The sequence below is a fragment of the Rhodoblastus sp. genome, from assembly GCF_019449565.1.
Taxonomy (GTDB): Bacteria; Pseudomonadota; Alphaproteobacteria; order Rhizobiales; family Beijerinckiaceae; genus Rhodoblastus.
Genome location: NZ_JAGRPM010000083.1, coordinates 1 through 56,058 on the forward strand (window position 1 = coordinate 1; position 56,058 = coordinate 56,058).

Below are 56,058 nucleotides of genomic sequence, written 5' to 3' on the forward strand. Positions count from 1 at the left end.
CAGCGCCGCAACCGCAAAAGGACGAAAGGAGAAAGCCAATGCCTTGACCAAAACCTGACCGCAGGAACATAAAAAGGCGGGTCACTTCTCAGTGAAAATCCCGGGTCAGTTCCAAACGGAAATCAACACCGCGCTGCTGAAGTACTCAAGGATTTCGCGCCAAGCGGAATCCTCGGCAGCACTTCCACGATGGCATTCATCAACGACGATCAAATCAAAAAAGTCTCGCGAAACCGATCGGAAAATCTTTTCCGACTCATCCGGCCCCGTCAAAGCCTGATAGAGGGCAAGGTGAACCTCATAGGCGGGATCAATCCTACGGTTTTTCACTTTGGTCATGACCGTGCCGAATGGCTTGAAGTCATTGACAAGCGTCTGGTCCACAAGGATGTTTCGATCAGCCAGGAAGAGGATGCGCTTGGCTTCTCCCGCTTTCCAGAGCCGCCATATAATCTGAAATGTCGTGTAGGTTTTGCCCGTGCCGGTCGCCATCACGAGCAGGACCCGTTTCCGGCCTTTCGCAATGGCTTCGACAGTTCGATTGATAGCCTCTACTTGATAATAGCGAGGCTCTTTGCCATCGGAATCAATGTGGTATGGCTGTTCGACGAGTGCGGTCTCCTGATCCTCAATCTTATAGAATGTTTTGTATCGACCCCACAGCTCCGCAGGCGACGGAAACTGATCGAGGGGGTGCTCAGTTTCAATGTCCTGACCAGGCGCTGCGGCCTTGTTGTGTGACGCGAAGCCGTCACCGTTTGAGCTGAAAGCGCATGGCACCTGCAGAATCTCCGCATACCCGAGGGCTTGCTGCAGACCGTGTGCGATTGAAAAATTGTTGTCCTTGGCCTCGACTACCGCCACAGGCAACGATGGTTTCCAGGAGAGAACGTAATCAGCGAATTTCTTCTTCTTTTTGTTCCTAGAGGACATGTTTCCACGGACGATGACCGGCCCAGGCGTCAACGTCACTTCTCGCCGGATTTGCGTGACGGGGTCCCATTTCGCTGCCTTTATGGCAGGCGTAATAAAAAGGTCACAGATGTCGGACTCGCTTAGCTTAAGCTTGTCTTTCTTGTCCACGCGGGCACACCCTAAAAATAGCGTCAGAAATTTTACTGCAATTTCGAATCACGGAAGTCACCTAACATCAGCGTAACAGCGTGATATGCGAGGCTTCAACTGCACCGTAAAAAGACACCGATGGTCAGGCGCACCGAATCGCGGAGATCGGTTCGATAATTTTGCGGAGACGGTCCTCTCGAAGGAAGCTCAGGCGTTGGTTGATAGGGCGAACGCCATGCCCATCACGAACCCGAAAATGCGAGCAGCTCGGACGTAATCTTTCAACACGGAATTTTACCCAACCAAAATTTTGGTCAAAGGTGTGCTCAAATTCCGCAATCCCTATACCCCATGCGGAACAAAAAAAGAACTTGCGAGACGGAACAAATCGCGTACATTTAAGCCATACAAGTTCATTGCATCTTCGCCGCCAGGCGTGCCAAAAGGATAGAGCCCATGTCGCAAGCGAATCTCCGCCTCGTGGAAGGAACCTCCGTGGACAAGACCAAGGCTCTCGACGCCGCCCTGGCCCAGATTGAACGCGCCTTTGGCAAGGGTTCGATCATGCGGCTTGGCAAAAACCAGCCCGCGACCGAAATCGAAACCATTTCCACCGGTTCTCTTGGCCTCGATATCGCCCTCGGAGTCGGCGGCTTGCCGAGGGGCCGCATCGTCGAAATCTACGGGCCGGAATCCTCGGGAAAAACGACACTCGCGCTGCACACAATCGCCGAGGCGCAGAAAAGCGGCGGCGTCTGCGCCTTCGTCGACGCGGAACATGCGCTCGATCCGGTTTATGCCCGCAAGCTTGGCGTCCATCTCGACGATCTGCTGATTTCCCAGCCCGATACCGGCGAACAGGCGCTGGAGATCACGGACACGCTGGTCCGCTCCGGCTCCGTTGATGTTCTTGTCATTGATTCCGTCGCGGCTCTGGTGCCGCGCGCCGAAATCGAAGGCGAAATGGGCGAAGTCCAGCCTGGCTTGCAGGCTCGCTTGATGAGCCAGGCCCTGCGCAAGCTCACGGCCTCGATCTCCAAATCGAAGACCATGGTGATCTTCATCAACCAGATCCGCATGAAAATCGGCGTGATGTACGGCTCGCCGGAAACCACCACAGGCGGCAATGCGCTGAAATTCTACGCCTCGGTGCGGCTCGACATCCGCCGCATCGGCGCGATCAAGGACCGTGAGGAAGTCACCGGCAACCAAACCCGCGTCAAGGTCGTCAAGAACAAGGTGGCGCCGCCTTTCAAACAGGTCGAGTTCGACATCATGTATGGCGAAGGCGTCTCGAAATTCGGCGAATTGGTCGATCTCGGCGTGAAAGCCGGCGTGGTCGAGAAATCCGGCGCATGGTTCTCCTTCGACAGCCAGCGCCTCGGCCAGGGCCGCGAAAACGCCAAGAGCTTCCTGAAAGCCAATCCCGAAACCGCGGCGCGTATCGAACAGACCATCCGGGAAAACGCCGGCCTGATCGCCGAGCGCATTCTCGAAAATATCGACCCCACCACTGAAGACAGCGACTCCTGACGCCGGCCTCACGTCCGCTTCGTCCCCAACAAGTGGTGAGCGGCAAAATATCGCGGACGGACCGCCTCGCCGCCGTCCTCCGCTCATGTCCGCGCGCTCGCCGGTTTAAGGATTATATGCCGACTACACTCGACAGGCCCTTGACCTATCTATAGATAAGGCCGCCCGCCCCACAGCAGGACTGCGCGTGATTTCGGGGGCGCGAGCGAGGCCAAGCGGAGAGTCGAGAGCATCCATGAGCGGCGTCAACGAAATCCGGTCCACTTTTCTCGATTATTTCGCCAAGAACGGTCATACCGCCGTCGAATCTTCTTCCTTGGTCCCGCGCAACGATCCGACATTGATGTTTACCAATGCCGGAATGGTACCGTTCAAAAATCTCTTCACGGGCGCCGAAAAGCGGGATTACACCCGCGCCGCCTCCGCACAGAAATGCGTCCGCGCCGGCGGCAAGCACAATGATCTCGACAACGTCGGCTATACCGCGCGACACCACACTTTTTTCGAAATGCTCGGAAATTTTTCCTTCGGCGATTATTTCAAGGAGCAGGCGATCGTCCTGGCCTGGAACCTGATCATCAAGGAATTCGGCCTTCCGAAGGATCGGTTGCTCGTGACTGTCTATCACGACGACGACGAAGCTTTCGGCCTCTGGAAAAAAATTGCCGGCTTCTCCGACGACCGCATCATCCGCATCGCATCGAGCGACAACTTCTGGTCGATGGGCGAAACCGGCCCCTGCGGCCCTTGCTCCGAGATCTTCTACGATCAGGGCGAATCTCTTCGCGGAGGCCCGCCCGGCAGCCCGGATGAGGACGGCGACCGCTTCCTGGAGTTCTGGAACCTCGTTTTCATGCAATTCGAGCAGGTCGCGCCGGGCCAGCGGATTCCGTTGCCACGGCCGTCGATCGACACCGGCATGGGCCTTGAGCGCATCGCCGCCCTGATGCAGGGCGTCCATTCCAATTTCGAGATCGACCTGTTCCGCGCCCTCATCCGCGCCGTTGCGGACGCCACCGGCGTCGAACCGGACGGTCCGATGCAGGCCAGTCACCGCATCATCGCCGATCATTTGCGCGCGTCGGCTTTCCTGGTCGCGGACGGCGTGCTGCCCGCCAACGAAGGCCGAGGCTATGTCCTGCGCCGCATCATGCGCCGCGCCATGCGCCACGCCCAGATGCTCGGCGCGCGCGACCCGCTGATGTGGCGTCTCGTTCCCGCCCTGGTGCGGGAAATGGGCGCCGCCTATCCGGAATTGACCCGCGCCCAAGCGCTTATCGAGGAGACCCTCAAGCTTGAGGAAACTCGTTTTCGCACCACGCTGGCGCGCGGCCTCGCGATACTCGACGAGGAAACGCGCGACCTCATCGAGGGCCAGAGCCTGTCCGGCGATGTCGCCTTCAAGCTTTATGACACCTATGGCTTCCCGCTCGATCTGACGCAGGAGGCCCTGCGCGCCCGCAAGATCGGCGTGGACAAGACCGCTTTCGACGCCGCCATGGAGCGCCAGCGCGCCGAAGCGCGCAAGGCCTGGACAGGCTCCGGCGACGCTGCGACTGAAACCGTCTGGTTCGGGATCAAGGACAAGGTCGGAGCCACCGACTTCCTCGGCTATGAGACCGAATCCGCCGAGGGCGTCGTCGTCGCCCTGGTGCGCGACGGCGTCGAACAGGAAGTGCTTAAGACCGGCGAAAAAGGCCTCGTCATCCTCAACCAGACGCCGTTCTACGCGGAGTCCGGCGGCCAGGTCGGCGATACAGGCGTCCTTCACGCCGGCGAGACCCGGCTTCGGGTCGAAAACACCATCAAGAAGGTCGGCGATCTTTTCATTCACGAAGTCGTCGTGGAGCGTGGCGAGGTCAAGCGCGACATGGCGCTCCAGCTTGATGTCGATCATGAGCGCCGGAGCGCGATTCGCGCCAATCATTCCGCAACCCATCTCTTGCATGAGGCGCTGCGCGAAGTGCTTGGCGACCATGTCGCGCAAAAGGGCTCCCTCGTCGCAGCCGACCGCCTGCGCTTCGATTTCGCCCATCCGAAGCCTGTGACCGATCAGGAGCTGGCGGAAGTCGAGGATATCGCCAATCGCGTTATTTTGGAGAATGCCGCCGTCTCGACGCGCCTGATGGAGGTCGATCAAGCGATCGAATCCGGCGCGAAAGCCCTTTTTGGCGAAAAATATGGCGACGAGGTCCGGGTCGTCGCCATGGGCGGCGGCGCGCGCCGCGCCTTCTCGGTCGAGCTTTGTGGCGGTGTCCATGTCTCCCGCACGGGCGATATCGGCCTGGTGTCGATCGTCGGCCGCAGCGCGGTCGCCGCTGGCGTCCAGCGCATCGAGGCCAAGACTGCGGCCTCCGCGCGCCGTCACCTGAACACCGAAGCGCGGGTCCTTCGCGACTTGTCCGGTTTGTTGCGCGCACCGGTCGAAGACGCGGCCGACCGCCTCGCCGCGCTGCTTGAAGAACGCAAGAAACTCGAGCGGGAACTGACCGAGGCGCGCAAAAAGCTCGCCATGGGCGGGGGCGGAGGAAACGCTGAAGAGCCGGTGCGTCAGGTCGCCGGCGTCAAGCTCTTCGCCCGCGCCATTTCCGGCGTCGAGATGAAAGATCTGAAATCGCTCGCGGACGAAGCGAAGCAGTCGATCGGCTCCGGCATCGTGGCCATCGTCGGCGTCGCCGAAGACGGCCGCGCAGGCGTCGTCGTCGCAGTGACGCCGGATCTGACGGCGAAATTCAACGCGGTCGACTTCGTGCGCCTCGCGTCGGAAAAACTTGGCGGCAAGGGCGGCGGCGGCCGCCCCGACATGGCGCAGGCGGGCGGCCCCGACGGCGCCGCTGCGGATCAGGCGCTCGCGGCTATCGCCGATCTGCTGGAACAGCGCGCCGCGTCCTGAACAGCGCCAGCTCCGGCCAGCCTGCCTGGCTCAGCGATGTTCGCGGCGATGAAGGAACGCCAGCCGTTCGAACATGTGGATGTCCTGCTCGTTCTTGAGCAGGGCGCCATGGAGCGGCGGGATCAATTTCGACGCGTCGCTTTCGCGCAATTGTTCCGGCGTGATGTCCTCGCTGAGCAGCAGCTTCAGCCAGTCCAGCAATTCCGAGGTCGAGGGCTTTTTCTTGAGGCCGGGAACCTCGCGCATCTGGAAGAACAGCCTCAGCGCCTCTTCGATCAGGCTTTTCTTCAAGTCCGGGAAATGGGCTGCGATGATCGCCTCCATCGTCGGCTTGTCCGGAAACTTGATGTAGTGGAAAAAACAGCGGCGCAGGAAAGCGTCGGGCAATTCCTTTTCGTTGTTCGATGTGATGATGACGAGCGGCCGCTTTTTTGCCCGGATAGTCTCGCCTGTCTCGTAAACGTGGAACTCCATCCGATCGAGCTCCAGCAGCAGATCATTGGGAAATTCGATATCGGCCTTGTCGATTTCGTCGATCAGCAGCACCAGAGGTTCATCCGCGACGAATGCCTCCCAGAGCTTGCCGCGCTTGATGTAGTTACCGATCTCGCTGACGCGGGGGTCACCCAGCTGTGAATCGCGCAGGCGCGATACGGCGTCATATTCATAAAGACCTTGCTGCGCTTTGGTGGTCGATTTGATGTGCCAAGGCAGCAAACGCGCGAACGAAGCCCTCGCAACCTCTTCGGCGAGGACGGTCTTTCCCGTCCCCGGCTCGCCCTTCACAAGCAGCGGGCGCTCGAGGGTCACGGCGGCGTTCACCGCGACCTGGAGATCCTTGGTCGCGACATAGGTTTTCGAACCAGTGAAACGCATGCTTGTTCCGGGCCTTTCTTTGGCGAGCGCGCAAAACGGCGTATTTCTCGCAATGTGGCGCCGCAACAGGCAAGGGGCAAGCGTCGGACGACGGATCTCGCGAATCGAATATGGCGGCTTTGCGAGGGGAGGCGGAACGTCTTCGCAGCGCTGTGTAAAGCCATATTGCGCCGCAAAATCCTACCTTAGTCGGAAGTCGTTTGTTTTCTGTTGGTTAGGGAGCGCCCGGAAGCATCCCAAAATGTGACATTTCTACAACTCACGGAATCCGATTGCGCCAAAAAGGCGGAAACGTGGCCGGTGTGGCGGCGCGGACCTTTCTTTCTTTTTTCACCATCGACTATAGTAAAAGCCTCGGATGTCCCGTGTTGAATTATTGCGGCCAAGGCTGAATAGGCGCCACGGGACCGAAGTAAAGAGTTTGTTAACACTTGAACTGAAGCCCTCGGGAGGGGTATTCAAATGAACATTAAGGCTAAACTTCTCGGCGCCGCGATGGGCGCTCTCGGCCTCTGCGGCCTGAGCTCCGCCGCCCTCGCCGGCTCGACCAACCCGCCCGGCGAGCGCGCCGGTCTCGATCTGGCGACCCCGCTGCCGGAAGGCATCTATTTCGTCAACATCACCGGCGTTGGCAACTGGCGCGACGCGGTGGCGGGTTCGGATTCGAACTTCTCCTATAACGTTCCGATCGTCGCCTGGTCGACCCCCTGGAACATCCTCGGCGGCCACATCCAGCTGCTCGTCGCCGCTCCGGAAATCCTCGCCGGCGAAAACTTTCGCGATCCGCTCGCCATCGGCGGCCGCAGCACCTTCTACGCCCAGACCATCTACAACCCCTTCATCGCCGGCCAGATCGCCTGGAACTTCGGCAACGGGTTTAGCGCTTCGCTGTTGTCGGGCGCCTATATCGGCATTTCCAACGCCGGCACCTTCGACAACGCCTTCAATCACACCACCTTCCACGAGCAGTTGGCCTTGGCCTATCATGGCGGCGGCTGGAATGCGACCGCCAACCTGATGCTCGGCTTCCTGACCGACCAGGGTTCTTGCTCCGCTTTCGGCATTGTCGCGAGCTGCCAGAACAACAACTATTTCAACTATGACCTCGGCCTGACCCACACCTTCGGCAAGTGGGAAGTCGGTATGGTGGGCTACGGCTCGTTCGACTTCGGCGGCTATGGCGCTGGCTTCAATAACTCCGGCATCTACCACCAGGCCTATGCCAACCAGTCCCAGTTCGCTCTCGGCGGCCTGATCGGCTACAACTTCGGCCCGGTGATCACCCAGTTCATCGTCTCGACCGACGTTTACACCCAGAACTACAACAACAAGCAGACCCAGTTCCTGGCTCACGTCATCGTCCCGCTGTGGAACCCGGAAGCCCCGAAGGCCGTCGTCGCCAAGTACTGATCTCCTGATCAGTCTGGCCGATCTTCGGAACGGAACGACAATCGCCGACGATGGTTCGCCATCGTCGGCTTTTTTTATGCAGCGCCCGCGCGCATAATTCCTTTTCCGGGCGCGCAGCTTTCCCCTGCCCCGTTCATCCTGTAGCTTCCATTCGCAGGCTCCGGTTCGACGCCCGCAAACGCGGCGAACGGGCCTATGAAAAATTCTGGATTTCCGGAAGGCCCGGGGCTCATGCTGATCAATTTTTTCGCCGCCCTGCGTGAAGCGCAGATCCCCGTGTCGCTGCGCGAATATCTGACCTTGTGCGAGGCGCTCTCCGTCGATCTGGCCGACAAATCGGTCGAGGAATTTTATTTCCTCGCGCGCGCCTGCCTCGTGAAGGACGAGCGCAATCTGGACAAGTTCGACCGGGTGTTCGGCCAGACCTTCAAGGGTCTTGAGTCCGGCGTCGATCTTGCCGAAAAGGCTGCAATTCCGGAAGAATGGCTGAAGAAGCTAGCGGAGAAATTCCTCACCGACGAGGAGAAGAAGCAGATCGAGGCGCTCGGCTGGGACAAGCTGATGGAGACGCTGAAAAAGCGTCTCGAAGAACAGAAAGAGCGTCATCAGGGCGGCGGCAAATGGATCGGCACGGCCGGAACCTCGCCCTTCGGCGCCTATGGCTATAATCCCGAAGGCGTGCGCATCGGCCAGGACGGCAATCGCAATTTTCGCGCAGTCAAGGTCTGGGACAAGCGCGAATTCAAGGATCTCGACGGCGATGAGGAACTGGGGCCACGCAATATCAAGATCGCCCTGCGCCGACTGAGGAAACTGGCCCGCACCGGCGCCGCCGAGGAACTGGACCTCGAAGGCACGATCGGCGCGACGGCGCGGCAAGGCTTTCTCGACGTGAAATTGCGGCCCGAGCGACGCAATGCGGTCAAGGTGCTGCTGCTGCTCGATATCGGCGGCTCAATGGATTGGCATATCCAGCAGGTCGAAGGCCTTTTCGCCGCCGCCCGCAGCGAATTCAAGCATCTCGAACATTTCTACTTCCACAACTGCCTTTACGAAGGAGTCTGGAAGAACAACCAGCGCCGCCATTCGGAAAGAATGGCGACCTGGGACCTGCTCCACACTTTTCCGCATGATTACAAGCTGATCCTGGTGGGCGACGCCGCGATGAGCCCCTATGAGATCATGACGGAAGGCGGATCGGTCGAGCATTATAACGCGGAAGCCGGCAAGGTCTGGCTCGAACGCGCGCTGCAATGCTGGCCTCATACGGTCTGGCTCAACCCCACGCCCCACGAGCATTGGCGCTATACCCAATCGATCGGGATGATCGAGCGCATCATGGAAAACCGCATGTTCCCCCTCACCCTCGAAGGAATCGAGGGCGCGATGAAGGAATTGACGCGGTAGAACGGCGCGGTAATCCCGCGCCGCATAGGATATCAGCGCGTTCCGGTCACTGCTTGCCGTCGTTTGCTGACGCCGGTTTCGGCGCGGAATCCGTCCCCGTCTCCGGCTTGGGCTGCGACGCGTCGTCCGGCGTGGCGGATTCGGGCTTCGCGGGCTCAGGGGCCTGGGGTGCCGCAGGCTGGACTGCAGGCGCTGCAGGCTGACTCGGAGACGCCGCCGGCTCGACAGCAGGCGGGACCGAAGGCGCCGCAGGCTGGATCGCAGGCGCATCGACTTTCGCTGGAGCCGGCTCGGCAGCGGGCGCAGGCTCGACTTTCGGCGTCGCGCCAGCGGGCTCGCCGCCATCTAGCCTGATCACGGGAGAGGGCGGGGACGCCGGCGCAGACTCGGGCGCGGAGGCGGGCTCGGCCTTCGGCGGCGGCGCTGCGGGCTTCGGCATTTCGACGCCCGACGCCTTCAACACGGCGGCGGCCTGGATATATTCGATGAAATTCTTCGGGCAGATTTCGACGGCTTTGCGCACGAAGGCCAGGCCTTCGTCCTTGACGTTTTTGGCGAGACGCTCGGCGCCGATATAAAACTGCGCCTCGCATTGATCGCCGGGCGTTTTCGCCGCCGCGAGCGTGCTCTGGAGGTCGAGAGCGCCAAGATCATATTGCGCAACGGGCCAGGGCCAGGCGCCCTGCGTGAATTTCGCCGAATAGCGCTGCAATTCCGCTTTGCCTTCCGCTCCGCCCTTGGCCAGAAACAGCCAGAGACCCGGATAGGCGTTCTTCGGATCGATCTTCAGGGCCTGCCTGAATTCCTCGACCGCCCTGGCCTTGTCGCCCTTAACGTAAAAAGCGACGCCGCGATTGAAATGGGCGAAGGCGTTATTTGGCGAGAGTTCGATCGCGCGCGCATAATCGGCAAGCGCTGCGTCAAATTGGCCCTTGGCGAGATAGGCGCCGCCACGTGCGATAAAGACCGAGGCGCCATTGCCGCTCAGTTTGATCGCCTTGTCGTAATCCGCGAGAGCCTTGTCCGCCTCGCCCCTGGCCAGCAAGACATTGCCGCGATCGGAAAAGAGCGCCGCATTGTTCCCGCCGAGTTCGACCGCCTTGTCGTAATCGGCCAGCGCCCGGTCACCGTCTCCCTTGTCCTGATGGATCATGCCACGGGCCTGAAACGCGACGGCGTTCTTGGCGTCGAGTTGAATCGCCTTGTCGCAATCCGCGAGCGCCTTGTCCTGCTCGCCGAGTTTTTTCAGCGCGAAACAGCGGTTGGAATAGGCCCAGGCGATTTCCTGTCCCTTCCATTTGCCCGAATCGATCAGCTTGCCGCAGGCCTCGACCCGCGCCTTGGCGTCGACTCTGCCGTCGGAATTGGCGCAGGCGTCTGCTTCCGGCGATTTCGGCGCCGCCTTGAGCGACGGCAGCACGCGCGGCGTTACGAATTGATGGAGGGGATCCGACTGAAAATTAGGGCCGCCGCTCTCCGGAGCCTCGCTTTGCTGCGCGAATGCCGGCCCGGCAAGGGCCAGAGCGCCTGCCGCGGCCAGAAGCAAATCCGCAAATTTCATTTTTCCCTCCCGCAAAGCCCGGCGCGACGCCGATTCGAGGCGCCCCGCGCAGAAGCGTTAGCTTATAGCCCAACGGCGAAAAAGCCGAAAATGCGTTGCGGAAGCGTGAGCGCTCCCCTCCCTTGGGACGATCCCCTTTTGGCCCATAACAGGCGGCCGCGCAGCCGGTATTTCCAGTCTGTCAAATAGCCGTGCTAACTTGGCCTTATGCGCCGCCTCATCCTCTTCCGCCATTCCGAAGCCGTCCATTCCTCCAGATTTCGCGACCATGAAAGGCCGCTGACCGATGCTGGCCGCAAGGACGCCGCCCATGCAGGCGCGCGTCTGGCGGAGCTAAATCTGCCGGTCGACCTCGTCCTGCTGTCTGATTCCCAGCGCACGCAGGAAACCTGGGAAATCGCCGGAACGCATTTGGAGGACGCGACGGAGAACCGCCTCGAAAAGCGCCTCTATGAAGCCGAGCGCCGCGACCTGATGGATCTGGCGCGCGCGCAACCGGACTCGGTCAAATGCTTAATCCTTGTCGGGCATAATCCCTCCATCGCGGAATTTGCCGCGCATTTTGCCGGAAGCGGCGAACGCGAGGCTCTCAAGCGTCTCGCCAAGGGCTTCCCGCCCAGCGGCATCGCCATTTTCGACATCGAAGATGCGGAATGGCGGAAACTACGCTGGGGCGACGGAAGCCTGACCCATTTCCTGACCTGACGGCGTCGAAAAGCCTCCACTTCACCGTAAACTTTTTATGAATTATTATTTTAAAATATTTAGTTACCATGTTTTTTTCAACGTTCGCGCGAGCGCTATCGCGCGCGACTTGAGCCAAACCATGCAATCCATTGTTCTGACGTTATTTTCGGACCTGACGCATCGCTGCGCCAAGAAATCGACGCGCCCCGGCTACCGCCCCGCCCTTTCGTGATTAAATAATCGGCAAGGGTTCAGCTCGAATCCGCGCCGGAGCTTGCCTTGTCCGCCCTGACCGATCTTTTCAGCGAAGCGCGCAACACCGCCGCCAGTCTCGCGGATGTCTTTTCCCGCGGGCGCGGGATGCGGCTGGGAGTCACCGGGCTGTCGCGGGCCGGCAAAACCGTGTTCATCACCGCCCTCGCTCAACAACTCACCACTCTCGCCCACGCCGCCGCCGAGGGCCGCAAGAACCCGCTGCCCGTGTTCCGCCTCGCCGCCGAGGGGCGGTTGTTTTCCGGGCGGCTGGAGCCCCAGCCCGACGATCATATCGCGCGCTTCGCTTTCGAGGATCATGTCGCGGCCCTGACCGGCTCGGAGCCTTCCGGCGCCGACCGGCAATGGCCTCAATCGACCCGGCAGATCTCGGAACTGCGGCTGACGCTGGATTTCGAACGCCGCGAGGGCTTTCGGACCGGCCCGTCGCAATTCACCATCGACATTGTCGATTATCCGGGTGAATGGCTGCTCGACCTGCCGCTGCTGGAAAAATCCTATCGCGATTGGTCGCGCGAGACATTCGAGACCAGCGCGGCCGCCGCGCGCGCGCCGCTCGCCGCCGAATGGCGCGGCTTTTCCGCCAGCCTCGACCCGGCCGGACCGGAGGACGAATTTTCCGCCCGGCGCGCGTCCGAATTATTCACCGACTATCTTCGCGCCGCGCGCTCCGACGCCTATGCCTTGTCCACGCTCCCGCCGGGGCGCTTCCTGATGCCGGGCGACCTCGAAGGCTCCCCGGCGCTGACCTTCGCGCCGCTGCCGCTGGTTGAAGGAGCCGAAATCGCCTCGGGCACGCTGGCGGCGATGATGCAGCGGCGTTACGAGGCCTATAAGAGCCATGTCGTGAAGCCGTTCTTCCGCGATCATTTCTCGCGGCTGGACCGCCAGATCGTGCTGGTGGACGCCCTCGCCGCGCTCAATTCCGGGCCAGCCGCCCTGCGCGACCTGCAACATGCGCTCAATGACGTGCTCGCCGCCTTCCGCGTCGGGCGCGGCAATTCGCTGACGCGGCTGTTCCGGCCCAAGATCGACAAAATTCTGGTCGCTGCGACCAAGGCCGATCATCTGCACCACCTCAGCCACGACCGGCTGGAGGCCATCTTGCGGCAATTGACGGCGCGCGCCATTTCCCGCTCGGAATTTTCCGGCGCAAAGGTGGACGTCATCGCGCTCGCCGCCGTCCGGGCGACCCGGGAGGCCGCCGTGCGGCGGGGGCGCGAGACCATCGACGCCATCGTCGGCGTGCCGCTCGCCGGGGAAACCCTCGACGGCCAGACCTTCGACGGCGTCGCCGAGGCGGCGATCTTTCCCGGCCAGCTGCCGGTCGATCCGCGCGAGGCCTTTCGCGGCGACGCCCTGGCGCTGGCAGAGGGCGACGCCGATTACCGCTTCCTGCGTTTCCGCCCGCCCGTTCCCTCCTTCGGGCCGGATGGCGAACCCCTGCCGGCGCCCCATATCAGGCTGGATCGCGCCTGCCAGTTCCTGTTTGGAGACCGGCTGTCATGAGTGACGAGCCCAAATCGCGTCCCCGCGCCTTCCGCCTCGACGAGCTTGCCCCCGGCCAGAAGCGCGATTTCCTGCTGGAGGAAAGGCCCGATGCGTTTGAGGCGGAAGCGGCGCTGCTGGTCGGCGACGCCGCCGAACGGGCGGCGGAAGAGGCGCAGGCGCGCGGCTTCCTGCGCCGCGCGGCCTTTAGCTGGGGCGGGCTGCTGCTATCCTCGCTCGGCGGGCTTGCGGCCTTTTCCTTCGGGCTATGGCTGGACCAGCTGGTCGAATCCCTGTTCGCGCGGTCGGCAACGCTTGGCGCGCTTGGCCTCGGCCTTGCCGGTCTCGCCATTCTGGCCATTCTCGCGCTGATCAGCCGCGAAATGCTCGCCATCTTCCGCCAGCGCAAGATCGCGCTGCTTCACAAGGCGCTGGCGCTGGCCCATGAAACAGACGACCGCGAATTGGCGAGGGAAAAGATTGGCGAACTCGCGGCGCTTTATGAGAGCCGGCCGGAAACGTCAGGCGCCCGCCTGCATCTCGGAGAGCTGCGCAAGGACATCGTGGACGCCCGCGACCTGATCGACATCGCCGAACGGCGACTGATGCCGGCGCTCGATTCGGCCGCACAGCGCGAGATCGCCTCGACCGCCAAACGCGTCTCGCTGGTCGCCGCGATCAGTCCGCGCGCCGCGATCGACATGATTTTCGTCGCCGCCATGGCGCTGCGCCTGATCCGGCGCATCTCCGAAATCTACGGCGGACGCCCTGGAATGCTGGGAGCGTGGCGGCTGGCGCGCGCCGTGGGCTCGCATCTCGCCATCACAGGCGGCATGGCTTTGGGCGACGGGCTCGCGCAGCAGATCATCGGCCACGGATTGGCGGCGAAAATCTCGGCGCGTCTCGGCGAAGGCGTGCTGAATGGCACGTTGACGGCCCGCATCGGCCTCTCGGCCATGTCGGTCTGCCGCCCCATGCCCTTCCTGTCGGAAAAACAGCCCGGCCTGCGCGACGTCGCGCCCTTCCTGTTCAGCGACGCCGGAAAAAGCGGGTCCGCCGTTTCCGAACGTCAGCCCTGACGGTCGGGCGTCTGGACGACGAGGCCGTCCAGCGCCTCTGTGATCGTGATCTGGCAGGACAGGCGGGAGTTGGGGAGCGGGTCCACCGCAAAGTCCAGCATGTCGGTTTCCATCGGGCTGGCCGCCGGCAATTTGTCGAACCATTCCGGCGCGACATAGACATGGCAGGTGGCGCAGGCGCAGGCTCCGCCACATTCGCCGAGGATTTCATCGATGCCGATCTTGACGGCTGTTTCCATCACCGTCATGCCCGGTTCCGCCTCAGCCTCGCGCCTCTCGCCGGTGGAGCTGACATAGACGACCTTGACCATAGAACAATTCCCGAATCTGGCGCTCGCGCGCCGCGTGCTGCGCCCTTCTAATGAGGATCGCCCTGCTTTGCCACCTTTGAGGACGACAAAATTCCGCGCCGCCGGCCATTAATTCGCCGGTTTTACGCGCCTCTTGCGCCGACGGTTCACTCGAACTCCCCCGAGTTCGGCGGGTTGAGGGTCAGAAAAGCGGCGCCGACCGTCTCCGGGGCATAGCCGCTGGCCGCCGCAAAATCCAGCAGGCTTCGCTCGTCGCCGGCGAGAAAGGTCAGGACGCCGCCCAGAAAGCCGGGCTCGCCCGCCGCCGCGCGCAAATGGCCAAGATCAAGCCCGGACAGGGCGAGAAAGCGCGATAGCCGCTCCGGGTCGCCGGCAATATGGCTCAGACCGGCGATGGCGATCTTTTCCGCCTCGTCGCGGTCAATTTTTCGGGGGACAGGAGGACGCAAAACCAAACGAGACCTTTCATTCGTTCGATACCCTCAATACGTTCGGCGTAAATTTTCCATTCGTCAATTTATGTCGCTTAAACATGTAAGAATCGGCCGAGAAAATCGCGTCCGAGGCCTGGCGAGGTGAAATGAAAAAAACGGTCCTCATCGTCGAAGACAATGAGCTGAACATGAAGCTCTTCAACGACCTGTTGGAGGCGCATGGCTATACGACGGTGCAGACCAAGAGCGGCGTCGAGGCGGTCGGCCTCGCGCGCAGCCATCGCCCGAACCTGATCCTCATGGATATCCAGCTGCCGGAGGTATCCGGCCTTCAGGTCACGCAATGGCTCAAGGACGACCCGGACCTGGCCCATATCCCGGTGGTGGCCATCACCGCCTTCGCCATGAAGGGCGACGAGGAAAAAATTCGGCAGGGCGGCTGCGAGGCCTATTTGTCGAAACCGATCTCGGTCGTGAAATTTTTGGAAACGGTTCGGAATTATATTGGCGACAATTGACCGCGGCGCTTGACGAAGCGCAGTGAAAGGACCGGCCCATGACGGCCCGCGTATTGGTGGTTGACGATCTCCTGCCCAATCTCAAGCTGCTGGAAGCGCGGCTGACAGCGGAATATTTCGACGTCGTCACCGCTACCAACGGGCCTGACGCGCTGAAGATCTGCGAGCGCGGCGAATGCGACATCGTCCTGCTCGACGTGATGATGCCGGGCATGGACGGCTTTGAAGTCTGCCGCAAGCTCAAGGCTAATCCGGCGACGCTGCATCTGCCGGTCGTGATGGTCACGGCGCTCGACCAGACGGCGGACCGCGTGCGCGGCCTCGAAGCCGGCGCCGATGACTTCCTGACCAAGCCGATCGACGAAATCGCCCTGATCGCCCGCGTCCGCTCGCTGTCGCGGCTGAAATTCGTGGTCGACGAATTGCGGACGCGCGCGGCGACCTCCGCCAATCTCGGCGTCACGGACGCCACACGCCACACGCTCGACGACGGTCTGGGCGGGCGAATCCTGCTGGTGGACGACCGGCCCAATTCCGCGCAGCGGATCTGCGCCGCCCTGCGCGGCCCCTATGAGGTCGATGTCAATATCGACGCCCATGAATCGCTGTTTCGCGCCACCGAGCAGGATTATCAGGTCGTGATCGTCAGCCTCGGCCTCGCCCGGTTCGACGGCCTGCGCCTGTGCAGCCAGCTGCGCTCGGTCGACCGCACCCGTCACACGCCGCTGCTGATGCTGGCCGATCTCGAAGACCGCCAGCGCATCCTGCGCGGCCTCGATCTCGGCGTGAACGATTATCTCATCCGTCCCGTCGACAAGAACGAAATCCTCGCCCGCGTGCGGACCCAGGTGCGCCACAAGCGCTATGCCGACAGCCTGCGCTCCAGCCTGCAGGCGGTGATGGAGCTGGCGGTGGTCGATCCCCTCACCGGCCTCAACAACCGGCGCTATCTCGAATCCCATCTTGCCGCGCTGCTGGATCAGGCAGCCCTGCGCGGGCGCTCGGTCTCGGTGATGATCCTCGACGTCGACCATTTCAAGCTTGTCAATGACGGTCACGGCCATGACGTCGGCGACCAAGTGCTTAAAGGCTTCGCCGCGCGCGTAAAGCGCTCGGTGCGCGGCTCCGACCTGATGTGCCGGCTCGGCGGCGAGGAATTCGTCGTCGTGATGCCCGACACCAATCTGGCGACGGCGGAACTTGTGGCCGAGCGCATCCGCTCGTCGGTCGCGGGAACGCCCTTCCCCATCGAAGGCAGCGCGCAATCGATTCCGATCACCGTTTCGATCGGGATCGCCGAATCGCCGGGCGTGGAAATTCCCGCCGCCTTCCTCAAGCGCGCGGATCAGGCGCTCTATCTCTCGAAGAACAGCGGCCGCAACCGCGTCACCGCGGCGGCAGCCTGAGCCGAGCCGCAGAACGCCATACGCGGGACGCTCCACGCCTCTTGCGTCCTATCGTCGCAGGCGTTTGTTTGAGATGGAACGATGACAGAATGCGCTGCGCAATCTGAGAAAAAACTCGGCGGCATCGAGGTCCTCCGGTTCCTGTGCGCTGTCGCGGTCATCATCCACCATTACCGATTTTTTTTCGTCTCCGGGGTTTGGACGCCGCAATCTCACGCGCCAATCGAAGCTTTTCCATTCTATCCGGCGCTGGCGCCGTTCTATTGGAAGGGCCTGGCCGCCGTTCAACTGTTCTGGGCGATCTCCGGTTTTATTTTTTTCTGGAAATATGCCGACGCGATTCACGACAGAGTCGTCGCCACAAGACATTTTTTTGTATTGCGGTTCTCCCGGCTATATCCACTGCACTTCCTGACCCTTGTCATCGTTATCGGCCTGCAGGCGCTGTATTTGCGCGACCACAGCGAGAACTTCATTTATCACGCGAATGATACGCGCGCATTTTTGCTGCAACTCGTCATGGCGTCGAATTGGAACGCCACTTGTGAGAACAGCTTTAATGGACCGATCTGGAGCGTATCGGCTGAAGTGCTGATCTATGGTCTGTTCTTCCTGACGGTCCGACTCTTTCGCCCCGGCGCCGTCTTATGTCTGATGATGGTCATGGCGGCCTTTGTCGTTGTCGCAAGCCCCCTCCGGACCCCACTCCTTAATCTGTCGATCTGCGCGATCTATTTTTTCGGCGGCGGGCTGACATATTTGGGCGTCAAACATGTCCCCACCGCCCATCGCGCTATGACATTCTGGTTCGCGGCGGCGAGCAGCGTGGCGATCGCAGCGGCAATGTTCCCCCAGGGGTTCAGCGATTTTGACGTCCCGCCATATTTGATGATGCTTCTGTCATCCTCTCTAGTTGTTTCCTTTGCTTTGATCGAAGATGTCTTCCCGATCAATTTGACTCGTTTGGCGCGGCTCGGCGATCTGACCTATGGTTCCTACCTCTGGCATTTCCCGCTCCAACTCGCCGTTGTCGTCATCATCGATCGAATCGGTTGGGGCCGCGAAATATTCTTGTCGCCATTGCCGCTCGTGATCTGGATCGGCCTGACTTTCGCGCTCGCGGCCGCGAGCCATCGCTTTCTCGAAATGCCCACGCAAAACGCGATCCGCCGAGCCTTCTCGCCTCGCGTTTTCTCTAAAGCTCCCAGCCTCGCGCAGCCGTGACGATTTCCTTGCGCGAAGAGCCACGTTCGGTCGAATGCCGGTTGCGCGCGACCTGAGCGGCGCATCGGCGTCTCCCGGCGTTTAACGCTGGATTGCGCGACCAATCCGGGCGATGATCGCGCCGCAATGAAATCCGTTCCCTTTCGCATTCGTCAGGTCGAGCGCATCGAGTCCATTCCCGCTTCGGACTGGGACGCCTGCGCCAACCCGCCCGCTTCCGACGCCGAGGCGGGCGAGCGGTTCAACCCCTTCCTGTCCCACGCCTTTCTCGCCGCGCTGGAAACAACCGGCAGCGTCGGCAAGGGCACAGGCTGGCATCCGGCCCATGTGGTGGTCGAGACGCCGGAAGGTCGCCTCGCCGCTTGCGCCCCGGTCTATCTCAAGACCCATTCGATGGGCGAATATGTGTTCGACCACGGCCTCGCCGAGGCTTTCGAGCGTGTCGGCGGGCGCTATTATCCCAAGGCGCAGGTCGCCGTGCCCTTCACCCCCGTTCAGGGCCATCGGCTGCTGGTCGCAGCGGACGCGCCGCCAGGCGCGCGCGAGGCGTTGGCGCTGGGCCTGCGCGCCTTGCGTGAGACGATGGAGCTATCGTCGCTCCACATCACCTTTCCCGATTCCGCCGATCAGGCCTTTCTCGAACATTCGGGTTTCATCCCGCGCAAGGGCCACCAGTTCCATTTTTTCAATCGCGGCTACCAGAGCTTCGACGATTTCCTGGCCGCGCTGTCGTCGCGCAAGCGCAAGGCGATCCGCAAGGAGCGCGCCGAGGTCCAGGCCGCCGGCCTGACCATCGAATGGGTCACGGGCAGCGACCTGACCGAGGCGCATTGGGACGCCTTTTACGCCTTTTACATGGACACCGGCGCGCGCAAATGGGGGCGGCCCTATCTGAAGCGCGCCTTTTTCTCGGCGCTCGGCGCGACGCTTGCCGACCGCGTGCTGCTGGTGGTCGCCCGGCGCGAGGGGCGAATGATCGCCGGCGCGCTCAATCTCATCGGCGACGACGCGCTCTATGGCCGCAATTGGGGCGCGCTGGAGCATCTCCCCTGCCTGCATTTCGAGCTTTGCTACTATCAGGCGATCGAATTCGCCATCGCGCGCGGGCTCAAGCGCGTCGAGGCCGGGGCGCAGGGCGAGCACAAGTTTTCACGCGGCTATGAAGCCGTGGCGACCTGGTCGGCGCATGAATTCGCCGACCCACGCCTCGCCAGTGCGGCGAAAGAGTTTTTCGCCCGAGAGGCGCAGGCGGTGGACGCGATCCTCGCCGATTACGCCGAGAACGCGCCTTTCAAAAAGGAATGAGGCCGGACCTTGACCTGAAACCAAGGCTTGTCTTGACGTGAAACGAAGGCTTGGGCAGGCTCCGGCGACTTCCTCTCGCCGGAGCCGCCCATGTCCGCCGCCTATGACCCCAATAATATTTTCGCGAAAATCCTGCGCGGCGAAATTCCCTGCGAGAAAGTCTATGAGGACGAGGACGCCCTGGCCTTCATGGACGTCATGCCCCGCTCGGACGGCCATGTGCTGGTGATTCCCAAGCTCGGCGCCCGCAATATTTTCGATGTTCCGCCCGAAGTGCTCTCCGCTCTCATCCTGCGCGTGCAGAAGATCGCCCGCGCCGTGAAGGCGGCCACGGGCGCGGAGGGAATCACGCTGCACCAATTCAACGAGCCGGCCGGCGGCCAGAGCGTGTTCCACATCCATTTCCATGTGATGCCGCGTTGGGAAGGCGTCGCGCTGCGCCCGCATGGCGGCAAGATGGCCGATCCCGCCGTGCTAAAGGCCCATGCCGACAAGATTCGTGCGGCCCTCGCGGCCGACGCATCCGAGACCTGAGCCTATCGCGCCCACCACCACACGGAAAAAATGACGACCGCCTCGCCTGCGACGATCGCCGCGAAAACCGAGCGTCGCGTCGCGAAAAAAGCCGCCGCGGCGACGGCAAGCGCGCCGCCGCGCGCCCAGACGGGCGCAACGGAGAGTTCGCGCGAAGGCAGCAGAACGATCTTCACCACGACGCCAACCAGCAGGACGGTCGCCACGCTGCGCACGAACAGAAAAAGCTCGGAATCCTCATCGATTCGCCGTGCGACCACCACCGCCAGCGCGCGCCATATCTCGCTCGGCAGGAAGCCGAACAGGATCAGCGCGAGATAGGGCGCAAGGGTCGGATCGGCGGAGAAAAGGCTCATGACTCCCGCCGCGCCAGATAGCCGGCGAACCAGGCTCCGCCGCCGCCGACCAAGGCCAGCGCCGGCAGGTCGAAGCCGCCGCCAACGAAGGTCACCATGACGGGCGCCAGGACAGCGCCGAAAAGCATGGCCAGCCAATCGGCGCCGGAACGCGCCGAGCGCGCGGTGGTGGCGAGGAAATAGATCGGCGAGAGCATCATCATTCCCGCCCCGAGCGGCGCCGGCAGCGAGCCCATCAGCCAATAGCCCAGCGCCGTCGAAAGCGCCGTCAGCGCCATACAAGTCGCGGCGAGGCCGAAAAAGAACGGCAGCCGCGCCGGTCGCTCGATGTCCGGCAGGCGGCGCAGGGACTCCGCCCAGACCGTGACCGCGATGAAATGAGAGGCGGCGAGCAGCACGGAAAGCGGCGTTCGCTTTTCCCGCAGCATGGGCAGGACGGAGAGGCACATCGGCAACAGGCGCACGGAGGACAGGCTGACCGCGAGCGCGATGGCGGGCGGCGCCGTCTTGGCGATGACCGCCCCGAAAAACAGCAATTGGCCAGGCCCGGCCCAGACCAGAATGGTGGAAAGCACCGCCGCGCCGACGGGAAAGCCGGCCGCCCGCGCCAGCGAACCGACGCCCATCAACGAGATCGAGACATAAAAGGCCGGCCCCGTCAGCGCCTGGCGGACGCCCTCAAGAAACCAGCGCCACGACCAATCAAAGCCGGGCGCCTCTGCCATGTCCGCATCGCTCACAAGGCGAGTCTCACATTTCCGCCAGCAGCTCCAGCCGCGGCACGTCGAGCAGGCGGACGCCGTCCGGCACGATGACGATGGCTTTTTCGCGCGCCAGGCGGGTCATCATGCGGCTGACGGTTTCGACGGTGAGGCCGAGGAAATCGCCGATGTCGAGGCGCGTCATGGGCAAGGGCACATGGACCGAAGAGCCATGAATGCGCGCATAGCGGTTGCGCATGCCGATCAGGAAGGACGCGATCTTCTCCTCGGCCGTGCGGCGGCCAAGCACCACCATCTGGTCCTGGGCGAGGGTCAATTCGCGCGAGGCCATGTTCATGACAGCGCGCATCAGGCGCGGCTTCCTGTCGATCAGGTCCGAAAAGCCGTGACGCGAAAACTGGCAGATCTTGACCGGCGTCAGCGCGTCGGCCGTGTACATGTGGGTCGGTTGCATCGCCAGACCGAGGAAATCGCCCGGCAGCGTGAAGCCGACCACCTGGCGCCGCCCGTCCGGAAGCAGCTTGGAGAGGCGCAGGGCGCCCGAGGTCAGGTTGGACACGAAAGGCGCGTCGCGACCCTGTTCGAACAGCGTCGCCTTGGCCGGGTAAGACGCCGTGCGGCCGATACGTTCGAGCTGATCGAACTCGTCCGGTTCGAGCGCGTCGCAGATGCTCAAGCCCTTGATCTCGCAATCATGGCATTCGAGCGCCAGGCCGGGCGCCTTTTGCGCACAGGCCATCGTCCGCGGGCTGGCCTCGAGACGTCCGAAAACAGTGTCGAACAGGGCCTTCTCGGCCAGGCTATCCAAAATATATATCCTTCCGGCCCGCTTGGCCGCCGCAATCATGCCGAATTTTATCCCGGACAATAGCACGCTCGCCGAACAGGACAAATGTTTTGATCCGCATCAAGGACAGGCGCAAAACACCCCGTCCCCTATTATGCCGGCTCCCCCTAACCGATTGGGAAAGCACGATTCGCATGGCGTCGCCCATTGCTGGACTCCGCCTTGCCCCGGCGCCTCGCTTCGCCTATTCCTTCGTCTTAACTGGCGCTGCAAAAAGGCGGAATGTCGGAAGGGAACATGAGCGAATCCTCTGACCACGGGCGCCGTTTCGAACGGATCAATTTTCTGGCGGCGACCACGCCCGAGGCGGAGCACGCCCGGGCGCGCCTGGTCGGCCGCTATGGTGATGTCCATTCCGACGAGGCCGACGTCGTGGTCGCGCTGGGTGGCGACGGCCTGATGCTGCAGACGCTGCACAAGTTCATGGGCCGGAACATTCCGATCTATGGCATGAACCGTGGCTCGGTCGGCTTCCTGATGAACGAGTTCCGCGAAACCGGCCTGCGCAAGCGGCTGCAGGCGGCGCATAGTTCGACCGTCCACCCGCTGCGCATGGACGCTGAAAACCGCGCCGGCGAAACCGCCACGGCCCATGCGATCAACGAAGTGTCGCTGCTGCGCCAGAGCGCGCAGGCGGCGAAGCTGCGCGTCTATATCGATGGCCATGTCCGGCTGGAGGAACTCGTGTCCGACGGCGTGCTCGTCGCCACGCCCGCCGGTTCGACCGCGTATAATCTTTCCGCCAATGGCCCGATCCTGCCGCTCGATGCGCCGCTGATGGCGCTGACTCCGATTTCCGCCTTCCGGCCCCGGCGCTGGCGCGGCGCCTTGCTGTCCAATAATGCGGAAGTGACGATCGAGGTATTGGAGGCGGACAAGCGTCCCGTCGCCGCCGTGGCCGATCATTACGAATTCCGCGACGTTGCGCGGGTCCGTGTGGCGACGGATCATTCGGTCGGGCTGGAACTGTTGCACGATCCCGGCCATTCCATGGAAGAGCGCATCCTGCGCGAGCAATTCAGGCCCTGACCATGCCCAACGATCATTCCGACGACGAAGCCGCTCCGCGCGGACTGCATGAGCAGATACTGGCGAAAGAAAAATACACGTTCTCGCGGCTCAACTATGAATTGCGCCGCGCCGATGGCCGCTGGGACAAGCATGAGCGCAACCTTTTCCGGCGCCCTGACGCCTGCGTCATCCTTCCTTACGATCCCGGGCGCGGTCGGTTGCTGCTGACTCGGCAATTCCGGCTCGGCGCCTATATGAACGATTCCACGCCCGGATTGCTCGAAGCCTGCGCCGGCACGCTCGATCCCGGCGAAGCGCCCGACGCCTGCATCCGGCGCGAGGCCATGGAGGAAATGGGGCTGAAGGTCGGCGAGCTGCGCTTTCTGTTCGAGGCTTTCGTCAGCCCCGCCGCGTCGACGGAAAAGCTTTATTTCTACGTCGCGCCCTATGGCCCCGAAGCGCGCGTCGCCGACGGCGGAGGCATGGAGGAGGAAGGCGAGGAAATCGAGATCGTCGAGACAGTCTTCGCAGATACCCTGCGCGAGGCGGAAGCCGGCGCGATCCGCGACAGCAAGACGCTCACCCTGCTCTATTGGCTCAAGACTTCCGGATTGATGGGTTAGGCGCGCTTTAGGCGGCCAGCAGTTCTTTTTCCAGCGCGACGAGATCGACCACGATGTCGGTTTCGGCCAGAGGCTCGGTCATCGTCTCGACCTTCGACTCGGGCGCTTCGGCCACCACGGGAATCGGGAGATATTCCGGCGTCTCGTGCGTGGCGGCCGCGACCGGCGGCGCGGCGGCTTCCGCCTGCGCCTCGCGCAGACGCGACAGGCCCTTGCGACCCTGCTCGCGCGCGGCGTCGGCCTCGAACCGGCGCAGCAGCGCGATCAGCCGGCCGAGGGACTCGTCCTGCATGGCTTCGCACTGGCTCAAGACAAATTGAATCACCGGCAAGCGCAGAGCGCCGCCATCCGCCGCGCCGGCGTCGGGGCCTTCCGACGTCTTGCCTAAATTATTGCCAAGCGCGACCAGAGCGGCGCGGAAGGCGACCATCAAAGGCGCGGGCAAGCCAGCCTTGGCGTAGACCGCGGCGAAGGCGGTGGAGGCCGGCTCGCGGATCAGGCCGGCGACGCGGCGCGGCCCCATGCCTGTCAACTCGACCAGTGTAGCTGCGAATAGGCCGGTCTGGCCGCAAAGCAGGCCGCGCAGGGCGAGACCGGCGGTCAATTGGCCGGAAACGCGAAGATAAGCCGCCAGCGCCGCCGTTTCCTCGGAAAAGGCGGCGCATCCGGCGGCAATAATCATGGCCGCGCGCTCGCGCGAATCATTGGCGATGCGCTCGGAGCGCGCGGGCGAGAGCCAGTTGCGCTCCACGGCGTAATCCGCGAGCTGGCGGGCCGCGGAGGCGGCCAGGGCGGCGCGGACGGTGGCGGGAATCCAGGGGCGCCCCAGCAGCGCCTCGCGCAATTCGGAGTCGCCGCCGAAGCGTTCGATCATGCGTCGCATCGCGAATTCGGGCAGGTTGGCGCCTTCATTGACCGCGAGGGCGATCAGCGCCTCGCGCCCGGCGATCTCGGCCAGGGCGGAGGCGACGGCGGGCGACAATTCCGGACGGAGCGCGATCGCCGCCTGGGCGACCCTATCCCCCACGGAGGCGCAGTCGATCAATTGCGCATCGGTCAGCTGCGGCGAGCGGGCGAGGACGACGGCGGAAATATCGGACTGGTCGAGCGCCAGCCCGAGGATGATGGCGGGCGGCGCCTCGACCGCGCTGGCGATGCTTTCGGCGAGCGAACGGCGCACCAGCGGCGACGGGTCGTCGAGCATGGCGTAAAGAATTTGCTCGGCGTCCGCGCGCTCCCGCGCTTCCAGATCGCCGTAAAGATAGGCTCGGGCGAGGGCGCCGACGCCCTCCGCGCGGGCGCTGGCCGGAGCGTTTTCAGACCATTGGATGAATTTGCGAACGATCATGCGAAACCCGCAAAGCTCAGCGCCGCCGCCCTTGCGGCCCGGTTAACGCAGGATGAGTAAACAAGGTAAAATTTCACTTAATGGTCACAGTGATTCGCGACGAAACGACGCGTCGCCCCGGAGACATTCGCCATGCGGTCCCTGCTAGTCGTACCTGCCCTGTCGCGCCCCGCCCTTGAGGCGGCGCTGGCGAGCGAGGCCGACGCCCTGGCGATTGATTTCGCTGGATCCGATGACGCGGAAGCCCGCGCGGGCGCCGTGACGATGATCGCGGCGGCGCGTCAGGCGGGCAAGACGGCGCTGGCGCTGATCCATCCGCTCGCCTCGGGCCTTGCCGACGCCGATCTCGACGCGGTCATGGCCGCCGCCCCGGACGGGATCATCCTGCCCGACGCCGTCGGCGGGCGCGACATCCAGCATCTCGGCGCCAAGCTCGCCGTGCGCGAGGCGGAGAACGGACTGCCCGACGGCTCGGCCCGCATTCTCGTACTGGCGGGAGACTCCCCCGCCGCAATCTTCGAACTCGGTTCGCTTTCGCGCGCGACGCGGCGCCTGATCGGGATCGGCCGTGACGAGCGGCTGCTGGCGCAAAGGCTCGGGCTGGCGCAGCTGGATGGCGAGGACAAGCCAGAGCCTTTGCGAATCGCGCGCAGCCTGTGCCTGTTCGCCGCCGCCGCCGCTCAGGCCCCCGCCATTGATTGCGCGGAGCCCGGCGAGGGCGAGGTCTTCGCGCGCCTTTGCGCGCTGGCGGCGCGCGACGGCTTCGCAGGAAAATTCGCCACGACGCCGGAACAAGCGAAAGCGATTAACGCCGCTTTCGCCTCCCAGATCAGAACCGCGTGACCAGCGCGTCGAGATCGGGCCGCGCGCGGTCCTCGGGGCCTTTTTCGACCCGGCCGATATGGATATAGCCTGCGATCCGCTCATGTTCCGCGAGGCCAAAGCGGGTCAGGACTTCGCGGTCATAGGCGGCCCATCCCGTGATCCAGACGGTGCGAAAGCCCATCGCCGTCGCGGCGACCGTGAGGGCCATGCAGACCGCGCCCGCCGTCAGATGCTGCTCCCATTCCGGAATTTTGACATGGGGCGCGGCGCGCGACACAACGGCGACGACGAGCGGCGCCTGGGCGAAGCGGGCTCGCTCCGTCTCGACGCGCTGGGCCTCGGCGGCCGGCTCGCGCTTGGCGAAAACATCCGCGAGGATTTCACCGGCGCGCTGGCGGCCCTCGCCTTCGAAAATGATGAAGCGCCAGGGCGTGAGCTTGCCATGGTCCGGCACGCGCGAGGCCAGCGTGAGCAGCTCGCGCAATTCGGCCTCGTCGGGGCCGGGACCGCGCATTTGCATGGGCGGCGCGGAGCGGCGGGTCGCCAATAACTGGATGGTTTCGTTCTTCGGGCTGTCTGTCATGGCTTCATCCGGACTTTTCGCGCTAGAAGCCCTAAAAAGGTCACTTTGTAAACCGATGCCGGAATAGGCCAAGCGGGCGGAGAACGGGTTTGCGGCGAATGGTTTCGGGATTTTCTGGCGCGAGGGCTCCTCTGGCGGGATTGGCGGCGGCGGCCTTGTGCTGGCTTGCCCCGCCAGCGCTCGCGCAGGCGCCTGATCTCCCTCCCGCCCTCAATGTGCCGCCGTTCATCGGCGCGGAGCCGCCCGCCGCGACAACCGCCCCGCAGCAGCCGGCGCCGGCGCCCGAGGCCGCGCGCTCTCCGGTCTCGCTCAACGCCGTCTTCGCCCCCGGCGACATCCAGGCCATCCGCTCCGGCCTGAACTGGCGCGTATTCGACGCCCGGGCCAGCGCCGACGGCAGCCACGCCCTGATCGCCGAGTCCAACCAGGCGACGCCGACCTTCCCGCTCGCCGACGGCGATTACATCGTCCACGTTGCCTGCGGGCTCGCGGGGGCCGCCAAATCCATTACAGTCGCGGGCGCGTCGGTCAGCGAGCGTGTCGTCATGAACGCGGGGGCGCTGAAGATCAGCGGCGCTCTCGGCGACCTCCCGATCGCGCCATCGCGGCTCAACGTCATGGTCTATCTGCCCGACCGCGATGACCCCGAAGCCAAGTTGATCATTCCAAATCTCAAGGCCGATGAGGCGGAATGCCTGCCCGAGGGCGCCTATCACATTGTGTCGAAGTTGATGGACGTCGCGGCCGGCGCCACGACCCCGACCAATTCGACCGTTTATGCCGACCTTCGCGTTCAGGCGGGCAAGCTGACCGCGGGCGTCCTGCGCCATCGCGCGGCGACCATGACGCTGAAACTGGTCAATAACGCGGGCGGCGAGGCGCTGGCCAACACCAGCTTCTCGATCCTCACGCCCGGCGGCGACGTCATCCGCGAAATGATCGGCGCCTTTCCTTCGCTGGTGCTGTCGGAGGGCGAATATGTCGCCATCGCCCGCCATGAGAACAAGACCTATCAGGCGACCTTCAAGGTCACGTCCAATCAGGACCGCGATGTCGAGGTTCTGGCGGGACAGCCCGTGCAGTGACCGGACGACCTCTCCGTTCGCGCGCCTTTCGCATCTTGACCCCGGACAAGGCGCTTGCGCCGCGACCGGCGGATAGTCCAATCTCTCCATCTGGAGCCATTCCCATGCGCCTTCTCGCGATTCGTTCCCTGCTCGCTCTTTCGGCTTTTGCTTTCCTGTCCGCCGGGCCGGCGGCGGCCGCTTCCGATCCCGATCAGGGCGAAAGAATCGCGCAGCGCTGGTGCGCGGCGTGCCATGTGGTCGCGGAGAATCAGAAACGGGCCAGCGCCGACGTCCCGAGCTTTTTCGATATCGCCAAGCGCAAGACAAATGGCGACCTGACGTCCTTCCTCACCGACCCGCATCCCAAAATGCCGGACATGAATCTCTCGCGGCAGGAGATCGCGGATATCACGGCCTATATCCGCTCGCTCGCGCCGCCGAAAGGCGAAACCGCGCGTTAAGCCTCGGGCTTCATCCGCTTGCGCGCCAGCTGAACGCCGCGCTCCAGAGCAGACAGGAAGGCCGAGCGGTCGCGCGGTGAAAATCCCTTCGGCCCACCGGTGGTCGCGCCGCCGGAGCGCAGATCCTCCATCAGATTTCGCATCGCCAGCGCCATGCCAATCGAGGCGTCGTCGAAAATCTTGCCATTGGGCGCCAGCACGAAGGCCCCCGCCTTGACGCAGCGCGCGGCCAACGGAATGTCGGCGGTGACGACGATCTTGCCCGCGTCGGCGCGCTCGGCGATCCAGTCATCCGCCACATCCGGCCCTTGCGGCACAAGCACCCGCTCGACCATCGGATGGCGTGGCGCCTGAATGAGCCGATTGGCGACCAGGAAGACTTTCAGGCCGTGACGCGCGGCGACCTTGTAGCACTCGTCCTTGACCGGACAGGCGTCGGCGTCGATCAGGATTACCGGGTCCATGCGCCCACCACTTAGCAAGCTCCTGTCACGGCGAGGGATTGCCGCGTATTTGGTGAATCCCGTCGATGCGCCGCAGGATTTCCGCATCGAGACCATGCGGCGCGTCGAGAATCAGCTTGAGTTGATCGAGATTGGTCGCGCCGATGATATTCGCCGTCACGAAGGGCCGCGACGTGACGAAGGCCAGCGCAAGATGGACCGGATGAAGCCCCGACTCGCGCGCCAGCGCGAGATAATCCTCGATGGCCTCGTCCACGCCCGGCTTCTGGTAACGCTGGCCGCGATTGAACAAGGCGCCGCGCGAATTGGCCGGCAGCGCGCCATGCAGATATTTGCCGGTGAGATAGCCCTGCGCGAGCGGCGAATAGGCCAGCAGCCCGACCTGCTCGCGGAAAGCGAATTCGGCGAGGCCGATCTCGTACTGGCGGTTCAATAAGTGATAGGCGTTCTGGATTGAGACCAGACGCGGCCCCGCCGCCGTCTCGGCGCCGCGCAAGAACCCGGCGACGCCCCAGGGCGTTTCGTTGGAGACGCCGAAATGGCGGATCTTGCCCTGCTGGACCAATTCGCCCAGCGCCGACAGCGTCTCCTCGAAAGAAACGCCGTCCGGCCCGCCGCGATCCTGATAGGCGTTGGAGAGGCCCTCGAACAGGTCCATCGGCCGGTCGGGCCAGTGCAACTGATAAAGGTCGATATAATCGGTCTGCAGCCGCTTCAGGGAATTCTCGATGGCATAGAAAATATTCTTGCGGTCCAGCCGCGCCGTTTCGCCATTGCGAAACCAGGGCGAGGCGGTGCGGCCGACGATCTTGCTCGCCAGAATGACTTTCTCGCGCGTTCCTCGCGCCGAAAACCATTTGCCGATGATCGTTTCCGTCGCGCCATAGGTTTCCGCACGAGGGGGGATGGAATAAAGCTCCGCCGTGTCGAAGAAATTGACGCCATGCGCAAGGGCGTAATCCATCTGCGCGAAGGCGTCGGCCTCGCCGGTCTGCTGGCCATAGGTCATGGTGCCGAGGCAAATTTCCGAGACCATCAAATCCGTGCGGCCAAGCGGGCGTTTCTGCATTTCAAGACTCCTTCAGCGCGGCCAAGCATAAGCAATTTCCGCGCTGCGAATTGGGCGAAGCGGCAAGGCGGCGCTTGCAGTCGAGCACATGCTGGCCGGTCTCAGAAGCCGAAATGCAGACGCGCCTGACGCAGGCACGCCATGAAGCCGGCCAGATCGCCAAGGCCGGGGAGAGAGACCTCTGGACGGATCACCTTGCGCCCCTGCCCTTTCAGCGCGCAATCGAGCATCAGATTGTCGGCATTGCCGAAATTCTCGATCAGCAAGGCGCGGGCGTCGCAATGCTCGCCCTCGGGCGTGACGTGGACGCCGAACTCGCCCGCGACACGATCGAATAGCGGCGACGCCTCATTGGTATAGGCGAAGACGGGCTTGCCGAGCGCGGCGAAAAAGCCAAGCTCGAAGGCCGTTCCCGGATCGGCGTTGACGCCGCGAAAGGGCGAGAGGTTGAAAATCGCCGCGTCGGCCTCGCGTAAAAAGGCGACATTGGCGGCGAAGATTTTTTCGTCCAGCGTCTCGCCCGGCGCCACCGCAAGATCGTGATCGAGCGGATAAAGGCCGACGAAGCCGAACTCCTCACACAGGATCTTTTTGCGCGCGCCGATCTCGACGGCGTCAGGCAAAAAAACCTCGGGACCGGCGAGATAGATCTTTGGATTGGACATGGATGGAACGGCCCCGGGATTCAAAGCGCGTCATTGCGAGCGGAGCGATCCACCCCGCATATAGCGCGGAATGGAACGCGTCGCTCGTCGCAACGACGGAGCAAGGCGGTCACGCCCCGCGCAAATCCGGCGGCGCCGCCTCCTTCGCCAACGAAGCAAGCGCCTCGTCGAGAGTCGCAAAGGTTTGCGCCTGCGAGCCGAGCCGGCGGATCGAGACGGTGCGGTCCGCCGCCTCCTTGCGGCCGACGACCAGCAGCGCCGGGATTTTCGCCAGCGACAATTCGCGCACCTTGTAATTGATCTTCTCGTTGCGAAGATCGGTGTCGACGCGCAGGCCAGCCTTGCGGGCCAGGGCGGCGATTTCCAACGCGTAATCGTCGGCGTCCGATGTGATGGTGCAGACGACCGCCTGGACCGGCGACAGCCACAGCGGCAGGTGCCCGGCGAAATGCTCGATCAATATGCCGGTGAACCGCTCCAGCGAGCCGAAAATGGCGCGATGGATCATGACCGGAGTCTGCTTTTCCGAATCCGGCCCGATATAGAAAGCGCCGAACCGGCCCGGCAGGTTGAAGTCCACCTGCGTCGTGCCGCATTGCCATTCGCGGCCGATGGCGTCGCGCAGGGTATATTCGAGCTTTGGCCCATAGAAAGCGCCCTCGCCCGGATTGATCCCGGTCTTGACGCCCGACGCCGCGAGCAGGTCGAGCACCTTTTGCAAGGCGGCCTCCGCCTTGTCCCAGCTCTCGTCATTGCCGACGCGCTTGTCAGGGCGCAGGGACAGCTTCACCACAATGTCCTCGAAGCCGAAGTCCTTGTAGATCGACATGACCATGTCATTGATCTTCATGGCTTCCGCCATGATCTGGTCTTCGGTGCAGAAGATATGGGCGTCGTCCTGCGTGAAGGCGCGCACGCGCATCATGCCGTGGATCGCGCCCGACGGCTCGTAGCGGTGGACGATGCCGAATTCCGCGATCTTCATTGGCAGGTCGCGATAGGACTTCAACCCGTTCTTGAAAATCTGCACATGGCCCGGGCAGTTCATCGGCTTCAAGGCGAAGACGCGCTCATCCTCCGTCTTGGTGATGAACATGTTCTCGCGATAGGTCTGCCAATGGCCCGAGGTCTCCCACAGGGCGCGGTCGAGCACCTGCGGCGTGTTGACCTCGATATAGCCGGCCTCCTGCTGGCGGCGGCGCATGAAGGAGATGAGGGTCTGGAACAGGGTCCAGCCCTTGGGGTGCCAGAAGATCGTGCCCGGCCCCTCCTCCTGGAAATGGAACAGGTCCATCTCGCGGCCGAGACGACGATGGTCGCGGCGCTCGGCCTCCTCGATCTGCTTGAGATAGGCGTCGAGGTCTTCCTGCTTGGCGAAGGCGGTGGCGTAGATGCGCTGGAGCATCGGCTTGTTCGAATCGCCGCGCCAATAGGCGCCCGCGACCTTCATCAGCTTGAAGGCCTGACCGATCTTGCCGGTTGAGGGCATATGCGGGCCACGGCACAGGTCAAGCCAGTCGCCCTGCTTGTAGACCGAGATCTTCTGGTCGGCCGGAATGGTCTCGACCAGTTCGACCTTGAAGGCCTCGCCATGCTTTTCAAACCAGGCGACCGCCTCGTCGCGGGTCCATTCCTCGCGCACGATCGGCTTGTCGGCGGCGATAATCTCCCGCATCTTCCGTTCGATGGCGGCGAAATCCTCCGGCGTGAAGGGCTCGGCGCGGAAAAAGTCGTAATAGAAGCCGTTCTCGATCACCGGGCCAATGGTCACCTGCGTGCCGGGATAGAGCGCCTGCACCGCGTCGGCCAGCACATGGGCGGCGTCATGGCGGATCAGCTCGAGCGCGCGTGGGTCGTCGCGGTTGAGGAATTCGACTTTGGCGTCGGCGTCGATCGGCTTGGCGATATCGACCATTTCGCCATTGAGCATCATGGCGACGGTGCGCTTGGCCAGCGAGGGCGAAATGCTCTTGGCGATATCGAGGCCGGTCGCGCCCGCTTCAAAGCTGCGCTGGGCGCCGTCGGGGAAAGTAATCGCAATCATCCGTTTCTCCTTGCTCACTCGCCGAGACGGGCCGGCGTAAGCTGTTTTTCGGAGCGCTTTCCTATCGCGATTTGCGTCGTCAGCGCAATGCGCGCGTGCTTGTACGTGACTTTGGATTGACGCGTGTGGCAAGGTCGCGCCAAATTGCGCGCCCTGAGAATGGCCCTTCGGTGGTAAAGTGGGTAACTGGAAAAGACAGATCAAAATCGCCTTGCTAGCGATGACGGCCGCGCTCGCAACCGCTTTCGGCAGCTGGTTTCTTGCGACCGGAGAGCAAAAATCCGCGCCACCCGCGCCGCCGCTCGCGGCCAAGCCCGTCACCACGACGCCGGTTGCGCCCGAGCCCGTCGAGGAGGCGGCCAAAGGCGAGGCTGAGACGCCGATCGACCCGCAAAGGCTTGCCGCCCTGCAAGACAAGCTGAAGCAGGCGCCGGAATATGAAGTGTTTTTCGTCCAGCTCCGCAGCCTGTACCCGTCCGATTACGACGCGGCGGTCAAGAGCGCCCTCGCCCAGGGGATCGAGACCCACGATAACGCGGCCGACCTGTTCCTGACCCAGGCCGTGCAGGTCTTGCGGCAGAAGCGCGGCCTGATGGGCGCCCGAGCCGGCGCCGAGGCGCTCGACAGCCTGTTCGACCAGCATCAGAAGGTCCTGGCGCAACTGGCGGCGACCGACCCCGCGCTCTGCGTCGATTTCCTCACCGGCGCGCCGGCCGAGCGCTTCGTCGCCTTCGCCGGCGCCCATCGCGCCCTGATGGCCGCCGAGGCCCAGGCCGGGCTCGCGGCCATCGACGACGGCGCGCACAAGAAGATCGACCGCGAGGCGCCGACGACCGAAGATTTCGATGAGCTGGAAAAAGCAATGTTGGCCAAGGGCATGGACAAGGCGGCCGTGGCCCAGTTGCTCGACGGCAAGGCGCCCAGCCCGCCTTTGTCCGACGCCCAGCAATGCCAGAACGGGCTGGTCTATTTCGACGCCATGAAGGCCATGCCGGACCTCCAGCGCCTGCGGCTCTACGCCCTGGCTTTGGAAGTCATGGCGCATGAGTGATTGGCGCATGAATGATTGGCGCATGAATAGAATGCGGATTGCGAGGGCTGTTCTCGCGTCGGCAATGTGCGCCTTGCCCGCGGCGGCCTCCGCGCGGACGCTTTGCACCGTCATTGCCGACGCCAGGGACGGCGCCGCGCTGCTGGAACAGGGCGAATGCCGCGCCCGCGTGACGCCAGCCTCGACCTTCAAAATCGCGCTCGCCGTCATCGGTTTCGACTCCGGGCTGCTGACGAACGCGCATTCGCCCGAATATGCCTTTAAGGAGGGCTATGTCGATTGGGGCGGCGATAATTGGAAACAGCCCACCGATCCGGCGCGCTGGATGAAATATTCGGTGGTATGGTATTCGCAGATTCTCGCCCATGCGCTGGGCGCCGCGCGTCTGGAAATTAATCTCCGCAAATTCGATTACGGCAACGCCGACATGTCCGGCGACCCCGGCAAGCAAAATGGGCTCGATCGCGCCTGGATCGGCTCCTCCCTGAAAATATCCCCGGTGGAGCAGACGGTTTTCCTGCGCAAGCTGCTCGCCCGCGAACTTCCGGTTTCTGAAAAAGCGGCAGCAGAAACCATCGGGATCCTCGAAATCCACCCCGCGCGCGAAGGCTGGGAGCTTCATGGCAAGACCGGCTCGGCCTTCCCACGGACCGCCGATGGCGGCCAGGATATGGAACATGGATATGGCTGGTATGTCGGCTGGGCGCTGAGGGATGGCAACGCCCTCGTCTTCGCCCGGCTCAATCAGGACGAGCGCAAGGAGGCGATCGCCGGCGGCCTGCGCGCGCGCGATGAATTGCTCGAGGAATGGCCGTCGCTCGCCTCTCAGGCTTTGGCGTCGTCTTCCGGTTCGACTGCCTCGCAGACCGGCCTGCGCCGCCACGCGCCATAGCGCCAGGGGTGGAGGGGATCAGCCCCCGGCGGCGCGTTTTTAGGAACGGGGTCGAAGCCTGAATCGCCCCAGGGCTGGCAGCGGCAGATGCGCGACAGGCCCATCCAGCCGCCCGCCCACAGGCCATGGCGCGCGATCGCCTCGTCCGTAAAGGCGGAACAAGTCGGCAAATAACGGCAATTTCGCCCCACAAAGGCGGAAAGACTGACCCGATAGACTTGAATCAGCCCGCGCGCCAGCAGAGCGGGCGTGCGCGTCGCGAGTTCGAGCGGGTTGGGCAATTGCTTAATCACCGGTAAATTTTCGCAACCGACTGTTGCAAGAAAACGACGCGCCCGACAATATTGATTTTACGGCCAAAAGCGCCTGTTCCGCATTCTCCCCCGCTGGTAAGCTTTCCGGCAGAATTTGGGGGACGATATATTGAAAATCTCGCTGCGCGCGCTGGCTATAGCCGCCACTCTCGTCTCGGGCGCCGCCGCCCAGGCGGACGAGTATAATCTGCCGGGACTCATCACGCCGCCGCCGGGAACGACGGCGGAATGGATCGTCGACGTGTCCGGGATGGGTGGCATCGCTCCGAGCTTCCCTGGCGCCAAGACCTATTCCTTTTTCGGTCTGCCCGGGATCGCGATCCGCCGGGCCGGCGAGCCGGAGCGTTTCAGCGCCCCGGACGACAGCCTGAGCCTGGCCATTCTGAAGAACAATTTGTTCGCCGTCGGTCCCGCCGGTCGCTGGGTCAATAATCGTAGCATCAAGAACTATCACGAGCTTTTCGGCCTCTCTGACGTCAACGCCTCGATCGAAGTCGGCGGCTTTGTCGAATTCACCCCGGTTCCATGGGCGCGCGTCCGCGGCGAAATCCGCAAGGCTGTGTCCGGCTATGATGGCTGGGCGGCCTATCTCGGCGGCGACATCTGGCAGAAATGGGGTCGGCTGACGCTTTCGATCGGCCCCCGCCTCGATTTCGGCAATGATCAATACGCCTCGGCCTTCTTCTCGGTCGACCCCTGGCAGGCGGCCCTGAACCAATGGTCTGGCGGCCGCTTGACGGCCTATAGGGCGACCGGCGGCCTCGTCGACGCTGGCGTCACGGCTGCGGCGCGCTACGAACTCTCCGACACCTGGCGCGTCAGCGCCTACGGAACCTATCAGGCGCTGACCGGCAGCGTGTCCAATAGCCCTGTCGCAACGCGCGCCGGCTCCACCAACCAATACGCCGCTGGCATCGAGCTCCGCTACAGCTTCCTGACCAAGGATCTGTACTGGGTGCCGAAGTTCTGATCCTTTCGGCGCTCAATCCCTGAACAAGCACGCGGCCCGGAGTTTCCGGGCCGCGTTTTCTTTTGCCTGCTTGCCGGCGGCTCAGTTGCGCTTCTTGAGATGTTCTTCGAGATAGACCAGCGCGACCTGACGGTCATTGTCATTGGCGGTCTTCAGATCCTGGTCATAGAGCGACTTGACCCAATCCTGATTCTTGCCATTGGCGCCCTCGCGCGCCAGCGTCAGCCACATCAAGCCGCGCGCGCGCTGGCGCGGCACCCCGTCGCCGGCGAAAAGCAGATGGCCTAGCAAGGCTTGGGATTCGACATGGCCCTTCTCGGCCGCGAGATTGAGCCAGCGCGCCGCCTGGCGGCTATCCTTGGCGAGGCCGGCCGCGCCATCCATATAGAGCCGGGCCAGATTATACTGCGCGTTGGAATCGCTGAAATTGGTCGCTGCATAAAGGAACATGCGCATCGCCTGTTCCGGGTCAGGCCGCAGGCGAGAGCCCGAGATGCCATTCAGCTGGAACACGCCGACCGCGACGAAGGCGCTGGCCACCACCGACTTTTCCCGCCAGTTGGCGTTGTCTTCGTCATATTTGTCGACGATTTGCTGGAAATATTGATAGGCCTTGTAATCGTCACGCGGAACGCCGTCGCCATCGGCATACATCTTGCCAAGTTTCCATTGCGCGAGCGGCTCGCCGCCGGCGGCGGCATATTTCAGCGCCTCGACCGAAGAAGCGGGATTTCCTGCGCGATAGCTCTCGAGCGCCGCCTGCAAGGCCTGATGCGGATCCTTGAAAATATCGAGCGTCTGATCGGACGGGACGCCCTTGGCGGGACCGTCGAAAGCGTAGGCCGGCGCTCCAGCGGAAGCGGCGAGATAGCACGCAAGAAAAAATCGCCCGAACGCCGCCATGCCAATAAATTCTCCAGACGGAACGACCTTTCAGCCGTCCTCACGCCATACGAACTAGCGTCTCGTTTATGGCTGAATCGCGGCGGCGTCTTTTCAAACTTTGGGCTTTCTGAAGTTGAATTCCGGCTGTGGCGCCCGAGCCACAAAAATTGATTTCGGCCAACATTCGCCAATCCCCGGCAATCGCTTGATTCGCTTGCCCTAGCGCAGGATTGCGAAAAAAAGTTGCAAAAGAACCAAGCATTTCGCTCGCAAAAAATTGAACGCCTCGCCGGCGCTCATACATGATGAAAAGAGGGTTGAAAAACACGCCGCCTCCCGTCCCGGAAGCCCTCCCCAACGCGCCGTCCCAGGGCGCCTTGCCGACAGGCTTTCCGGGACGGCCCTGGCGATCTAGACTGAGGCGACTTCGCGCGGAGACGCAATGCTGAACCCGACGCCCCTGCTGCCGGTCGAGCGCGACGGTTTTTCCGCCGTGCGCGGTTCCGTGCGCGCAGCGCCCGGCGGCGGCGTCTTCGCCCGCTTCATGGTTTTCGTCGGCCCCGGCTATCTGGTCGCAACGGGATATATGGATCCGGGCAACTGGGCGACATCGCTCGCCGCCGGCTCGCAATTCGGCATGAAGCTGCTGTTCGTGGCCGTCCTTTCGAGCCTCGTGGCCATCCTGTTCCAGGCCCTTTCGGCGCGCCTCGCCTTCGCGGCCGATCTCGATCTCGCCCAGGCCTGCCGCCGCCACCTGCCCCGCCCCGTCGCGATTTTCCTCTGGGCGACGCAGGAGCTGGCCATTCTCGCGACCGATCTCGCAGAAGTGATCGGCACCGCCATCGGGCTTGGCCTGCTGTTCGGCCTTCCGCTCTGGCTCGGCGCCATCGTCACCGCGCTTGATGTCACGCTGATTCTCGCCTTCGAGCGTTTCGGCTTCCGCAAGCTCGAAGCCTTCGTGATCGCCCTGCTGATCGTCATCGCCTGCTGTTTCGCGCTCCAGGTCGCGCTCGCCCGGCCCGATTGGGGCGCGGCGGCGCGCGGCCTGCTGCCGCCGGCGGACCTGCTGAGCAATCCAACCATGCTCTATCTCGCCGCCGGAATCATTGGCGCGACCATCATGCCGCATAATCTGTTCCTGCACTCCGGCGTCGTCCAGACCCGGGCGACCGGACCGGGCCTGCCGGCTCGGCGCGAAGCGATCCGCTTCGCCATGACCGATTCCGCCATCGCGCTGCTCTTCGCGATGACCATCAATGGCGCGATCCTGATCCTCGCCGCCTCCGCCTTCTTCGCTCACGGCCAGGGCGAGGTGACCGACCTTTCGCAGGCCTATCGGCTCATCGCGCCGATCCTGGGCGCGCCCATCGCCGCCAAGCTGTTCGGCGTGGCGCTGGTCGCCTGCGGCCTCAATTCCTCGCTCACGGCGACGCTGGCCGGCCAGCTCATCATGGACGGGTTCCTGCGGCTGCGGCTGCGCCCTGTCGCGCGGCGGCTCATCACCCGCGCCCTGACCATCATTCCCGCGGTCACCGTCACGGCTCTGGCGGGCGACGCCGCGACCGGACAGCTGCTGGTGCTGTCGCAGGTCGCGCTGAGCTTCGCCTTGCCCTTCGCGCTGGCGCCTTTGGTCTGGTTCACCGGCTCGCGCCAGGTCATGGGACCGCTGGTGGCCAGCCGGGCGGCGACCTATGCCGCCGCCGCTTTGGCGATTGGCCTGAGCCTGCTCAATCTCAAGCTGATTTATGACGCCGTGACCGGCTAGCTCAGCATTTTCAGCGCGGCGGTCATCTTCTCCAGCCGCGCCAGGGCCGTTTCGCGGCGCTCCTGCTGTTCTTCGACCACCTCTTCCGGCGCGCGGCGCAGGAAATCCGCATTGCCGAGCTTGGCGTCGATCTTGCCGATTTCCTTCTGCTCGGCCGCGACGCCCTTTTCGAGCCGCGCCCTTTCGGCGGCGAAGTCGATCACCCCCGCCAGCGGCAGCGCCAGCGCCGTGCCGCGCGCGACCACCTGCACCGATTGCGGCGGCGCCTTGGAGACCATTTCGATCTGCGAGAGCCGCGCCAGCCGCTTGATCGTCTCGGCCCAGCGCTCGGCCCGCTTCGCGTCTTCCGCGCTCGCGCCGACCAGCGCCAGCGGAATCTGCGCGCCCGCCGGCACGTTCATTTCCGCGCGCACGGAGCGGACCTGCGAAACGACGTCCACCACCCAGCCGGCTTCCGCCTCGGCCTCGGCGTCCTCAAGCCCGCGCAGATCCGGCCATAGAGCCAAAACCAGCAGGGAGTCGCGCTTCAGATCCTGACCGCGAATGGTCCAGATTTCCTCGGTGAGGAAGGGCATGAAGGGATGCAGTAATTTGCAGATTTGGTCGAGCACGAAGGCGACCGTATCGCGCGCCTCGTCCTTGGCCGCGCCATCCGGCCCTTGGAGCAACGGTTTGGCCAGCTCCAGATGCCAATCGCAGAAAATGTTCCAGACGAAGCGATAGGCCGCCTGAGCCGCTTCGTTGAACTTATAGGCGACCAGAGCCGTCTCAACCTCCGAGACCGCGCGGGCCGTTTCGCCGATGATCCAGCGGTTCAGAACTTCCCTGACCTTGGTCGGGTCGAAGCCCGCACGGCCCTTACACTCGTTCATTTCCGCGAAGCGCGTGGCGTTCCATAGCTTGGTCGCGAAATTGCGATAGCCCTCGACCCGCGCCGGAGCGAGCTTGATGTCGCGCCCCTGCGCCGCCATGGCCGCGAGCGTGAAACGCAGGGCGTCCGCGCCATAGGTGTCGATAAGCTGCAGGGGATCGATGACATTCCCCTTGGACTTCGACATTTTCGCGCCCTTCTCGTCGCGCACCAGCGCGTGGAGATAGACGTGGCGGAATGGAACCTTGTTCTGAAACTGCAGCCCGAACATCATCATGCGGGCGACCCAGAAGAAGATGATGTCGAAGCCCGTGACCAGCACGTCGGTGGGATAGCGCGCGGCAAGGTCATTGGGTTCATCGGGCCAACCGAGCGTGGACATCGGCCAAAGGCCCGAGGAGAACCAGGTGTCGAGCACATCCTCATCGCGCGTCAGCAGGCCTTCGGCCTTGTCCGGGTCGGAGGCGATCGCCTCGGCTTCGGCGTCGCTGTAGATTTCGCGGGTGACGGCGTCAGCCAGGGCGTCGGCCAGAGCCTCTTCCTCGGTCTCGGCGACATAGACCGCGCCCCAGGGCGAATACCAGGCGGGGATTTGATGCCCCCACCACAGCTGCCGCGAGATGCACCAGGGCTGGATGTTCTCCAGCCAGTCGAAATAGGTCTTTTCCCAGTTCTTCGGAACGAAACTCGTTTCGCCCGAACGCACCGCCGCGAGCGCGGGACCGGCGAGGGTCTTGGCGTCCACATACCATTGGTCGGTAAGCCAGGGCTCGATCACCACGCCCGAGCGGTCGCCATGCGGGACCTGATGCTCATGGGCTTCGATGGTCTCGATCAGGCCCTGCGCCTCCATGGCGGCGATCACCGCCTTGCGCGCATCCTCGCGGGTAAGCCCATGTAGGCTTTCCAGCGTCTCGGACAAATCGTCGTTCTCAATCACGCCTTCGAGGAAGGCTTCATTCTCGCGCAGGATGACGCGCGCCTCTGCGTCGAGAATATTGATGAGCGGCAGCTTGTGACGGGCGCCGACCTCGAAATCGTTGAAATCATGGGCGGGCGTGATCTTCACCGCGCCGGAGCCCTTTTCCGGGTCGGAATAGCTGTCCGCGACGATGGGTATCAGGCGGCCGACCAAAGGCAGGCGCACAAAGCGGCCATGCAAATCGAGATAGCGCTCATCCTCGGGGTGAACCGCGACCGCCGTATCGCCGAGCATGGTCTCCGGTCGTGTCGTGGCCACAACGATGAATTCGTCGGTCGCCGCGCCGTTTTCATCGGCCAGCGGATATTTGAAATGCCAGAGCGAGCCTTTGACGTTTTGCGAAACCACCTCGATGTCGGACACCGCGGTCAACATTTTCGGGTCCCAGTTGACGAGGCGCTTGTCCTTGTAGATCAGGCCCGCACGATAAAGCTCGACGAAAGCCTTCAGCACGGCCTTGGACGAGCCGGGGTCCATGGTGAAACGCTCGCGCGACCAGTCGCAGGAGGCGCCGAGCCGTTTCAACTGGTTGACGATGGCGCCGCCCGATTCCGCCTTCCAGGCCCAGACCTTTTCCAGAAAGGCCTCGCGGCCAAGATCGCGGCGGCCCTTATTGTCGCCGTTCTGCGCCAATTGGCGCTCCACCACCATCTGCGTCGCTATGCCCGCATGGTCGGTGCCCGGCTGCCACAGCACGTTCTTGCCGCGCAGGCGTTCGAAGCGGCAGAGAATGTCCTGAAGGGTGTTGTTGAGCGCATGGCCCATGTGGAGCGAGCCGGTGACGTTCGGCGGCGGGATGACGACCGTGAAGGGCGTCGCCCCGGCGCGCTCCGGACGATCGGCGCGAAAGGCGCCTGCGGCCTCCCATTCGGCCGCGATGCGGCTTTCCACGGCGGCGGGGTCGAAAGTCTTGTCCATCATGAGCTGCGAACCGGATTCAGGGCGGGAAGCGAATTCCGCGCACAAAAACCGAGCGCAGCCGGCAAGTCAATGAGTTTGGGACTCGGAGGGCGCCGACAGCAAACCGGAAGCCGGCGCGATCAGCCGCGTCCGCGCGCGATCCGCTCGATTTCGGCGCGCACAAGCCGCTCGACGACGACGGGGAGATTGTCGTCCAGCCAGGACTTGAGCATCGGGCGCAGCATTTCGCGCGCGACGCGCTCGATCATCTCGGGATCGCGCAGCAGGAGGCTTTCGGTCAGCGCCTCGAACGAAGCGCCGATCCGGGCGCCGATGGCGGGCGAGAGCAGCGGCGGCTCAGCTTCGGGAGCGGCCTGCGGCGCCATTTGGGGAACGGCGGGTGGCGGCGCCGCTTGGGGAGCAGCCGGCGGCGGCGCCGGAATACGCCTCGCCGCCAGCCGCGGCGCGTGCGATTCGGACGCCTGCGCCGCAACGGGCGAAGGGGCGGGCTCAGGCGGCGGCGCGGGTTCCGAAACGGCTTCCGCCTGCGGCGGCGTGGGCGCGCGAAGCGCCGGAGCGACCTTGAGGCGGGCTTCGGCGAGATTGGAAACGGTCGATACCGCGGCGACAGGGGCTTCCGGCGTTTCGACGGCGGGCTCTGGCGCGATCACGGCAGCCGAATTTTTCACAGGCTCGGCCGCCATTGCTGTTTCGGCGCTCTTGATGGCCTGCGGCGACTCGACAGCCTGCGGCGCTTGAACTGCCTGCGGCGCTTGAACTGCCTGCGGCGCTTGGACAGCTTCTTCAATTCTGGCCTTCGCGACCACAGGACGCGCCTGCGGCTCTGAAGGCGCGAAATCGCGCAATTTCAGCGTCGGCGCCTTCTGCGGTTCGGATGAAGGGGAACTAGGTCCCGACGCGATCCTCGGCGCAGGCGGCTGGAAAACGGAAACCTTCGGACGCTCCTGCGTCGAGGCCGCTTCTCCGCCACGAAACAGGCGTTCCCCAAGGCCCAGAAAGGCGTCCGCGACTGAACTGGCGGGTTTCGCCGGCGCAGGCGCTGCCGGGGCCGGCGCCTCCGCGAGACGCGGCGCGGCGGCGGCGCGCGCCGAACGGCTCAACGGCAGCGCATCATCGTCGGCGATGATCCGGCGAATCGACGCCAGAATGTCGTCCATCGACGGCTCCTGTGCGGCGGGCTCGGGGTTCGGAGAACTGGAAAGAGACGGGCCGTTCGGTGCGCTCATGGCCTTGGAAGCTCGCATGCGAATCAGAAGAACTTTAAATTGCGCCCGCAGGCGCGGGCGCGCAAGGCAAGAGCGCCGCTTCCGCAGAAGAGCGCACCGCTTTTTTCGACGCTTGCGCGTCCCTGTTCATGTGAGGTTTGCCGACGGCCTTAACGGCCGTCCGGCGTATTCAGCCCGAAGAAGCGATTCTTGGTCTGGTCGTAATGGTGGTTCGGATCATAGGCGACCACGCCGAGGCCGAGATTGCGCGCCGTCAGGCGGCCAATCGCAGCCATGACCGAATAGGAGGCGACCACGCGGTCATGCTGCGCCTGAACGAGCTGCACGCGCGTGTTGAGCAAGGTCTGCTCGGCATTGAGGACATCGAGCGTGGTGCGCTGGCCGACCTTGGCCTCTTCGCGCACGCCGGTCAGCGCTATTTCAGCGGCCTTGACCGCAGCCTGGAAGGACGTGATCGCGGCGCGCGATGACTGCAGGTTGCCCCAGGCCGTCACAACGTCCGAGCGGACCTTGTAGCGCTGGGTCTCCACCGCGAGGCGGGCCTGGCTCAATTTTTCCTTGGACTGACGCACCTGGGCATATTCGGAGCCGCCCTGATAAATCGGGACGTTGAGCACACCGACCACGGAAGCCGTGTAAATGCCGTAGCCTGGAACGCCCTGCGCATCGGTCTGGTTCTGCACCTGCGCCTGAACGCCGATCTGAGGAAGCAGCGCGCCCTCGTTGATCTTGACCTGATCTTCGGCGACGTCGACCTGGTGCAAGGCGCCGATGACCGCTGGATTTTCCGACAGGCCGGTCGCCACCGCGAGATCGAGGCTCGGCGGCAGCAATTTCTCGATCGGCTGCGCGGGCTGCAATTGTCTCGGCTCGACGCCGATGACGCGCCGATAATTGGCCATGCTGGCCTGAAGCCTGGCTTCGGCGACCGCAACGTCGGCAGTGCCGTTCGCCAGCGACGATTCGGCCTGGGCCACGTCGGTGCGGGTCACTTCGCCGACATGGAAGCGGTCCCGGGTCTGCTGGAGCTGAACCTGGAGAACCTTGACGTTATTGCGGCGCAGGCCCAGCACGGCGGTGTCGCGCAGCACGTCCATGTAAAAGGTCGCGGCGTCCCCGAGCGTCGAGATTTCGGAGCCGCGCAAGTTTTCGCGGGCGGCCAGCACGCCGGACTCGGCCTGATCCACCGAATTCGCCGTACGCATACCGTCGAACAGCGTCTGGGTCAGCGTGACGGAGCCGGTCGTCGGATCGGTGAGGTATTTCTGTTCGCGGGCAGCCGCGCCGGGCGGATTAGTGTTGCGCGTAAACTGATGTCCGATCGAGCCTTGCGCGTTCACCTTGGGCAGCCAGCCGGCCTTGGCGCCTGGCACTGTTTCATCCTGCGCGCGAACGCCCGCCCGCGCCTGATTGACGTCGGGGTTGTTCGAATAGGCGCGCGACAGCGCGCCGGACATGGATTCCGCCGCAGCCGGGCCGAGGCAGAGCGCATAGGTCGCTAGCGTCAAACCGACAATCGAGGAGCGCCGCAATTTTCTAATCCCTGTTTCACGTCCGGCGCGGAAGGCAAGACCCGACCGCAGGCGAGACGTCTGGCCAGACAATTCGGCCAAGATATTCTTACGAAAGTTAGCGATGTGGGCTTCCGCGTCAACTGCGCGCCCGCCGAAACTTCCTGATTCCATGGGCTTGGTGAAGGAATCGGCACAAATAGTTGGACAGTGAGCCCCAAAAGCCACAGGCGCGGCTCGCCCGCCGAGAACAGGCGCGCGCCAGCGCGCGCCGCTCAAAACACGAATTCCGGCGGCTTTGAAAAGGCGGGAATTGCGCCCGCGGAGGCGTCGAACAGCGCGCGCGGACTGAACGCGCCGCCGCCGCGCTTGAACAAGGTCGCCTTGCCGACTCGCGCGCCCGGGCGTTCCGAGATGATTGCGAGCAGCCGGCCGTTTTCGGTCAATTGATCGAACAGGGCGCCAAACTCGCCCTGAGTCTCGCCGTCGACGATGATGACGTCGAACGGCCCCTCGCCCGGCGCGCCGAGCGCCAGCGGCCCGACGACGGACTTGGCGTTGGTCAGGCCGAGCGTTTCAAAATTGGCCTTGGCGCGCGCGGCGAAGCTTTCGTCCACATCGAGGCTCACGACGGAGGCGACCAGCCCAGCGATCAGGGCGGCGGCATAACCGGTGGCGCCCGCGACGACGAGAACGCGCTCGCCCTCGCGCAATTGCGCGTCCTTGAGCAGGCGCGCGAGAATCAGCGGCGCGGTCATTTCGCGCGGCGTCTGGCTGGCGAGCGGCAGGCGGGCGTCGGAATAAGCGAGGCCGGCCTGGGCCGGATCGACGAAAATCTCGCGGGGAACGGCCTTCATGCGCGCCTGAACGCCGAGATCCGGCACATCGAATGTACGAATCTGCCGCTCGACCATGGTTTCCCGCAGCGCGGCGGAAGCCGCAAATTGCTGATTTTGCATCGCTCGCCCGTCAAAAATAGTCATGGCCGGCAAGGGCCTCGGCCCTGCCAAGCCGTCCGGGCTTTATAAGCGCCGCCCCGGCTTCTGTCCACTTCCGGCGGCGCCGCAGAAAGTCGGACGGGTTTGCCGACGTCGCGCCGGGCGCCTATCGTTAACGCCACGTATTGGAATGCGATTCGAAACAGGGAGGCCAATGTGGACGACTCGCCCACCGAACATTTCGAACATGCTGAACATGCCCAGCATGTCGCCCATTCCGGCGACCGCAGCCTGGCCATGATTTCGATCACCATCGCCGTGCTGGCGGTGCTGGCGGCGACGGTGGGAAGCCTCGAAACCATCGAGACCGCCGCGACGATCGGCGCCAAGAACCATTCCGTGCTGCTGCAAACCAAGGCGAGCGACGCCTGGGCCTTCTACCAGGCCAAGAGCATGAAGCAGAATCTCTATGCCGCCCTCGCGGAGACCGCCGGCCCGAAACGCCAGGAATTCCTGGACAAGGCGCAGCGCTATGCCGAGGAGCAGAAGGAAATCGAGGGCCAGGCCAAGGATTTGGAGCACAAGGCGGAGGCGGCCTTCGAGGGCAGCGAGGTCCATGAAAGGCGCCATCATATCCTGACGTCGCCGTCACCTTGCTCCACATCGCCATCGCTGTGGCGACCATCGCCATCATCTTGCGCGGCATGATGTGGCCCTGGCGCGCGGCGGTCGGGCTCGGCGCCGCGGGCGCAATCGCCGCCGCTTTCGCCTATTTGAGTTGAAAATGGGGCGCGGCCCCCAAAAAAGTCACTATTGCCATCCATTGTAGCCGGGAACTTCATATTGAAAATGGCGGCGGGCGACTGGAATCGCCCGCCGCTCTTGTTTATGGTCGCCCCCACCCCTGATGGTCGCGGCCGACAATGTCCGCGTGACGAAAAGAGCGTTCATGGCCGAAAAAATTTTCGAGCTCCATCTGATCAAGCCCTCGCATTACGATGACGATGGTTACGTCATCCAGTGGTATCGCTCCGCCATTCCGTCCAACAGCCTTGCGGCGCTCAATGGCCTCGCGGCGGATTGCTCGCGCCGCCACGCGCTTGGCCCCGACGTGCGAATCCAGATCTTCGCGTATGACGAGACCAATGTCCGGATCGACCCCGAGAAGATCGCGCGCTCCATCGCCAAGGCGGGCCAGGGCCTTGCCTGTCTGGTCGGCGTGCAGTCGAACCAGTTTCCCCGCGCCCTTGACCTCGGGCGGCGCCTGCGCGCGGCGGGCGCGCCGACCGCCGTCGGCGGCTTCCATGTTTCCGGCTGCCTCGCCATGCTGCCGGAACTTCCGGCGGACATCCGCGAAATGCAGGCCCTCGGCGTCAGCCTGTTCGCCGGCGAGGCGGAAGGCCGGCTCGACGACGTTCTACGCGACGCGATGAACGGGACGCTGAAGCCGCTCTATAATTTCATGAACGACCTGCCGAGCGTGGAAGATACGCCGACGCCGTTGCTCCCGGCCGAGGTCGTCAGCCGCACGACCGGCGCGGTCACCAGTTTCGACGCCGGTCGCGGCTGCCCATTCCAGTGCTCGTTCTGCACCATCATCAATGTGCAGGGCCGCAAGTCGCGCCATCGCAGCGCCGACGATGTGGAGCGGATCATCCGCGAGAACCTCGCCCAGGGCATTCACAGCTTCTTCATCACGGACGATAATTTCGCCCGCAACAAGAATTGGGAGCCGATCTTCGACCGGCTGATCGAGCTGCGGGATTCCGGGCTGAACTTCAGCTTCATCATCCAGGTGGACACGCTCTGCCACCGCATTCCCAATTTCATTCCCAAGGCGGCGCGCGCGGGCGTCAAGCGCGTGTTCATCGGCCTTGAGAACATCAATCCGGCCAATCTCGTCAGCGCCAAGAAGAAGCAGAACCGCATCGCCGAATATCGCGTGATGCTGCTCGCGTGGAAGCGCGCGGGCTGTTTCACCTATGCCGGCTATATTCTCGGCTTCCCCGCCGACACGCCAGAATCGATCCGCCGCGACATTGCGATCATCCAGCGCGAACTGCCGCTCGACATGCTGGAATTCTTCTTCCTGACGCCCCTGCCCGGCTCGGAAGACCACCAGCGCCTCGACAAGGCCGGGGTCTGGATGGACCCGGACATGAATAAATACGATCTCGAACACGCCGTCACCGCACATCCGAAGATGAGCAAGGCCGAGTGGGAAGCGATCTATCATGAAGCCTGGGAGCTATATTACTCGCCGGCCCATATGGAAACGATCATGCGGCGCGCGGCCGCCGTGGGCACCTCGCCCGGCAAGGCTTTGTTCCTGCTGATCTGGTTCTGGGCCGCCGTGCAAGTGGAAAAGGTCCATCCGCTGCAGGGCGGCTATCTGCGCCGCCGCGTCCGCCGCGACCGCCGCCCCGGCCTGCCGCTCGAAAATCCGCTGCTGTTCTATCCGCGCGTCGTCGCGACCCATATCGTCAACCACATCCGGGTCGGCGGGCTGGCGCTGAGATTGTGGAAGCTGCGGCGCGAGCTGCGCCATGATCCCAATGCGCGCAATTACACGGATCTGGCGCTGACGACGCCGACCGACGCGGATCTCGACGATCTGGAAATGTTCAACAACAGCGACTCGTCGCGCGCCGCCGGCGACAAGGCCAAGGCGAACGCCGCCAAGCATCACGTCGCCGCCGAATAGGCGACGCCTCTTTCCAATGAAAAAGCCCCGGCGAAAACCGGGGCTTTTGTATTTCGCTCAGCTCTTCAGCTTGGCGTTGCACTGGCTGTAATAGCCGCCGCCCTTCTGGATCCATTTCAGGCCGCCATTGCCGCCCGTGGCCTTGTTGGCCTTATACTGGTCGAGGCAGGTGTGCATGATCGCCTTGCCGGCCGTTTCGCTCTTGTAGGTCGGGCTGACCGCGGTCGGGAAGACAGCGGGGCCGGTATCGGACGGAGCGGCAGGCTTGGCCGCGGCGGCGGGCTTGGCCGGAGCGGCCGGCGCTGGTTTGGCTGGAGCGGCGGTCGTGGCCGGGGCCGCAGGCGCGGCGGGAGCGGCGGCGGGCTCAGCCTTCAACTCGGCGCGGCATTTCGAGGAAAATTGCAGATAGGTCAGGCCGCCGGTGGTGTTGGCGGTCTTGGCCGCCTGCCACTTGTCGGCGCATTGCTTCATCGCGGATTCTTCGGCGTGGGCGGTCCCTAAACCGATAAGCGCCACGGCGCCGGCGAGCATGAGGGCGGAACGGATGGACATGGAGGGCTCCCCAGAAAACCGGCCCCCGCAAAAAAAACGGCGCCGGATTAAGGCCAAGCTTTCGGATTTTTTTGTTCCCGTCAATGCGGCGCATTCACAAAACGCCGTGAAGACGCGGGTCTGGAAAACCTGCGAAAGCTTGCCTTTGATAGCGAAGCGCGGCTGAACGGGCGCTGAACGGCGCTTCAAACGAAAACCGGGGCTCGAAGCCCCGGTGAAGTCCTTTGCTTAGCTGATTTTGGCTCAGCTAATTTTGGCGGAGACGATCTTGTCGGGATCGCGCACCGGCTCGCCGCGCTTGATCTTGTCGACATTTTCCATGCCCGAAATCACCTCGCCCCAAACCGTATATTGCTTGTCGAGGAAGCGGGCGTCGTCGAAGCAGATGAAGAACTGCGAATTTGCCGAATCGGGACTGGCCGCGCGGGCCATCGACGCCGTGCCGCGCACATGCGGCGCGGCGTTGAATTCGGCCTTCAGGTTCGGATATTTCGAGCCGCCTGTGCCGGTCCCGTGGGGGCAGCCGGTCTGGGCCATGAAGCCTTCGATCACGCGGTGAAAGACGACGCCGTCATAGAAGCCTTCGCCGACCAGCTTCTTGATATGGGCGACGTGACCGGGCGCGAGATCGGGGCGCATGCGGATCACCACCTCGCCCTTGGTGGTTTCCAGCGTCAGTAGATTGCCTTCATCGGACATGGGATTTTCCTGCCTCTGTGGAGAATTAAGTTATTTCGCGTCCGCGCCGAGCTTCATGCTGATGATCTTGTCCGGATTGACCGGCGGTTCGCCGCGTTTGATCTTGTCGACATGGTCCATGCCGGAAATCACCTCGCCCCAGACGGTATATTGGCCATCAAGGAAGGGCGAAGGCGCAAAACAGATGAAGAATTGCGAATTGGCGGAATTGGGCGAGGACGACCGCGCCATGCCGAGCGTGCCGCGCCCGAAGGGCGCCTTGGAGAATTCGGCGGGAATGTTCGGCAGGTCGGAGCCGCCCGTGCCGGTGCCCGTCGGGTCGCCGGTCTGGGCCATGAAGCCTTCGATGACGCGATGGAAGACGATGCCGTCATAGAAGCCGCGCTTCACCAGGGTCTTGATCTGCTCGACATGTTTCGGCGCGAGATCGGGACGCATGCGGATGACGACCGGGCCGTCCTTGAGCTGCATGGTGAGCAGGTTGGACGGGTCTTCGGCGCCGAACGCGGCTCCGCTCGCGACGACCGCGCCAAGCGAGAGGATGGCGCCAAATTGGCGACGGTTGAGACGCCGCGCGGAAATATCGGTCATGCTTGCTCCATCAGTTTTTCGCCGCCGTCTTGCGCCGCAGCGCTTCCACGACGAGGGGCGGCGCGAAAGCCGTTACGTCGCCGCCCATCAGGGCGATCTGACGCACCAAAGTGGCCGTTATATGCCGCACATTGAGCCCGGCGGGAAGAAAAACCGTCTGCACCTCCGGGGCCATGACCCCGTTCATGCCGGCCATGGACATTTCATAATCGAGATCGGAGCCGTCGCGCAGGCCGCGCACGATCATCCCGGCGCCCGCCTCGCGCGCCGCATCCACCGCGAGCCCTGAAAAGGTGACGACCGACAATTCGCAATTCCGCGCCGCCGCATCGGCCGAGCAGACCTGCTCGATCATCTCCGCCCGCTCCTGCGCCGAGAAAAGCGGCGCCTTGCCGGGATGAACCCCGATGGCCACGACCAATCGGTCGCAAAGCCCCGAGGCTGCGCGGATCACATCGACATGGCCATTGGTGACGGGATCGAAGGAGCCCGTATAGAGCGCGACGCGTTGCATGAAGCATTGCTACAGAAAGCCGTGGATTCGCGCAACTTTCGCGGAGCCGGAGGCAGAGGCCCCCGCACAAAATTGAGCATTACCCTCGCATGCCCCGCCGCTTGACCCTTCGTGGCCGCTTGATGTTATATTATAACATAACATACAATCCTGGGATCGAGCGTGGGGAATGACGATGCGTCCGTATCATGTGTTCATATTGGGCTGCGTGGCGGCGCTCCCCGCCGGCGGCGTCGCCCGAGCCGAACAGGCGACCGCCCTTCCCGACATTGACGTCACCGCCTCGCGGCCCGAGCAGACTCCGGCAGCGGAGTCGCGCCCTCTCGCCGAGAAGACGCAAGCGCTCGATGATGCGCGCGCCAATATCCTGCCGCCATTGGGCGTGAGCGCCTATAGCATTGGCGCCGCCGCGATCGCCCAATCGCCGCAGGGCGACAACGCGCCGCTCAACCAGGTTCTGCTTCAGGCGCCGGGCGTATCGCAGGATTCGGCGGCAAGCGGCCTGTTTCACGTCCGCAATGAACACGCCAATGCGCAATATCGCGTCAACGGCGTCATGCTGCCCGAAGGCGTGTCGGGATTCGGCGTCCTCCTCGACACCCAGTTCGTAGGCGGCGTCTCGCTCCTGACCGGAGCCCTGCCGGCGCAATTTGGACTCCATACCTCGGGAATCATTGATGTCGTCAGCAAGAACGGCGCCTTCGACGGCGGCGGCTCGATCGGCGTCTATGGCGGCAGCCACGGAACGATCACGCCCAGTTTTGAATATGGCGGGACTTCGGGGCAGACGCAGTATTTCGTCACAGGCAGTTTCTTGCAGAGCAATCTCGGCATCGAAAACACGACGCCTGCCCTCAACGCCATTCACGACCGCAATCAGTTGAGCAAGTTCTTCGGCTATGTCTCGACCATTCTCGACGATGGCTCGCGGCTGAGCTTCCTGACGGGCAGCGCCGTAGGGACCTATCAGATCCCGGCGACGCCCGGTCAGACGACCTTTCCGGGCGTCGCCACGCTGATGCCGTTCTCCGCCTCTTATCCATCCTCGGCCGTGGCGGAAAACCAGTATGAGGCCAGCCTGTACAATGTTCTGGCCTGGCAGAAATCCATGGGCGCGCTGGATTTCCAGGTGGCCTATTTCTCGCGCTACAGCGCCTTGCAATTCTCGCCGGATGCTTACGGCGATCTGCTGTACAATGGCGTCGCCTCAGACGTCCTGCGCGAAAGCTTCCTGAATGGCGTCAACGCCGACGCCGCATATCGCTATAACGAAGCGCATACGATCCGTGGCGGCATTTCCGCCAGCGGCGAGGAGACTTATTCCCGCAATGCGTCGCTCGTCTTCGCGACCGACGCCGACGGCAATCCCTATGGATCGCCTTTCGCCGCGCCAGTCGACAAAAGCGCGAAATTCGGCTGGCTGCTTGGGGCCTATATCCAGGACGAGTGGAAAATCAGCCGGCAACTGACGCTCAACGCCGGCATCCGCTTTGACCAGATGTATCAATATGTCGACGCCAATCAGTTCAGCCCGCGCATCAGCTTGACTTATGCGCCGCTCGACGGGACGAGCATCCACGCCGGCTTCGCGCGCTATTTCACGCCGCCATCGCAGGCCCTGAGCGCGCCGGTCAATCTCGGCCTCTTCGCCAACACCACCGCGGCGCCAGCCAATACCGAGTCCGGTTCTGTCCTGCCCGAGCGCGGGAGTTACGTCGATGTGGGAATAGACCAGAAGGTTCTTCCAGGCCTTACGCTTGGCGTTGACGGTTATCTCAAATGGGCGAGGGACCTGCTCGACGATGGCCAGTTCGGCCAGGCTTTGGTCCTCACCGCCTTCAATTACGCCAAGGGCTACAATCAGGGCCTCGAATTCAAATTCAATTACGAGCAAGGCGACTTCCGCGCCTATGGCAATCTCGCACTGGCGAAACAAATGGCGACCAATGTCGTTTCAAACCAATATCTCTTCGATCCCGACGAACTCGCCTTCATCTCGACCCACAATGTCTACACCGATCATTCGCAGAAGCTCACTGCGTCGGCAGGCGCGTCCTATCTCTGGAACGGCCTGCGATTCAGCGCCGACATGATCTACGGCAGCGGACTGCGTGCGGGCTTCGCCAACACCACGACAGTGGCGCCCTATGTGCAATTCAACGCCGGCGTCATGGATGAGCTGAAATTCGCGCCAAACATGAAGCCGCTGACGCTGCGCTTCGATGTCGTCAATCTTTTCGACACGATCTATCAGATACGCGACGGCAGCGGCATCGGCGTCTTTGCGCCCCAATACGGGCCCCGGCGCGGCTTTTTCATCGGCATTTCACAAAAAATCTGAGCTGCGAAAAATGATGCGCCTCCGTGACGCGAGCGTCGCGGAGGCGTTGCGGCATCATCGCGCGCAGGCCGCCTCGGTCCGGACGGAAGCGCCCCTTAACGCGACGAGCGCATCAGCCGCACATCGAGGTCCCGCACCTTCTTGCGCAAGGTGTTGCGATTGAGGCCGAGCAGTTCGGCGGCCTTGATCTGGTTGCCGCGCGTCGCCGCGAGCGCGATCGAGATCAGAGGATATTCGATCTCGCGCAGGATGCGGTGATAAAGGCCCGGCGGCGGCAGCTTGTCGCCATGGGATTTGAACAGTTCCGTGAGATGCCGTTCGACCGACATGGACAGTGATTCGTCGGCGTCGCGCGCAGCCGCCGGGGCCGATGACGACGAGACCCCACCCGCCGGCGCCATGAAAGATCCGCTTTCGCGCGAGACGTCGAGGCCCAGTTCGCTGACGACGATCTGCTCTGAAATCAGCTCCTGCGGATAGAGCGCGGCGAGACGGCGGACCAGATTTTCCAGCTCACGGATATTGCCGGGCCAGCGATAGCGCTTCATGCGCTCCAGCGCCGCCGGCTCCAGCGATTTCAGCGGCAGCCCCTCACTGACCGCCTGGGCGAAGAAATGTCGGGCGAGATCGCCGATGTCCTCGGCGCGCTCGCGCAGGGGCGGCAGGCGCAACGGCACCACATTGAGGCGGAAGAACAGGTCCTCTCGGAACAGGCCTTGCTGGATCAGAACGCGCAGGTCCTTGTTGGTGGCCGCAACGATGCGGACATTGGCCTTGATCGGCGTGCGGCCGCCGACGGTGGTATATTCGCCTTGCTGCAGCACGCGCAGCAGGCGGGTCTGCGCCTCCATCGGCATATCGCCGATCTCGTCAAGGAAAAGCGTGCCGCCCTCGGCCTGTTCGAACCGGCCGACCGATCGCTGGTTGGCGCCGGTGAAGGCGCCCTTCTCATGGCCGAACAATTCGCTTTCGATCAGGTCGCGCGGAATGGCGGCGACATTGATCGCGACGAAGGGGCCTTTCTTGCGCTTGCCATAGTCATGCAGCGCGCGCGCGACCAGCTCCTTGCCGGTGCCCGATTCGCCGGTGATCATCACCGTGAGGTCGGACTGCATCAGCCGCGCCAGCGCGCGGTAGATGTCCTGCATGGCGGGCGAGCGGCCGACCAGCGGCATGCCTTCTATGTCGTCCGGCTCCGGCGCGCGCAGCCGGTGCTTCGGCTCGCTCATCGCGCGGCCGACAATGGCCAGAAGCTCCTTCAGGTCGAAGGGCTTGGGCAGATATTCATAGGCGCCGCGTTCGGAGGCCTTGATCGCGGTCATGAAGGTGTTCTGCGCGCTCATGACGATGACCGGCAGGTCCGGCCGCGCCTTTTTCACGCGGGGCAGAAGCTCGAAGGCGTTCTCATCCGGCATGACTACGTCGGTGATGACCAGATCGCCCTCGCCCGCCTGAATCCAGCGCCAGAGAGTGGCGGCGGCCCCGGTGGTGCGCACTTCATATCCCGCACGCGTCAGGGCCTGACCGACGACAGTGCGAATGGCCGCGTCGTCGTCCGCGACGAGAATATTGCCGCTCGGCATTCAGTAACCTCCAAAACCTTCCTTGGTCCCGCCGCGCAAAACCCGCCCCCGGCGTCCGCAGGCGGAAAGGCCGAACCTGCTCAAGTGTCGCGGCGGGAATATACAGGCATCAAAATCCGGAAGAGCGTTTTTCGCGGAAGGGATTCGCATTCTATGACGCCGCCATGGTCGCCAATGATCTTTGCTACCAATGCAAGTCCGAGGCCAGAACCTGAAGCTTTGGTGGTGACGAAGGGATCGAACAGATGGGGCATCAGATCTTCCGGCACGCCGGGACCATTGTCGCGCACGCAGAATTCGAGCGGCAGGCTGACCGGAGACGCCCGGCCCGGCGCGCGAATCCGCACGCCCGGGCGATAGGCCGTCGTCAGCTCGATCTCGCCTTCAAGCGCATCGTCGCCGATAGCCTCGGCCGCGTTCTTCACGAGGTTCAAAAAGACCTGGACCAGCTGGTCGCGGTTGGCGAGCACGGGCGGCAGAGAAGGGTCGTAATTCTCGACGAAACGGATGCGCCGGGCGAAGCCCGCCTGCGCGATGCGGCGAACATGCTCCAGCACTTCATGGATATTCACAGCGCCGCGCTCAACCGGGCGGCCATCGGAAAAGGCCTCCATGCGATCGACCAGGGCCACGATGCGGTCGGTTTCGTCGCAGATCAGGCGGCAAAGCGCGCGATCCTCGTCGCCAACCGCCGTATCGAGCAGTTGCGCCGCGCCGCGAATGCCTGAGAGCGGATTCTTGATCTCATGTGCCAGCATGGCGCCCATGGCCGAGAGCGAGCGCGCCGCGCTGCGATGGGTCAGCTGGCGGTCCATCTTGTCCGCGATGGTGCGCTCCTGCAGCATGATGACGACGCCGTCGTCGAGATTGGGCAAGGGCGCGATATAGATATCGACATAACGTTCGGCGCCGATCTTCGGGGTGCCGAGATCGACGCGATATTCATTGATCGGCGCGCGGCGCTGTCGGACCATTTCGACCGAGGAAAGCAAGGGCGAACCGAAAGGCAGCAGGTCCTGAAACTTGGTGCGCCGCAAGGCGTTGCGGGACGTATCAAAAAATAGCTCGGCCGCCGGATTGACGTCGCGGATCGAGCCGTCCCCGGCCACGGACAGCAGCGGATGCGGCAGGGCGTTGATCAATTGCGACGATGGACAGTCGGCGAGATCCGAACCTGCCAATTCATCAATCAACAAATCCAACTCGCTGCCTTTTTTATGAGCATGTTTGGTTTTCATGCCGCCTCCGCTTCGGACTTGCATTGATAGAGACGGGCGAGAAGGTCGAAGACCTCGTCCGCATCCTCACTTTCAACAAGCCGCCGACGCGACGGCGAATCCAGCCCGCCGCCAGCCCGCGCCGCGACATCGGCATAGGCCGCGAGATGTTTGCGGGCGTGACGCAGGCCCTGAGCCGGACCGAGCAGATCGAGCAGGCAAGCCAGATGCTCCCGCGCGGCCTCGCGGCGCTCCAGCCAGGACGGGCCGGGCCGCTCGTAGCCATTGCGCAAAAAATAGGCAGTGTCGCCGACAATCCACGGCTGGCCCAGCGCGGCGCGGCCGATCATGGCCGCCTTCGCGCCCGATTGCGTCAGCATCGCGCGGGCGTCGCGCGGCGAGCGGCAATCGCCATTGGCCACCACAGGAATGTTCACGGCCTCACAAACCGGGCGGATCGCCTCCCAATCGGCCTCGCCGCGATAGAATTGCTGGCGTGTGCGGCCATGGACGACCACCATCGCGGCGCCCTCAGCCTCGGCGCGGCGCGCGAGCTCCGGCGCATTGCGCGAATCGTCATCCCAGCCGAGCCGCATCTTGACGCTGACGGGAACCTTGACCGCGCCGGTCACAGCCGCGATCAGCCGCGCGGCATGGTCGAGATCGCGCATCAGCGCCGAGCCCGCGGCGCCGCCAACCACGCGCTTCGCCGGGCAGCCCATATTGATGTCGATGAGATCGGCCCCGGCGCCCTCGACGAGACGCGCCGTCTCCGCCATGCTGTCCGGCTCGCAGCCGGCGATCTGAACCGCATGGGGCGAGACGCCATCGCCAAGCGCGCGCAGCGCGCTTTCACGTCCGCCTTTGCCGCCTTGGCCGCTGGCGCTTTGCGCGAAATCGCCGCTCGCCACCATTTCGGAAAAGGCCAGCCCCGCGCCGAAGCGCCTCGCGATGCGGCGCATGGCGAGATCGGTCACGCCGGCCATTGGCGCGAGAAAAGCCGGCTCGACCACGAGGGCGCCGACCCGGACAGGCTCGATCGTGGCGCCTGAAGCGAGCAGGCTGCCTAGCTGTTGAGCAAACTTATTCATGCCTGCATTTTAGACAGATTTTTTGCCTTCGCAACGCAAAAGCGATGGCAAATTGACCTTTGCGCGGATTCGGGCGACATGTCGCAACGAAGAAAAGGCGGGAGTAAATGGCCGGGAACAGCGGGACTTTCGGCGCCGGCGACGCGATCTTCCTGGTCGTCGCGGCGGGACGGGGAGCGCGCGCGGGCGCGGGCGGACCGAAGCAATATCGCACGCTGGCCGGGCGCCAGGTCCTGACCCGCACGCTTGAAGCCCTGCTCAATGGCGCGCCAGAGGCCAGGGCGCTGGTGACGATTCATCCCGACGATCTCGACCTCTATCAGGCCGCCGTCGCGCCGCTGCCGGACAGCC

General features: G+C 63.6%; 55 protein-coding genes (1 of these 55 only partly in view). 27 read left to right on the forward strand and 28 right to left on the reverse strand.

Translation table 11 applies throughout. The features are described from left to right. Positions 1–105 precede the first annotated feature (105 nt). Positions 106–1,083: a DEAD/DEAH box helicase family protein gene (locus QZ409_RS18555; RefSeq protein WP_296714289.1), complete on the reverse strand. Its 978-nt coding sequence runs from the start codon at positions 1,081–1,083 to the stop codon at positions 106–108. Between the two features lie 438 nt (positions 1,084–1,521). Between QZ409_RS18555 and recA the strand changes: the two genes are divergently transcribed. After that, positions 1,522–2,598 carry a recombinase RecA gene (gene recA / locus QZ409_RS18560; protein ID WP_296714291.1) on the forward strand — a complete coding sequence of 359 codons (1,077 nt, stop codon included), beginning with the start codon at positions 1,522–1,524 and terminating at the stop codon, positions 2,596–2,598. 235 nt (positions 2,599–2,833) lie between these two features. Continuing rightward, positions 2,834–5,491: an alanine--tRNA ligase gene (gene alaS, locus QZ409_RS18565; protein WP_296714294.1), complete on the forward strand. Its 2,658-nt coding sequence runs from the start codon at positions 2,834–2,836 to the stop codon at positions 5,489–5,491. 30 nt (positions 5,492–5,521) lie between these two features. Here the strand turns inward: alaS and QZ409_RS18570 are convergent, their stop codons facing one another. After that, a complete protein-coding gene (locus QZ409_RS18570; RefSeq protein ID WP_296714295.1) occupies positions 5,522–6,367 on the reverse strand; it encodes a MoxR family ATPase in 846 nt (281 codons plus the stop codon). 462 nt (positions 6,368–6,829) lie between these two features. Between QZ409_RS18570 and QZ409_RS18575 the strand changes: the two genes are divergently transcribed. Continuing rightward, positions 6,830–7,777, forward strand: coding sequence for a transporter (locus QZ409_RS18575; RefSeq protein WP_296714297.1), 948 nt, complete (start codon positions 6,830–6,832; stop codon positions 7,775–7,777). 231 nt (positions 7,778–8,008) lie between these two features. Continuing rightward, entirely contained in the window at positions 8,009–9,184 is a 1,176-nt protein-coding gene (locus tag QZ409_RS18580) for a VWA domain-containing protein (protein WP_296714299.1), read from the forward strand. 46 nt (positions 9,185–9,230) lie between these two features. Here the strand turns inward: QZ409_RS18580 and QZ409_RS18585 are convergent, their stop codons facing one another. Beyond that, entirely contained in the window at positions 9,231–10,745 is a 1,515-nt protein-coding gene (locus tag QZ409_RS18585) for a tetratricopeptide repeat protein (protein WP_296714300.1), read from the reverse strand. A gap of 207 nt (positions 10,746–10,952) precedes the next feature. Between QZ409_RS18585 and QZ409_RS18590 the strand changes: the two genes are divergently transcribed. The 3 genes from QZ409_RS18590 (at position 10,953) to QZ409_RS18600 (ending at position 14,272) form a co-directional block, all read left to right on the forward strand. Beyond that, on the forward strand, positions 10,953–11,450 hold the full coding sequence (locus QZ409_RS18590) for a histidine phosphatase family protein (RefSeq protein ID WP_296714301.1): 498 nt from the start codon (positions 10,953–10,955) through the stop codon (positions 11,448–11,450). Positions 11,451–11,711: 261 nt separating this feature from the next. Then, positions 11,712–13,214, forward strand: a complete 1,503-nt coding sequence (locus QZ409_RS18595) for a YcjX family protein (RefSeq protein WP_296714303.1) — start codon at positions 11,712–11,714, stop codon at positions 13,212–13,214. Then, positions 13,211–14,272, forward strand: coding sequence for a TIGR01620 family protein (locus QZ409_RS18600; protein WP_296714304.1), 1,062 nt, complete (start codon positions 13,211–13,213; stop codon positions 14,270–14,272). Before QZ409_RS18595 ends, QZ409_RS18600 begins: the two co-directional genes overlap by 4 nt. Here QZ409_RS18600 and QZ409_RS18605 read toward each other — a convergent pair. After that, positions 14,263–14,583 (reverse strand): 2Fe-2S iron-sulfur cluster-binding protein, encoded by a 321-nt coding sequence (locus tag QZ409_RS18605; protein ID WP_296714306.1) that lies wholly within the window; start codon positions 14,581–14,583, stop codon positions 14,263–14,265. The genes QZ409_RS18600 and QZ409_RS18605 overlap by 10 nt on opposite strands. Before the next feature lie 146 nt (positions 14,584–14,729). Continuing rightward, on the reverse strand, positions 14,730–15,038 hold the full coding sequence (locus QZ409_RS18610; RefSeq protein WP_296714308.1) for a DUF3572 domain-containing protein: 309 nt from the start codon (positions 15,036–15,038) through the stop codon (positions 14,730–14,732). Positions 15,039–15,163: 125 nt separating this feature from the next. Here QZ409_RS18610 and QZ409_RS18615 point away from each other — a divergent pair, with 125 nt between their 5' ends. The 5 genes from QZ409_RS18615 (at position 15,164) to QZ409_RS18635 (ending at position 20,004) form a co-directional block, all read left to right on the forward strand. Further along, positions 15,164–15,535, forward strand: a complete 372-nt coding sequence (locus QZ409_RS18615; protein WP_296714310.1) for a response regulator — start codon at positions 15,164–15,166, stop codon at positions 15,533–15,535. Positions 15,536–15,573: 38 nt separating this feature from the next. Continuing rightward, positions 15,574–16,941 (forward strand): PleD family two-component system response regulator, encoded by a 1,368-nt coding sequence (locus QZ409_RS18620; RefSeq protein WP_296714311.1) that lies wholly within the window; start codon positions 15,574–15,576, stop codon positions 16,939–16,941. 81 nt (positions 16,942–17,022) lie between these two features. After that, positions 17,023–18,165, forward strand: a complete 1,143-nt coding sequence (locus QZ409_RS18625) for an acyltransferase (RefSeq protein WP_296714314.1) — start codon at positions 17,023–17,025, stop codon at positions 18,163–18,165. A 126-nt stretch (positions 18,166–18,291) separates the two neighbouring features. Next, entirely contained in the window at positions 18,292–19,470 is a 1,179-nt protein-coding gene (locus tag QZ409_RS18630; RefSeq protein ID WP_296714316.1) for a GNAT family N-acetyltransferase, read from the forward strand. 90 nt (positions 19,471–19,560) lie between these two features. Then, entirely contained in the window at positions 19,561–20,004 is a 444-nt protein-coding gene (locus QZ409_RS18635; protein WP_296714317.1) for an HIT family protein, read from the forward strand. 2 nt (positions 20,005–20,006) lie between these two features. Here the strand turns inward: QZ409_RS18635 and QZ409_RS18640 are convergent, their stop codons facing one another. The 3 genes from QZ409_RS18640 to QZ409_RS18650 are packed head-to-tail and all read right to left on the reverse strand — an operon-like array spanning position 20,007 to position 21,890. After that, on the reverse strand, positions 20,007–20,360 hold the full coding sequence (locus QZ409_RS18640; RefSeq protein WP_296714319.1) for an AzlD domain-containing protein: 354 nt from the start codon (positions 20,358–20,360) through the stop codon (positions 20,007–20,009). Beyond that, positions 20,357–21,085 (reverse strand): AzlC family ABC transporter permease, encoded by a 729-nt coding sequence (locus QZ409_RS18645; RefSeq protein WP_296714320.1) that lies wholly within the window; start codon positions 21,083–21,085, stop codon positions 20,357–20,359. Before QZ409_RS18645 ends, QZ409_RS18640 begins: the two co-directional genes overlap by 4 nt. A gap of 25 nt (positions 21,086–21,110) precedes the next feature. After that, positions 21,111–21,890: a helix-turn-helix domain-containing protein gene (locus QZ409_RS18650; RefSeq protein WP_296714322.1), complete on the reverse strand. Its 780-nt coding sequence runs from the start codon at positions 21,888–21,890 to the stop codon at positions 21,111–21,113. A 276-nt stretch (positions 21,891–22,166) separates the two neighbouring features. Between QZ409_RS18650 and QZ409_RS18655 the strand changes: the two genes are divergently transcribed. Further along, positions 22,167–22,958: an NAD kinase gene (locus QZ409_RS18655; RefSeq protein ID WP_296714324.1), complete on the forward strand. Its 792-nt coding sequence runs from the start codon at positions 22,167–22,169 to the stop codon at positions 22,956–22,958. A gap of 2 nt (positions 22,959–22,960) precedes the next feature. After that, entirely contained in the window at positions 22,961–23,563 is a 603-nt protein-coding gene (locus QZ409_RS18660; protein ID WP_296714325.1) for an NUDIX domain-containing protein, read from the forward strand. A 7-nt stretch (positions 23,564–23,570) separates the two neighbouring features. Here QZ409_RS18660 and QZ409_RS18665 read toward each other — a convergent pair whose 3' ends face one another. Then, positions 23,571–24,911 carry a DUF2336 domain-containing protein gene (locus QZ409_RS18665; RefSeq protein ID WP_296714327.1) on the reverse strand — a complete coding sequence of 447 codons (1,341 nt, stop codon included), beginning with the start codon at positions 24,909–24,911 and terminating at the stop codon, positions 23,571–23,573. 132 nt (positions 24,912–25,043) lie between these two features. Here QZ409_RS18665 and QZ409_RS18670 point away from each other — a divergent pair, with 132 nt between their 5' ends. Further along, positions 25,044–25,754, forward strand: coding sequence for an aldolase (locus QZ409_RS18670; protein ID WP_296714329.1), 711 nt, complete (start codon positions 25,044–25,046; stop codon positions 25,752–25,754). Here QZ409_RS18670 and QZ409_RS18675 read toward each other — a convergent pair. Next, on the reverse strand, positions 25,741–26,319 hold the full coding sequence (locus QZ409_RS18675) for a nitroreductase (protein WP_296714331.1): 579 nt from the start codon (positions 26,317–26,319) through the stop codon (positions 25,741–25,743). The genes QZ409_RS18670 and QZ409_RS18675 overlap by 14 nt on opposite strands. Before the next feature lie 98 nt (positions 26,320–26,417). Here QZ409_RS18675 and QZ409_RS18680 point away from each other — a divergent pair, with 98 nt between their 5' ends. Beyond that, positions 26,418–27,404, forward strand: coding sequence for a hypothetical protein (locus tag QZ409_RS18680; RefSeq protein WP_296714465.1), 987 nt, complete (start codon positions 26,418–26,420; stop codon positions 27,402–27,404). Positions 27,405–27,508: 104 nt separating this feature from the next. Further along, positions 27,509–27,847, forward strand: a complete 339-nt coding sequence (locus QZ409_RS18685; RefSeq protein ID WP_296714333.1) for a c-type cytochrome — start codon at positions 27,509–27,511, stop codon at positions 27,845–27,847. Here QZ409_RS18685 and QZ409_RS18690 read toward each other — a convergent pair. The 4 genes from QZ409_RS18690 to thrS all read right to left on the reverse strand — a co-directional run bounded on the left by QZ409_RS18690 (position 27,844) and on the right by thrS (position 32,089). Then, on the reverse strand, positions 27,844–28,311 hold the full coding sequence (locus QZ409_RS18690; RefSeq protein WP_296714335.1) for a YaiI/YqxD family protein: 468 nt from the start codon (positions 28,309–28,311) through the stop codon (positions 27,844–27,846). The genes QZ409_RS18685 and QZ409_RS18690 overlap by 4 nt on opposite strands. Before the next feature lie 25 nt (positions 28,312–28,336). Continuing rightward, a complete protein-coding gene (locus QZ409_RS18695; RefSeq protein ID WP_296714337.1) occupies positions 28,337–29,380 on the reverse strand; it encodes an aldo/keto reductase in 1,044 nt (347 codons plus the stop codon). A gap of 101 nt (positions 29,381–29,481) precedes the next feature. Next, on the reverse strand, positions 29,482–30,045 hold the full coding sequence (locus QZ409_RS18700) for a nucleoside 2-deoxyribosyltransferase (RefSeq protein ID WP_296714339.1): 564 nt from the start codon (positions 30,043–30,045) through the stop codon (positions 29,482–29,484). Between the two features lie 109 nt (positions 30,046–30,154). After that, positions 30,155–32,089, reverse strand: coding sequence for a threonine--tRNA ligase (gene thrS / locus QZ409_RS18705; RefSeq protein ID WP_296714340.1), 1,935 nt, complete (start codon positions 32,087–32,089; stop codon positions 30,155–30,157). A gap of 211 nt (positions 32,090–32,300) precedes the next feature. On the opposite strand from thrS, the gene QZ409_RS18710 reads away from it, so the two are divergent. Together QZ409_RS18710 and blaOXA are read left to right on the forward strand one after the other, a co-directional pair. Next, positions 32,301–33,140, forward strand: a complete 840-nt coding sequence (locus tag QZ409_RS18710) for a hypothetical protein (protein ID WP_296714343.1) — start codon at positions 32,301–32,303, stop codon at positions 33,138–33,140. Between the two features lie 64 nt (positions 33,141–33,204). Continuing rightward, positions 33,205–34,032, forward strand: coding sequence for a class D beta-lactamase (gene blaOXA / locus QZ409_RS18715; protein ID WP_296714345.1), 828 nt, complete (start codon positions 33,205–33,207; stop codon positions 34,030–34,032). Here blaOXA and yidD read toward each other — a convergent pair. After that, positions 33,966–34,325, reverse strand: a complete 360-nt coding sequence (gene yidD / locus QZ409_RS18720) for a membrane protein insertion efficiency factor YidD (protein WP_296714348.1) — start codon at positions 34,323–34,325, stop codon at positions 33,966–33,968. The genes blaOXA and yidD overlap by 67 nt on opposite strands. 130 nt (positions 34,326–34,455) lie before the next feature. Between yidD and QZ409_RS18725 the strand changes: the two genes are divergently transcribed. Beyond that, on the forward strand, positions 34,456–35,316 hold the full coding sequence (locus QZ409_RS18725) for a MipA/OmpV family protein (protein WP_296714351.1): 861 nt from the start codon (positions 34,456–34,458) through the stop codon (positions 35,314–35,316). 81 nt (positions 35,317–35,397) lie between these two features. Here QZ409_RS18725 and QZ409_RS18730 read toward each other — a convergent pair whose 3' ends face one another. Together QZ409_RS18730 and QZ409_RS18735 are read right to left on the reverse strand one after the other, a co-directional pair. Continuing rightward, entirely contained in the window at positions 35,398–36,219 is an 822-nt protein-coding gene (locus tag QZ409_RS18730) for a tetratricopeptide repeat protein (RefSeq protein ID WP_296714352.1), read from the reverse strand. 40 nt (positions 36,220–36,259) lie between these two features. Further along, on the reverse strand, positions 36,260–36,529 hold the full coding sequence (locus tag QZ409_RS18735; RefSeq protein ID WP_296714354.1) for a hypothetical protein: 270 nt from the start codon (positions 36,527–36,529) through the stop codon (positions 36,260–36,262). Positions 36,530–36,643: 114 nt separating this feature from the next. Between QZ409_RS18735 and QZ409_RS18740 the strand changes: the two genes are divergently transcribed. Then, positions 36,644–37,966 carry an Nramp family divalent metal transporter gene (locus QZ409_RS18740; protein WP_296714355.1) on the forward strand — a complete coding sequence of 441 codons (1,323 nt, stop codon included), beginning with the start codon at positions 36,644–36,646 and terminating at the stop codon, positions 37,964–37,966. Here QZ409_RS18740 and QZ409_RS18745 read toward each other — a convergent pair. From QZ409_RS18745 to QZ409_RS18760, 4 genes are all read right to left on the reverse strand, one after another. Then, positions 37,963–40,740: a valine--tRNA ligase gene (locus QZ409_RS18745; protein ID WP_296714357.1), complete on the reverse strand. Its 2,778-nt coding sequence runs from the start codon at positions 40,738–40,740 to the stop codon at positions 37,963–37,965. The two genes, QZ409_RS18740 and QZ409_RS18745, sit on opposite strands and share 4 nt — an antisense overlap. Positions 40,741–40,859: 119 nt before the next feature. Further along, a complete protein-coding gene (locus QZ409_RS18750) occupies positions 40,860–41,897 on the reverse strand; it encodes a DUF2497 domain-containing protein (protein ID WP_296714359.1) in 1,038 nt (345 codons plus the stop codon). Between the two features lie 218 nt (positions 41,898–42,115). Further along, the gene (locus QZ409_RS18755) at positions 42,116–43,498 is read right to left on the reverse strand and encodes a TolC family outer membrane protein (protein ID WP_296714360.1); all 1,383 of its coding nucleotides are present in this window, start codon (positions 43,496–43,498) and stop codon (positions 42,116–42,118) included. A gap of 254 nt (positions 43,499–43,752) precedes the next feature. Further along, positions 43,753–44,436 carry a protein-L-isoaspartate O-methyltransferase gene (locus QZ409_RS18760; RefSeq protein WP_296714362.1) on the reverse strand — a complete coding sequence of 228 codons (684 nt, stop codon included), beginning with the start codon at positions 44,434–44,436 and terminating at the stop codon, positions 43,753–43,755. Between the two features lie 195 nt (positions 44,437–44,631). Here QZ409_RS18760 and QZ409_RS18765 point away from each other — a divergent pair, with 195 nt between their 5' ends. From QZ409_RS18765 to QZ409_RS18775, 3 genes are all read left to right on the forward strand, one after another. Then, complete coding sequence (locus QZ409_RS18765; RefSeq protein ID WP_296714364.1) at positions 44,632–45,123, forward strand: DUF4337 family protein; 492 nt, start codon at positions 44,632–44,634, stop codon at positions 45,121–45,123. Further along, positions 45,090–45,197 (forward strand): hypothetical protein, encoded by a 108-nt coding sequence (locus QZ409_RS18770; RefSeq protein WP_296714367.1) that lies wholly within the window; start codon positions 45,090–45,092, stop codon positions 45,195–45,197. The genes QZ409_RS18765 and QZ409_RS18770 overlap by 34 nt, the downstream gene beginning before the upstream one ends. A gap of 167 nt (positions 45,198–45,364) precedes the next feature. Further along, positions 45,365–47,119 carry a radical SAM protein gene (locus tag QZ409_RS18775; RefSeq protein ID WP_296714370.1) on the forward strand — a complete coding sequence of 585 codons (1,755 nt, stop codon included), beginning with the start codon at positions 45,365–45,367 and terminating at the stop codon, positions 47,117–47,119. A 57-nt stretch (positions 47,120–47,176) separates the two neighbouring features. On the opposite strand, the gene QZ409_RS18780 is transcribed toward QZ409_RS18775, so the two are convergent. Beyond that, the gene (locus QZ409_RS18780; RefSeq protein ID WP_296714374.1) at positions 47,177–47,671 is read right to left on the reverse strand and encodes a hypothetical protein; all 495 of its coding nucleotides are present in this window, start codon (positions 47,669–47,671) and stop codon (positions 47,177–47,179) included. On the opposite strand from QZ409_RS18780, the gene QZ409_RS18785 reads away from it, so the two are divergent. Further along, entirely contained in the window at positions 47,664–47,837 is a 174-nt protein-coding gene (locus QZ409_RS18785; RefSeq protein ID WP_296714376.1) for a hypothetical protein, read from the forward strand. The genes QZ409_RS18780 and QZ409_RS18785 overlap by 8 nt on opposite strands. A 77-nt stretch (positions 47,838–47,914) precedes the next feature. Here the strand turns inward: QZ409_RS18785 and QZ409_RS18790 are convergent, their stop codons facing one another. The 3 genes from QZ409_RS18790 to coaD form a co-directional block, all read right to left on the reverse strand. Continuing rightward, positions 47,915–48,370, reverse strand: a complete 456-nt coding sequence (locus QZ409_RS18790) for a peptidylprolyl isomerase (RefSeq protein ID WP_296714378.1) — start codon at positions 48,368–48,370, stop codon at positions 47,915–47,917. A gap of 30 nt (positions 48,371–48,400) precedes the next feature. Then, a complete protein-coding gene (locus QZ409_RS18795) occupies positions 48,401–48,841 on the reverse strand; it encodes a peptidylprolyl isomerase (RefSeq protein ID WP_296714466.1) in 441 nt (146 codons plus the stop codon). A 130-nt stretch (positions 48,842–48,971) separates the two neighbouring features. Beyond that, entirely contained in the window at positions 48,972–49,475 is a 504-nt protein-coding gene (coaD, locus tag QZ409_RS18800; protein WP_296714382.1) for a pantetheine-phosphate adenylyltransferase, read from the reverse strand. A gap of 169 nt (positions 49,476–49,644) precedes the next feature. Between coaD and QZ409_RS18805 the strand changes: the two genes are divergently transcribed. Beyond that, the gene (locus tag QZ409_RS18805) at positions 49,645–51,816 is read left to right on the forward strand and encodes a TonB-dependent receptor (RefSeq protein WP_296714384.1); all 2,172 of its coding nucleotides are present in this window, start codon (positions 49,645–49,647) and stop codon (positions 51,814–51,816) included. A gap of 95 nt (positions 51,817–51,911) precedes the next feature. Here QZ409_RS18805 and ntrC read toward each other — a convergent pair whose 3' ends face one another. From ntrC to dusB, 3 genes are all read right to left on the reverse strand, one after another. Next, complete coding sequence (gene ntrC / locus QZ409_RS18810) at positions 51,912–53,399, reverse strand: nitrogen regulation protein NR(I) (RefSeq protein ID WP_296714386.1); 1,488 nt, start codon at positions 53,397–53,399, stop codon at positions 51,912–51,914. A gap of 80 nt (positions 53,400–53,479) precedes the next feature. Next, positions 53,480–54,637, reverse strand: coding sequence for a nitrogen regulation protein NR(II) (locus QZ409_RS18815; protein WP_296714388.1), 1,158 nt, complete (start codon positions 54,635–54,637; stop codon positions 53,480–53,482). Further along, complete coding sequence (dusB, locus tag QZ409_RS18820) at positions 54,634–55,707, reverse strand: tRNA dihydrouridine synthase DusB (protein WP_296714390.1); 1,074 nt, start codon at positions 55,705–55,707, stop codon at positions 54,634–54,636. The genes QZ409_RS18815 and dusB overlap by 4 nt, the downstream gene beginning before the upstream one ends. Positions 55,708–55,814: 107 nt before the next feature. Here dusB and QZ409_RS18825 point away from each other — a divergent pair, with 107 nt between their 5' ends. Continuing rightward, a protein-coding gene (locus QZ409_RS18825; protein WP_296714392.1) for a bifunctional 2-C-methyl-D-erythritol 4-phosphate cytidylyltransferase/2-C-methyl-D-erythritol 2,4-cyclodiphosphate synthase crosses the window boundary here: on the forward strand, positions 55,815–56,058 show its beginning. 974 nt of this gene lie beyond the right edge of the window; 244 of the gene's 1,218 nt are visible here — the first part of the coding sequence; its start codon is at positions 55,815–55,817; the stop codon falls past the right edge of the window.

What these genes read in the sequence shown, in the direction of transcription:
- recA (WP_296714291.1), top strand. Translation starts at nt 1,522, where the DNA reads ATGTCGCAAGCGAATCTCCGCCTCGTGGAAGGAACCTCCGTGGACAAG.
- alaS (WP_296714294.1), top strand. Translation starts at nt 2,834, where the DNA reads ATGAGCGGCGTCAACGAAATCCGGTCCACTTTTCTCGATTATTTCGCC.
- QZ409_RS18570 (WP_296714295.1), bottom strand. Translation starts at nt 6,367, where the DNA reads ATGCGTTTCACTGGTTCGAAAACCTATGTCGCGACCAAGGATCTCCAG.
- QZ409_RS18575 (WP_296714297.1), top strand. Translation starts at nt 6,830, where the DNA reads ATGAACATTAAGGCTAAACTTCTCGGCGCCGCGATGGGCGCTCTCGGC.
- QZ409_RS18580 (WP_296714299.1), top strand. Translation starts at nt 8,009, where the DNA reads ATGCTGATCAATTTTTTCGCCGCCCTGCGTGAAGCGCAGATCCCCGTG.
- QZ409_RS18585 (WP_296714300.1), bottom strand. Translation starts at nt 10,745, where the DNA reads ATGAAATTTGCGGATTTGCTTCTGGCCGCGGCAGGCGCTCTGGCCCTT.
- QZ409_RS18590 (WP_296714301.1), top strand. Translation starts at nt 10,953, where the DNA reads ATGCGCCGCCTCATCCTCTTCCGCCATTCCGAAGCCGTCCATTCCTCC.
- QZ409_RS18600 (WP_296714304.1), top strand. Translation starts at nt 13,211, where the DNA reads ATGAGTGACGAGCCCAAATCGCGTCCCCGCGCCTTCCGCCTCGACGAG.
- QZ409_RS18605 (WP_296714306.1), bottom strand. Translation starts at nt 14,583, where the DNA reads ATGGTCAAGGTCGTCTATGTCAGCTCCACCGGCGAGAGGCGCGAGGCT.
- QZ409_RS18615 (WP_296714310.1), top strand. Translation starts at nt 15,164, where the DNA reads ATGAAAAAAACGGTCCTCATCGTCGAAGACAATGAGCTGAACATGAAG.
- QZ409_RS18620 (WP_296714311.1), top strand. Translation starts at nt 15,574, where the DNA reads ATGACGGCCCGCGTATTGGTGGTTGACGATCTCCTGCCCAATCTCAAG.
- QZ409_RS18625 (WP_296714314.1), top strand. Translation starts at nt 17,023, where the DNA reads ATGACAGAATGCGCTGCGCAATCTGAGAAAAAACTCGGCGGCATCGAG.
- QZ409_RS18630 (WP_296714316.1), top strand. Translation starts at nt 18,292, where the DNA reads ATGAAATCCGTTCCCTTTCGCATTCGTCAGGTCGAGCGCATCGAGTCC.
- QZ409_RS18635 (WP_296714317.1), top strand. Translation starts at nt 19,561, where the DNA reads ATGTCCGCCGCCTATGACCCCAATAATATTTTCGCGAAAATCCTGCGC.
- QZ409_RS18640 (WP_296714319.1), bottom strand. Translation starts at nt 20,360, where the DNA reads ATGAGCCTTTTCTCCGCCGATCCGACCCTTGCGCCCTATCTCGCGCTG.
- QZ409_RS18645 (WP_296714320.1), bottom strand. Translation starts at nt 21,085, where the DNA reads ATGGCAGAGGCGCCCGGCTTTGATTGGTCGTGGCGCTGGTTTCTTGAG.
- QZ409_RS18655 (WP_296714324.1), top strand. Translation starts at nt 22,167, where the DNA reads ATGAGCGAATCCTCTGACCACGGGCGCCGTTTCGAACGGATCAATTTT.
- QZ409_RS18660 (WP_296714325.1), top strand. Translation starts at nt 22,961, where the DNA reads ATGCCCAACGATCATTCCGACGACGAAGCCGCTCCGCGCGGACTGCAT.
- QZ409_RS18665 (WP_296714327.1), bottom strand. Translation starts at nt 24,911, where the DNA reads ATGATCGTTCGCAAATTCATCCAATGGTCTGAAAACGCTCCGGCCAGC.
- QZ409_RS18670 (WP_296714329.1), top strand. Translation starts at nt 25,044, where the DNA reads ATGCGGTCCCTGCTAGTCGTACCTGCCCTGTCGCGCCCCGCCCTTGAG.
- QZ409_RS18675 (WP_296714331.1), bottom strand. Translation starts at nt 26,319, where the DNA reads ATGACAGACAGCCCGAAGAACGAAACCATCCAGTTATTGGCGACCCGC.
- QZ409_RS18680 (WP_296714465.1), top strand. Translation starts at nt 26,418, where the DNA reads ATGGTTTCGGGATTTTCTGGCGCGAGGGCTCCTCTGGCGGGATTGGCG.
- QZ409_RS18685 (WP_296714333.1), top strand. Translation starts at nt 27,509, where the DNA reads ATGCGCCTTCTCGCGATTCGTTCCCTGCTCGCTCTTTCGGCTTTTGCT.
- QZ409_RS18690 (WP_296714335.1), bottom strand. Translation starts at nt 28,311, where the DNA reads ATGGACCCGGTAATCCTGATCGACGCCGACGCCTGTCCGGTCAAGGAC.
- QZ409_RS18695 (WP_296714337.1), bottom strand. Translation starts at nt 29,380, where the DNA reads ATGCAGAAACGCCCGCTTGGCCGCACGGATTTGATGGTCTCGGAAATT.
- QZ409_RS18700 (WP_296714339.1), bottom strand. Translation starts at nt 30,045, where the DNA reads ATGTCCAATCCAAAGATCTATCTCGCCGGTCCCGAGGTTTTTTTGCCT.
- thrS (WP_296714340.1), bottom strand. Translation starts at nt 32,089, where the DNA reads ATGATTGCGATTACTTTCCCCGACGGCGCCCAGCGCAGCTTTGAAGCG.
- blaOXA (WP_296714345.1), top strand. Translation starts at nt 33,205, where the DNA reads ATGTGCGCCTTGCCCGCGGCGGCCTCCGCGCGGACGCTTTGCACCGTC.
- QZ409_RS18730 (WP_296714352.1), bottom strand. Translation starts at nt 36,219, where the DNA reads ATGGCGGCGTTCGGGCGATTTTTTCTTGCGTGCTATCTCGCCGCTTCC.
- QZ409_RS18740 (WP_296714355.1), top strand. Translation starts at nt 36,644, where the DNA reads ATGCTGAACCCGACGCCCCTGCTGCCGGTCGAGCGCGACGGTTTTTCC.
- QZ409_RS18745 (WP_296714357.1), bottom strand. Translation starts at nt 40,740, where the DNA reads ATGATGGACAAGACTTTCGACCCCGCCGCCGTGGAAAGCCGCATCGCG.
- QZ409_RS18750 (WP_296714359.1), bottom strand. Translation starts at nt 41,897, where the DNA reads ATGGACGACATTCTGGCGTCGATTCGCCGGATCATCGCCGACGATGAT.
- QZ409_RS18760 (WP_296714362.1), bottom strand. Translation starts at nt 44,436, where the DNA reads ATGCAAAATCAGCAATTTGCGGCTTCCGCCGCGCTGCGGGAAACCATG.
- QZ409_RS18775 (WP_296714370.1), top strand. Translation starts at nt 45,365, where the DNA reads ATGGCCGAAAAAATTTTCGAGCTCCATCTGATCAAGCCCTCGCATTAC.
- QZ409_RS18785 (WP_296714376.1), top strand. Translation starts at nt 47,664, where the DNA reads ATGGACATGGAGGGCTCCCCAGAAAACCGGCCCCCGCAAAAAAAACGG.
- QZ409_RS18780 (WP_296714374.1), bottom strand. Translation starts at nt 47,671, where the DNA reads ATGTCCATCCGTTCCGCCCTCATGCTCGCCGGCGCCGTGGCGCTTATC.
- QZ409_RS18790 (WP_296714378.1), bottom strand. Translation starts at nt 48,370, where the DNA reads ATGTCCGATGAAGGCAATCTACTGACGCTGGAAACCACCAAGGGCGAG.
- QZ409_RS18795 (WP_296714466.1), bottom strand. Translation starts at nt 48,841, where the DNA reads ATGCAGCTCAAGGACGGCCCGGTCGTCATCCGCATGCGTCCCGATCTC.
- coaD (WP_296714382.1), bottom strand. Translation starts at nt 49,475, where the DNA reads ATGCAACGCGTCGCGCTCTATACGGGCTCCTTCGATCCCGTCACCAAT.
- QZ409_RS18805 (WP_296714384.1), top strand. Translation starts at nt 49,645, where the DNA reads ATGACGATGCGTCCGTATCATGTGTTCATATTGGGCTGCGTGGCGGCG.
- ntrC (WP_296714386.1), bottom strand. Translation starts at nt 53,399, where the DNA reads ATGCCGAGCGGCAATATTCTCGTCGCGGACGACGACGCGGCCATTCGC.
- QZ409_RS18815 (WP_296714388.1), bottom strand. Translation starts at nt 54,637, where the DNA reads ATGAAAACCAAACATGCTCATAAAAAAGGCAGCGAGTTGGATTTGTTG.
- dusB (WP_296714390.1), bottom strand. Translation starts at nt 55,707, where the DNA reads ATGAATAAGTTTGCTCAACAGCTAGGCAGCCTGCTCGCTTCAGGCGCC.